Source organism: Altererythrobacter sp. B11, from assembly GCF_003569745.1.
Taxonomy (GTDB): Bacteria; Pseudomonadota; Alphaproteobacteria; order Sphingomonadales; family Sphingomonadaceae; genus Croceibacterium_C.
In genome coordinates, this window is record NZ_AP018498.1 from 1,715,431 (window position 1) to 1,773,101 (window position 57,671).

44 protein-coding genes, 1 other RNA gene and 1 pseudogene (2 of these 46 only partly in view) are annotated in these 57,671 nt (G+C 66.6%); 14 read left to right on the forward strand and 32 right to left on the reverse strand.

Annotation, left to right across the window (positions count from 1 at the left end; all coding sequences use genetic code 11):
* The 9 genes from AEB_RS08300 to AEB_RS08340 form a co-directional block, all read right to left on the reverse strand.
* Positions 1-2,060, reverse strand: the 5' portion of a protein-coding gene (locus AEB_RS08300; RefSeq protein WP_119082772.1) for a 2-oxoglutarate dehydrogenase E1 component. The gene continues 784 nt to the left of window position 1, outside the view; 2,060 of the gene's 2,844 nt are visible here — the first part of the coding sequence; the start codon lies at positions 2,058-2,060; its stop codon lies beyond the left edge, outside the window.
* A gap of 46 nt (positions 2,061-2,106) precedes the next feature.
* Positions 2,107-2,997, reverse strand: a complete 891-nt coding sequence (gene sucD / locus AEB_RS08305; RefSeq protein WP_119082773.1) for a succinate--CoA ligase subunit alpha — start codon at positions 2,995-2,997, stop codon at positions 2,107-2,109.
* The gene (locus tag AEB_RS08310) at positions 2,994-3,467 is read right to left on the reverse strand and encodes a hypothetical protein (RefSeq protein ID WP_119082774.1); all 474 of its coding nucleotides are present in this window, start codon (positions 3,465-3,467) and stop codon (positions 2,994-2,996) included. Before AEB_RS08310 ends, sucD begins: the two co-directional genes overlap by 4 nt.
* A 10-nt stretch (positions 3,468-3,477) precedes the next feature.
* Entirely contained in the window at positions 3,478-4,440 is a 963-nt protein-coding gene (gene mdh, locus AEB_RS08315; protein ID WP_119082775.1) for a malate dehydrogenase, read from the reverse strand.
* A gap of 240 nt (positions 4,441-4,680) precedes the next feature.
* Positions 4,681-6,621, reverse strand: coding sequence for a putative bifunctional diguanylate cyclase/phosphodiesterase (locus tag AEB_RS08320; RefSeq protein ID WP_231958959.1), 1,941 nt, complete (start codon positions 6,619-6,621; stop codon positions 4,681-4,683).
* A gap of 105 nt (positions 6,622-6,726) precedes the next feature.
* Positions 6,727-7,083 carry a hypothetical protein gene (locus AEB_RS18400; protein ID WP_231958960.1) on the reverse strand — a complete coding sequence of 119 codons (357 nt, stop codon included), beginning with the start codon at positions 7,081-7,083 and terminating at the stop codon, positions 6,727-6,729.
* A 134-nt stretch (positions 7,084-7,217) separates the two neighbouring features.
* Positions 7,218-8,339 carry a cell wall hydrolase gene (locus AEB_RS08330; RefSeq protein WP_231958961.1) on the reverse strand — a complete coding sequence of 374 codons (1,122 nt, stop codon included), beginning with the start codon at positions 8,337-8,339 and terminating at the stop codon, positions 7,218-7,220.
* 121 nt (positions 8,340-8,460) lie between these two features.
* Entirely contained in the window at positions 8,461-9,009 is a 549-nt protein-coding gene (gene thpR / locus AEB_RS08335; RefSeq protein WP_119084538.1) for an RNA 2',3'-cyclic phosphodiesterase, read from the reverse strand.
* 233 nt (positions 9,010-9,242) lie between these two features.
* Positions 9,243-10,814: a YadA-like family protein gene (locus AEB_RS08340; RefSeq protein ID WP_119082776.1), complete on the reverse strand. Its 1,572-nt coding sequence runs from the start codon at positions 10,812-10,814 to the stop codon at positions 9,243-9,245.
* Between the two features lie 745 nt (positions 10,815-11,559).
* Between AEB_RS08340 and uvrA the strand changes: the two genes are divergently transcribed.
* The 10 genes from uvrA (at position 11,560) to AEB_RS08395 (ending at position 26,311) form a co-directional block, all read left to right on the forward strand.
* Positions 11,560-14,457, forward strand: a complete 2,898-nt coding sequence (gene uvrA / locus AEB_RS08350) for an excinuclease ABC subunit UvrA (RefSeq protein ID WP_119082778.1) — start codon at positions 11,560-11,562, stop codon at positions 14,455-14,457.
* 681 nt (positions 14,458-15,138) lie between these two features.
* Positions 15,139-15,444, forward strand: coding sequence for a hypothetical protein (locus AEB_RS08355; protein ID WP_119082779.1), 306 nt, complete (start codon positions 15,139-15,141; stop codon positions 15,442-15,444).
* A gap of 604 nt (positions 15,445-16,048) precedes the next feature.
* Positions 16,049-16,771 (forward strand): hypothetical protein, encoded by a 723-nt coding sequence (locus AEB_RS08360; RefSeq protein WP_119082780.1) that lies wholly within the window; start codon positions 16,049-16,051, stop codon positions 16,769-16,771.
* A 296-nt stretch (positions 16,772-17,067) separates the two neighbouring features.
* Positions 17,068-17,904 (forward strand): hypothetical protein, encoded by an 837-nt coding sequence (locus AEB_RS18270; RefSeq protein WP_188115290.1) that lies wholly within the window; start codon positions 17,068-17,070, stop codon positions 17,902-17,904.
* Positions 17,905-18,087: 183 nt separating this feature from the next.
* Positions 18,088-18,873: a glutathione S-transferase family protein gene (locus AEB_RS08370; protein ID WP_119082781.1), complete on the forward strand. Its 786-nt coding sequence runs from the start codon at positions 18,088-18,090 to the stop codon at positions 18,871-18,873.
* Entirely contained in the window at positions 18,870-19,580 is a 711-nt protein-coding gene (locus AEB_RS08375) for a glutathione S-transferase family protein (protein WP_119082782.1), read from the forward strand. The genes AEB_RS08370 and AEB_RS08375 overlap by 4 nt, the downstream gene beginning before the upstream one ends.
* Before the next feature lie 116 nt (positions 19,581-19,696).
* Positions 19,697-22,141 carry a TonB-dependent receptor gene (locus AEB_RS08380; RefSeq protein WP_172593031.1) on the forward strand — a complete coding sequence of 815 codons (2,445 nt, stop codon included), beginning with the start codon at positions 19,697-19,699 and terminating at the stop codon, positions 22,139-22,141.
* Positions 22,142-22,202: 61 nt separating this feature from the next.
* Complete coding sequence (locus AEB_RS08385; RefSeq protein ID WP_119082784.1) at positions 22,203-23,624, forward strand: MFS transporter; 1,422 nt, start codon at positions 22,203-22,205, stop codon at positions 23,622-23,624.
* Positions 23,625-23,646: 22 nt separating this feature from the next.
* Complete coding sequence (locus AEB_RS08390) at positions 23,647-24,636, forward strand: hypothetical protein (protein WP_119082785.1); 990 nt, start codon at positions 23,647-23,649, stop codon at positions 24,634-24,636.
* 31 nt (positions 24,637-24,667) lie between these two features.
* A complete protein-coding gene (locus AEB_RS08395) occupies positions 24,668-26,311 on the forward strand; it encodes an MFS transporter (RefSeq protein ID WP_119082786.1) in 1,644 nt (547 codons plus the stop codon).
* 46 nt (positions 26,312-26,357) lie between these two features.
* On the opposite strand, the gene AEB_RS08400 is transcribed toward AEB_RS08395, so the two are convergent.
* From AEB_RS08400 to AEB_RS08410, 3 genes are read right to left on the reverse strand one after another with little or no spacing between them, the layout of a single operon-like run.
* Positions 26,358-27,398: a hypothetical protein gene (locus AEB_RS08400; RefSeq protein WP_145985281.1), complete on the reverse strand. Its 1,041-nt coding sequence runs from the start codon at positions 27,396-27,398 to the stop codon at positions 26,358-26,360.
* Positions 27,399-27,427: 29 nt separating this feature from the next.
* The gene (locus tag AEB_RS08405) at positions 27,428-28,339 is read right to left on the reverse strand and encodes an SDR family NAD(P)-dependent oxidoreductase (protein WP_119082788.1); all 912 of its coding nucleotides are present in this window, start codon (positions 28,337-28,339) and stop codon (positions 27,428-27,430) included.
* Between the two features lie 3 nt (positions 28,340-28,342).
* Positions 28,343-29,233 carry an SDR family oxidoreductase gene (locus tag AEB_RS08410; protein WP_119082789.1) on the reverse strand — a complete coding sequence of 297 codons (891 nt, stop codon included), beginning with the start codon at positions 29,231-29,233 and terminating at the stop codon, positions 28,343-28,345.
* A gap of 232 nt (positions 29,234-29,465) precedes the next feature.
* Here AEB_RS08410 and AEB_RS08415 point away from each other — a divergent pair, with 232 nt between their 5' ends.
* Both AEB_RS08415 and AEB_RS08420 read left to right on the forward strand, forming a co-directional pair.
* Positions 29,466-29,933, forward strand: a complete 468-nt coding sequence (locus tag AEB_RS08415; RefSeq protein WP_172593032.1) for a MarR family winged helix-turn-helix transcriptional regulator — start codon at positions 29,466-29,468, stop codon at positions 29,931-29,933.
* A gap of 77 nt (positions 29,934-30,010) precedes the next feature.
* A complete protein-coding gene (locus AEB_RS08420; protein WP_119082791.1) occupies positions 30,011-30,730 on the forward strand; it encodes a glutathione S-transferase family protein in 720 nt (239 codons plus the stop codon).
* 13 nt (positions 30,731-30,743) lie between these two features.
* Here AEB_RS08420 and AEB_RS08425 read toward each other — a convergent pair whose 3' ends face one another.
* The 15 genes from AEB_RS08425 to AEB_RS08495 form a co-directional block, all read right to left on the reverse strand.
* A complete protein-coding gene (locus AEB_RS08425) occupies positions 30,744-31,262 on the reverse strand; it encodes a septal ring lytic transglycosylase RlpA family protein (protein WP_231958962.1) in 519 nt (172 codons plus the stop codon).
* A 726-nt stretch (positions 31,263-31,988) separates the two neighbouring features.
* A complete protein-coding gene (locus tag AEB_RS08430) occupies positions 31,989-33,206 on the reverse strand; it encodes an argininosuccinate synthase (protein ID WP_119082792.1) in 1,218 nt (405 codons plus the stop codon).
* Positions 33,207-33,277: 71 nt separating this feature from the next.
* A complete protein-coding gene (locus AEB_RS08435) occupies positions 33,278-34,627 on the reverse strand; it encodes an MATE family efflux transporter (RefSeq protein ID WP_231958963.1) in 1,350 nt (449 codons plus the stop codon).
* Positions 34,628-34,662: 35 nt separating this feature from the next.
* Positions 34,663-35,925 (reverse strand): SAM-dependent methyltransferase, encoded by a 1,263-nt coding sequence (locus tag AEB_RS08440; protein ID WP_119082793.1) that lies wholly within the window; start codon positions 35,923-35,925, stop codon positions 34,663-34,665.
* A 33-nt stretch (positions 35,926-35,958) separates the two neighbouring features.
* Positions 35,959-36,699: a molybdopterin-dependent oxidoreductase gene (locus AEB_RS08445; RefSeq protein ID WP_172593033.1), complete on the reverse strand. Its 741-nt coding sequence runs from the start codon at positions 36,697-36,699 to the stop codon at positions 35,959-35,961.
* On the reverse strand, positions 36,686-37,360 hold the full coding sequence (locus AEB_RS08450) for a cytochrome b/b6 domain-containing protein (protein WP_119082795.1): 675 nt from the start codon (positions 37,358-37,360) through the stop codon (positions 36,686-36,688). Before AEB_RS08450 ends, AEB_RS08445 begins: the two co-directional genes overlap by 14 nt.
* Positions 37,357-38,121: an SDR family oxidoreductase gene (locus tag AEB_RS08455; protein WP_119082796.1), complete on the reverse strand. Its 765-nt coding sequence runs from the start codon at positions 38,119-38,121 to the stop codon at positions 37,357-37,359. The genes AEB_RS08450 and AEB_RS08455 overlap by 4 nt, the downstream gene beginning before the upstream one ends.
* A 55-nt stretch (positions 38,122-38,176) precedes the next feature.
* The gene (locus AEB_RS08460) at positions 38,177-39,628 is read right to left on the reverse strand and encodes an ATP-binding protein (RefSeq protein WP_119082797.1); all 1,452 of its coding nucleotides are present in this window, start codon (positions 39,626-39,628) and stop codon (positions 38,177-38,179) included.
* Positions 39,629-39,702: 74 nt separating this feature from the next.
* Positions 39,703-41,730 carry an NAD(+) synthase gene (locus tag AEB_RS08465; RefSeq protein WP_231958981.1) on the reverse strand — a complete coding sequence of 676 codons (2,028 nt, stop codon included), beginning with the start codon at positions 41,728-41,730 and terminating at the stop codon, positions 39,703-39,705.
* Between the two features lie 355 nt (positions 41,731-42,085).
* Positions 42,086-43,288 (reverse strand): amidohydrolase family protein, encoded by a 1,203-nt coding sequence (locus AEB_RS08470; RefSeq protein ID WP_231958964.1) that lies wholly within the window; start codon positions 43,286-43,288, stop codon positions 42,086-42,088.
* Between the two features lie 677 nt (positions 43,289-43,965).
* Positions 43,966-44,307, reverse strand: a transfer-messenger RNA (tmRNA) gene (ssrA, locus tag AEB_RS08475).
* Positions 44,308-44,435: 128 nt separating this feature from the next.
* On the reverse strand, positions 44,436-44,693 hold the full coding sequence (locus tag AEB_RS08480; protein WP_119082799.1) for a hypothetical protein: 258 nt from the start codon (positions 44,691-44,693) through the stop codon (positions 44,436-44,438).
* Positions 44,694-44,800: 107 nt separating this feature from the next.
* On the reverse strand, positions 44,801-46,048 hold the full coding sequence (locus AEB_RS08485; protein ID WP_119082800.1) for an N-succinylarginine dihydrolase: 1,248 nt from the start codon (positions 46,046-46,048) through the stop codon (positions 44,801-44,803).
* Complete coding sequence (locus tag AEB_RS08490) at positions 46,045-47,058, reverse strand: arginine N-succinyltransferase (RefSeq protein WP_119082801.1); 1,014 nt, start codon at positions 47,056-47,058, stop codon at positions 46,045-46,047. Before AEB_RS08490 ends, AEB_RS08485 begins: the two co-directional genes overlap by 4 nt.
* Positions 47,055-48,266 carry a hydrolase gene (locus AEB_RS08495; protein ID WP_119082802.1) on the reverse strand — a complete coding sequence of 404 codons (1,212 nt, stop codon included), beginning with the start codon at positions 48,264-48,266 and terminating at the stop codon, positions 47,055-47,057. The genes AEB_RS08490 and AEB_RS08495 overlap by 4 nt, the downstream gene beginning before the upstream one ends.
* Before the next feature lie 84 nt (positions 48,267-48,350).
* On the opposite strand from AEB_RS08495, the gene AEB_RS08500 reads away from it, so the two are divergent.
* The gene (locus tag AEB_RS08500; protein WP_119082803.1) at positions 48,351-50,453 is read left to right on the forward strand and encodes a malate synthase G; all 2,103 of its coding nucleotides are present in this window, start codon (positions 48,351-48,353) and stop codon (positions 50,451-50,453) included.
* A 218-nt stretch (positions 50,454-50,671) separates the two neighbouring features.
* Here the strand turns inward: AEB_RS08500 and AEB_RS08505 are convergent.
* The 5 genes and pseudogenes from AEB_RS08505 to AEB_RS08525 all read right to left on the reverse strand — a co-directional run bounded on the left by AEB_RS08505 (position 50,672) and on the right by AEB_RS08525 (position 57,009).
* Positions 50,672-50,982, reverse strand: a pseudogene (locus AEB_RS08505) (GIY-YIG nuclease family protein).
* Positions 50,983-51,178: 196 nt separating this feature from the next.
* Entirely contained in the window at positions 51,179-52,003 is an 825-nt protein-coding gene (gene rsmA, locus AEB_RS08510) for a 16S rRNA (adenine(1518)-N(6)/adenine(1519)-N(6))-dimethyltransferase RsmA (protein WP_119082804.1), read from the reverse strand.
* A 79-nt stretch (positions 52,004-52,082) separates the two neighbouring features.
* The gene (gene pdxA, locus AEB_RS08515; RefSeq protein ID WP_119082805.1) at positions 52,083-53,108 is read right to left on the reverse strand and encodes a 4-hydroxythreonine-4-phosphate dehydrogenase PdxA; all 1,026 of its coding nucleotides are present in this window, start codon (positions 53,106-53,108) and stop codon (positions 52,083-52,085) included.
* A gap of 40 nt (positions 53,109-53,148) precedes the next feature.
* Positions 53,149-54,522, reverse strand: a complete 1,374-nt coding sequence (locus AEB_RS08520; RefSeq protein ID WP_442858060.1) for a peptidylprolyl isomerase — start codon at positions 54,520-54,522, stop codon at positions 53,149-53,151.
* Positions 54,523-54,657: 135 nt separating this feature from the next.
* Complete coding sequence (locus tag AEB_RS08525) at positions 54,658-57,009, reverse strand: LPS-assembly protein LptD (protein WP_119082807.1); 2,352 nt, start codon at positions 57,007-57,009, stop codon at positions 54,658-54,660.
* Positions 57,010-57,106: 97 nt separating this feature from the next.
* On the opposite strand from AEB_RS08525, the gene AEB_RS08530 reads away from it, so the two are divergent.
* Positions 57,107-57,671, forward strand: partial view of a leucyl aminopeptidase gene (locus AEB_RS08530; RefSeq protein ID WP_119082808.1) — the 5' portion only. 899 nt of this gene lie beyond the right edge of the window; only the first 565 of its 1,464 coding nucleotides appear in the window; its start codon is at positions 57,107-57,109; its stop codon lies beyond the right edge, outside the window.

The following is a 57,671-nucleotide window of genomic DNA, read 5'->3' on the forward strand; positions in this document are numbered from 1 at the left end:
TGCGCGCCATTGGCGAAGTCGCCGAACTGCGCTTCCCAGCATACCAGTGTCTTCGGATCGGCCGAGGCGAAGCCATATTCGAAGCCCAGCACGCCATATTCGGACAGCGGGCTGTCATAGACCTCGAACTTGCCATGCGGCAGGGTGGTGAGCGGGATATATTTGCGCTCGCTGGCCTGGTCGAGCCAGATGGCATGGCGCTGGCTGAAGGTGCCGCGGCCCGAATCCTGGCCTGACAGGCGCACGCCGAACCCTTCGGTGACGAGGCTGCCGAAGGCCAGCGCCTCCGCCGTCGCCCAGTCGAAGCCGCTGCCGCTTTCGAACATCTTGGCCTTGGCCTCGATCACGCGGCGCAGCGTCTTGTGGATTTCCAGATCCACCGGGACATTGGTCAGCGTGCGGCCCAGGCTTTCGAACAGCTTGCTTTCGATCGCCGTATCCACGTTGCGACGCGCGGTTTCGGGATCGGCAGGCTTGTGCAGGCCGCTCCACCGCCCGCCGAACCAGTCCGCTTCATTGGGCTTGTAGCTCTTGGCGGCTTCGAATTCCTCCTCGAGCACGCTCACGAAGCGGTCCGCCTGCTCGCCGGCCCATTTGCCGTCGATCACGCCTTCGTCGGTCAGGCGCCGGGCATAGATTTCGCTCACCCGCGGATGCTGGCGGATCTTTGCGTACATCAGCGGCTGGGTGAAGCTCGGCTCGTCGCCCTCATTGTGGCCGAAGCGGCGATAGCACCACATGTCGATCACGATATCGCGCTTGAACTGCATGCGATATTCGATCGCCAGCTTGCAGGCGAAGGTCACGGCTTCGGGATCGTCGCCATTCACATGCAGGATCGGCGCCTGCACGCCCTTGGCCACGTCCGACGGGTAGGGGGACGATCTGGCGAACTGCGGGCTCGTGGTAAAACCGATCTGGTTATTGATCACGAAGTGGATGCAGCCGCCGGTGTTGTATCCGCGCACGCCGGAGAAGCCGAAGCATTCCCATACGATGCCTTGGCCGGCGAATGCGGCATCGCCGTGGATCAGCACCGGCAGCACCTTCTCGTGCCGTTCCAGATCCTCGTGCACGGCCTGCTGCGCGCGCACCTTGCCCAGAACCACCGGGTCCACCGTTTCCAGATGGCTGGGGTTGGGGACCAGACTCATATGCACCTTGATCCCGTCGAACTCGCGGTCGGTGCTGGTGCCGAGGTGATATTTCACATCGCCCGATCCGCCCACGTCATCGGGATTGGCGCTGCCGCCCGAAAATTCGTGGAAGATCACGCGATAGGGCTTGGCCATCACGTTGGCGAGCACGTTCAGCCGGCCGCGATGGGCCATGCCATACACGATCTCGCGCACGCCCAGCGCGCCGCCATATTTGATCACCGCTTCCAGCGCGGGGATCATGCTTTCGCCGCCGTCCAGGCCGAAGCGCTTGGTGCCGACATATTTCTTGCCGAGGAACTTCTCGTATTCCTCGCCACGGATCACGGCCGAAAGGATCGCCTTCTTGCCGTTCTCGGTAAACTCGATCTCCTTGTCGGCGCCTTCCATGCGGTCCTGCAGGAAGCGGCGCTCCTCGATGTCGGAGATGTGCATGTATTCGAGGCCGACCTTGCCGCAGTAATTCGCGCGCAGGATCTCCACGATTTCGCGCACCGTGGTCCATTCGAGGCCAAGGTTTCCGCCGATATACACCGGCCGGTCCAGCGCATCGCCGGAGAAGCCGTGATATTCGGGCGTCAGGTCAGCCGGCAGTTCCGAATGGTGCAGCCCCAGCGGATCGAGATCGGCCGCCAGATGGCCGCGCACGCGATAGGTGCGGATCAGCATCATGGCGCGCACGGCGTCGTCCGCCGCCCGCTCCACCGCGCCTTCGTCCATCGCCTTGCCGGATTTGGCGGCGGCCTTTTCCACCGCGATCTTCATCGCGGTGGGGTCCATCGCCTCCGCCAGATCGCTGCCGGCGCCGGTCAGCGGCCAGCGGCGGTTCTGCCAGCTCGGCCCGGGCTGCGGGCCGTCCTGCGCCGGCAGCTCGGGGAGGAAATTCTGCGCTTCGTTACCCATCATGCGGCTCCGTGAGCCCCCGCAACGCGTGCGGAGGCGGGACTGTTCAGGCCAGTTCCTTCAGCAGCGCGTCGAGCGTGGTGCCGAGTTCGCTGGGGGAGGGGGACACGCGGATGCCGGCTGCTTCCATCGCGGCGATCTTGTCTTCCGCGCCGCCCTGGCCGCCGGATACGATCGCCCCGGCATGGCCCATGCGACGTCCCGGAGGGGCGGTGCGGCCGGCGATGAAGCCGACCATCGGCTTGCTGCGGCCCTTCTTCGCCTGGTCCTTGATGAATTCGGCCGCTTCCTCTTCCGCCGATCCGCCGATTTCGCCGATCATGATGATCGACTTGGTTTCGGGATCGTCCAGGAACAGGTCCAGCACGTCGATGAAATTGGTGCCGTTCACCGGATCGCCACCGATGCCCACGGCCGTGGTCTGGCCCAACCCCACGGCGGTGGTCTGGTGCACGGCTTCATAGGTCAGCGTGCCGGAACGGCTGACGACGCCCACCGAACCCTTGGAGAAGATGGAGCCGGGCATGATGCCGATCTTGCATTCGCCGGGGGTCAGCACGCCGGGGCAGTTGGGGCCGATCAGCCGGCTTTTGCTGCCGGACAGTGCGCGCTTCACCTTCACCATGTCCAGCACGGGCACGCCTTCGGTGATCGCCACGATCAGCTCGATCTCGGCATCGATCGCTTCCAGGATGGAATCCGCGGCGAAGGGCGGCGGCACATAGATGCAGGATGCAGTTGCGCCGGTCGCCGCCTTGGCTTCGGCCACCGTGTCATAGACGGGCAGGCCGATATGCTCGCTGCCGCCTTTGCCCGGCGTCACGCCCGCAACCATCTTCGTGCCATAGGCCAGCGCCTGTTCGGTGTGGAAGGTGCCGGTGGCACCGGTCATCCCCTGGGTGATGACCTTGGTGTCTTTGTTGACGAGGATGCTCATTCGTTGTCCAGTTCCTTGAATTGCCGAGAAATCGAGCGCCAAGCACCCTGCGATTCCGGCTTCAGTTCGTCGCCGGGGAAGTAGATCTCACCATCCCCTTCGTCGCCACTCACGTCGTAAAATCCAACGCCGTATTTCACAGCCAGAGCGCGCACTAACGGATATACATTTTCTGCTTCCGACCAACTGAACGCCGCGTAAATCACGTGATGACCTATGCTGTAATCGCCGAGCCGATCTTCAACGCCCGGCTCTAGCATTTCCTCATCGGTAACCGCATTCGGGCCGTTCATATTGGGATAGGTTAGCCGCATTGCCTCATACCAGGCGGCAAGAGCAGGTGTAGTGTTAGCCGGGTCGCTGTAGTTGTGACCCTCAGACCACTCAGCTTGCTGATGATACCATTCCAGAAACGCCGCGCGCTCATGCGGCGCGGCGACTGGATCAAATACCATCAGATCGTAGCTCACCGGTCTGTCCTCACGCCAGCGAGCTATCCAGCCCCTTGCAGGCCAGCAGCAATTCCTCGACGGCATCGACCGACACCTTGAGGTTGCTCGCTTCCTCGTCGGACAGCTCGATCTCGACCACATCCTCAATGCCGTCGGCGCCGATCACGGCGGGCACGCCGACATAGAGGCCGTCCACGGAATATTTGCCTTCGACATAGGCGGCGCAGGGCAGGATGCGCTTCTGGTCGCCCAGATAGGCTTCGGCCATCGCAATGGCGCTGGTGGCCGGCGCGTAATAGGCGGAGCCGGTCTTGAGCAGGCCGACGATCTCGCCGCCGCCGCTGCGCGTGCGCTGGACGATCTCGTCCAGCTTGCCGGCATCGACGCCCTTGATCTTGGCCATGTCGTTCACCGGAATGCCGTTGATCGTGGAGTAGCTGAGCACCGGCACCATGGTGTCGCCGTGGCCGCCGAGCACGAAGGCGTTCACGTCCTTGACGCTGACGCCGAATTCCCAGGCGAGGAAGGTTGCGAAGCGCGCGCTGTCGAGCACGCCCGCCATGCCCACCACCTTGTTGTGCGGCAGGCCGGAGAATTCGCGCAGCGCCCACACCATCGCATCCAGCGGGTTGGTGATGCAGATCACGAAGGCGTCGGGGCAATTGTCGCGGATGCCTTCACCCACGGCCTTCATCACCTTGAGGTTGATGCCGAGCAGATCGTCGCGGCTCATGCCGGGCTTGCGCGGCACGCCGGCGGTGACGATCACCACATCGGCGCCGGCGATATCGGCATAATCATTGGTGCCGGTGATGCGGGCATCGAAGCCTTCCACCGGGCCGCACTGGCTGAGATCGAGCGCCTTGCCCTGCGGAATGCCTTCGGCAATGTCGAACAGGACGATGTCGCCCAGTTCCTTCTTGGCTGCGAGATGGGCAAGGGTGCCACCGATCATACCGGCGCCGACGAGCGCGATCTTTTTGCGGGCCATGGGCTTTGTCGATTCCTCCAAGCTGCGCGGGCGCTGGAAAGCGACGGAAAAAACAGGCAGCTCCCCGCGTCCCGCGAAGGGAGGGCCCGGACTGTTGGCGTGGACCTAGGCGCGGCCCACGCCCATTGCAACCGCGAAAAAGCCCTCGGCTGCAACTATCTTTGATATCAGTTCGCAATATCAAAAAAGCCGGAAAAGCAGGTGGTTCCATGCCCGGTGGCGTGCCGCCGGGGCGGCGCGTCAGGGTGCTGCGCGGCGCAGGTCGGGGCTCTCCTCGCGCTCCTGCGCCAGCAACATCGCCGCCAGGTAATCCGGCACGGCCCGGCTGAAATAGTATCCCTGGCCCAGCGTGCAACCGGCGTTGCGCACGGCATGGACCTGATCGATCGTCTCCAGCCCCTCGGCCACGATTTCCATGTCCAGCGTGTTGCCCATTTCGGCCACGGCGCGGATGATCGCGTCGCTCTTGCGCCCGACATTGGGGCCGGACACGAAGCTGCGGTCCACCTTGATCGTGCAGAAGGGGAACTTGTTGATATAGCCCAGCGAGGAATAGCCGGTGCCGAAATCGTCCAGCGCGAAGCGCACGCCGACGGCGGAAAGCTCCTCGATAAAGCGCGCGGTGTGCTGGTTGTCGTCGAGGAACAGGCTTTCCGTCACCTCCAGCTCCAGCCGCCGGGGATCGAGGCCGGCCTCGCGCAGCGCGGTCAATATGCCCAGCGCCGCCCCGGGCGCGCGCAGCTGCACGGGGGAGAGGTTGACGGCGATCGTCACGTCCTCGGGCCACTGGGCGCAGGCGCGCGCCGCCTGGGCGGTGATCCAGTTGCCCAGCGTGATGATCACGCCGGTTTCCTCGGCCACCGGGATAAATTCGTCGGGCCGCAGCTCGCCCTTCTCGGGGTGGAACCAGCGCACCAGCGCTTCGAAGCTGCGGATGCGGCCGGTGTCGAGATCGACGATCGGCTGGAAGAAGATCGACAGCTCGTCGCGCGCGATGGCGGCGCGCAGCTCGGCCTCGATTTCCTTCTTGCGCACGAAGGCGCGGGTCATGGAGGTGTCGAAGAAGCACACCTGGTTCCGCCCGCCGACCTTGGCGTGATACAGCGCCAGATCGGCGCCCTGCATCAGCGTGTCGATGTCCGGCGCGTCATCGGGCAGCAGCGCCACGCCCATCGAGGTGGAGATGTCGATCCGCCGCCCGTCCAGCCGCAGCGACTGCGCGATTTCATCGGCGATGGCGCCGGCCAGCCGCTCGCTCTCGCGCCGGTCGGCCACATCGGCCACCACGATGAACTCGTCGCCGCCGAAGCGCGAAAGCACCGAGCCCTGCGGCACCTGGGCGCGCAGCCGCTTGGCCACTTCGGCCAGCACCCGGTCACCCACCGGATGGCCGAGCGTGTCGTTCACTTCCTTGAACTTGTCGAGATCGAGCCAGAACATCGCCAGCTTGCGGTTTTCCGGCAGCCCCATCAGCAGCTCGACGAGGTCGTGGTTGAGCCCTGCGCGATTGAGCAGGCCGGTGACCACGTCGGTGCGGGCCAGCCGGCGCATGTTTTCCGCCATCCGCCCGCTCGCTTCGGCCGCAGCGATCTGTTCCTTCAGCGTGCGATAGGAGCTGAGCGTGATCGCCACCATGCCCCACAGGGCGAGCAGCAGGCAGGCCGCCAGCGTGGGCAGCACGATGCCGCCCGCTGCCGCGGCCACCAGCACCACGGGCATGACCGACAGCAGCATCTGCCCGATGGCGATGCGCGGCCGACCGGCGCAGCAGGCGGACATGCCCACGCCGAAGATCAGCGTACTCGCCACCGCCAGCACCTGCACCTCTGCGGGGGGCGCCATATACAGGACCACCGCCGCCAGTACGCCGGACAGCAGCGCATAGGCAAAGGCCCCGGCCGCATAAGCCAGTTCCAGCCGACGCGCATCGCCGCGCGCGCCGGAGCGCGCCAGCCAGCTCGCGGCGCCGATGCGGCACAGCCCCACGATCAGCAGAAGCCCGGCGAGGAGCGAGGTGAGCGGCGTGCGCATGATTGCGGCGACGGAGACGGCCGCCGCGCAGCCGGCGAGAGCGCCCACGCTCAGCGTGTTCGGCTGGGTGTAGAGCGTCTGGACCAGGCGCAGGCGCACGTGATCGTCTCGATCGCCACCGCGAATCAGCGCGCTCAGGATTTCGCTCAACCGTTCGATCGTCTTGCTCCCCGGCGAACGGACTAGCGTACCAACGTCAATGTGCGGTTAATGCGTCGGCAACTGCGCTCCACGGCCCTCTGCGGTCGCGCGGCGTCAGCCGGCGGAGCCGATGCGCGCGTCGAGATCCCCCGCCATCCGCCGGTCCAGCGCGCGGCAGATCTCGCGCCACCACTGATACTCCTCCTGCCGCCCGGCGGCGAAGGCGGCCACGGCCTGCGTATGCGCGCTGCGCGCGGCGGCGAGGCCGTGGCGGGCGAAGTGGTGCAGCGCCGCATGCAGCATCACGTCGCGCGGCATCGCGCCCGCCTGCGGCTTGCCCTCACGGGCGCGGCGCAGGGAGCGCGCGCCGGCCGCGTTGTCATTGGCAGGCACGCCGCAGGCGGCACGCGCATTGCGGGGGGACATGCGGGTCCGGCAGGCAGAGGGCGGGGCGGCAAAGCGGATCGTCATCGGTGGTTCTGTCGGCTCCAGGAAAGCGTATGCCGTTCCAATAGACCGGTGCAGCTAAGCAAGCGTTCCGACACATGGTTGTCCGAATACTAATCCCCGTCCCCGTGTGCCACGGAGCGCAGCAAAAGCCCGCTTCAGGGATGCGCAATCCAGCGCCCGCTCCGGCTATATTCCTGTTTGATTTCACCGCTTTGCTGCGCCACGCCCAGCAGCGACTGGGGCGCCCTGGCCGCGGGCTCGGGGGCGACGGGCGCGGCCGCCTGCGGCATCGGAACGGGGAGCGCGGTGGCGGCGAACTGCCGTTCATACGCTCGCGCCAGCGCCAGCGGGTCCGCCACTGCCGCTGTGTCGGACACCAGCGTCGCCGCGGTGCGCGGGGCGGGGCCAGGCACCGGCTCGCGCCCGCGATAGGCTTCGGTGAAGGCGCCGGCCATGCCCGCCGCGCCGCGCCAGCGATAGAAGCGATGCGCGCCGATGGCGCCCACGCTCTGCAGGCTATCCGCCCAATAGGGATGCACCGCCAGCGTGTGATAATGCGTCGCCAGCCCCACGGGGCGATAGACCGCGCCCGCCAGCGCCGCGCGCGCCACGCGGGAAGCGCGATCCCACCACAATTGGGCGGGCGCCCGAGCCAGAGACCCGTCGCAGGTGAAGGTGAACTGGCAGCCGGTGCTCCGTTCGGAGCCCTGGAACACCACGCCGCACACCGTATCGGGATAGCTGGGGTGCGCCACGCGGTTCAGCACCACCTGCGCCACGGCCCGCTGCCCGGCATCGGATTCGGTCGCGGCCTCGTAATAGATCGCCATGGTCAGGCAGCGTTGCGCCCGCAGCCGGTCGGTAGCGGTGCCTGCCGCCGTCAACGCCCGGGCAGCGGGGCCCGTCGGCAGCAAGCCGGGGATGCCCGGCGGCGCGGCATAATCCGCCTGAGCCGGCGCTGCTTCGCGCGCGGCCGCGGCGGAGGGCACATAGGGCGCATCGGCAAGATAATAGAAGGCGGAACCCGGGAAGCTTTCCCCCGGCACTTCGAACCCCAGCGGCTTTACCGGCGCAGGGGCCTCGACCGGTGCGGGCAGGTGCCATTCGCCCGGCGCGGCAACGGCAGGCACGGCGAAAGCGGCGGCCAGCACCGCCAATCGCCGCCCGGCGTGGCGTGGCCCCCGGCGCGCACCGATCCCCCGCGCACCCGCGCGGCGCGAGAACTTCGCGTGGAAGTCCCGCGGCCTCGGCTCCGGGCTCGGCCAGCTGTCAGGCAATTTCGCACCCTTCGAATCGCAGCACTGCGCAACGGCCTCAGCCTGCGCGCATGATGCCGCCTAGCCGCGCGGACCCGTCGCCGCAGCAGCAGCGCTGGAGCGGTCCCAAAATTGGACGGTGCTACCCCTCCGCGCCGCCGCGCAGGGGAAAGCGCAGCAGCGGTTCGTAATGCGATCCGCCCTGGCCCATCAGGCTTTCGTAGAGGATGAACTCGCGCACTTCGAACGGCGCGCTGTGCAGCATGGCGTGCTGCGCCAGCCAGCCGGCAATCGGCCCGCTCGAACTGTTGAGCCGCGCCAGCGTGACATGCGGCGTGAAGCGGCGTCGCTCCGGCGGCAGGCCCGCACTGCGGCAGGCGCGCTCCACCCGGCGCTGCAGCACCGCCAGCGCGGGGGAGGGCGCGATGCCGGCCCACAGGGCATGGACCCGCCGCTTGTGTTCGAAATGGCCCACGCCGGTGATTTCCAGCGTGAAGGGCGGTGCCTGCAACTGCTCCAGCGCGGCGGCCAGATCCTCCGCCTCGCGGGCACCGACTTCGCCCATGAAGCGCAGCGTCAGGTGCAGCTGGTCCTCATCCTGCCAGCGCGCATTCTCCACCCCTTCCATCGTGTCGATCAGCGCATCGCGCACGGAGGCGGACGGACGAATGGCGGCGAACAGGCGGGGCATGGGCAGAGGATAGGCATGGACGCCGGGCAGGCAAGCACCGGAAGGCAAAGCGTGGCGACCATGTGCCCGTCACCCCGGGCTTGACCCGGGGTCTCGCGCTGCCCGTCGAGGCAGGGTGGCTCCGCAAGGCAGCGGGGCCCCGGCTCGGGGGCCGGGGCGACGAGGTGGGGGTAGTCGACAGGCGAAGGGCCGCGGCGCAACGCACCGCGGCCCCCGCCCCGGAGAACCGGCGATCAGAAGCTGAAGCCAGCCCCGGCGGTGAAGCCGCCATTGCCATGGGTATCCATGGTGGCCCCCGCCTTGGCCACCACGCGGCCTTCGCTGAAGGCGGTGGAGGCGCCGAGGGCGAAGGCCGTCTGCCCGCGATAATGGCCGATCGCGCCGCCAACCATCGCCCGCTCGGGATCCAGCGTCTGCGGAATGCCAGCCATGGCCAGCGCGCTGGCGGTGCCGGAATAGGCGTCACGGCGCAGATCGGCGAGGTCGAAGCCCACCTGTGCGATGCGCTGGTCGGTGTAATCCATCGACGTCGCCATGGCGGCATCCAGTCCGCTTTGCATCTGGCCCAGATTCACCGCGTCAGTCGCCAGCGTGCCGTTGGCGACGTTGTGCAGCGCCACCGGTGCGCCGCCATCCGCGCCGACCAGCGCCACGTCATTGGTGATCGTGCCGCCATTGCTGACATTCGGATTGGCGGGATCGGAATATTGCACCGCCACCACCGTGCTGCCGGCCAGATTGTTGTTGATCGTGTCGATGTCGGCCGTGTTCTGGTCGATATCGGCGCGGTTGGCGGCCACGGCCTGATTGGTCGCATAAAGCTGCCCGCCATTCACCGCATCGGTGGAATCGGCCGCCAGCGTGCCGGGGGCCACATTGGTGAGGCGCACCGGCGCCGCCACCGCGCCACGCATGGCGACGGTGTTGGTGGGCACCGCGCTGGGCACGGTGGCATCGGCGTCGGTGACATAGCCCACCGGTGAATTGGCGACCTGCTGCTGCAGCACGTCGATATCCGCCTCGTTCGCGGTCACCCGCACATTGGTGGCGTAAAGCTGCGATCCGTTCACCGCTTCGGTGGAGGTATCGGCCAGCGTGCCGTCGGCCACGTTGGAGATGGTGGTGCCGGTCGTGCCGCCCAGCGTCACCGATGCCAGCGATGCATCGTCATAGGCCACGGCATTGCCCGCCACCGGGTCGATCGCCGCGATGGCGCTGGAGTTGGCGATCACGCGCTGGTTCACGTCGAACAATTGCGCGCCGTTCACCGCATCGGTGGATGTGGTGTTGAGCGCGCCCGGCGCCACATTGGTCAGCCTGGTGCCGCCGGCCCCGCCCAGAGTGGCGGTGGCCTGCGTGGCATCGTCATATTGCACGGCTGCGTCCGCCAGCGCGTCCACCGCATCCAGCGCGCCTTGCACCTGGCCCACGGTGGCGGCATCGGTGGCGGCGGTGCCGGGGGCGATATTGGTCAGCTGCCGCTCCGCGCCCGGCGCGCCGAAGGAAACCTCGCCGGCAGAGCTGTAGGTTCCGGCAAGGCCGGGTGCGGCATAGCCGGTCTGTGCCCCGCGCGCGGCGGTGGAGCCGGTGCCCAGTGCCACGCTATTGGCCGCAGTCACGCTGGCATCGGTGCCGATGGCGACGGAGGCGGGGGCAGTGCCCGTCACTGTGGCGTTGTTGCCCAGGGCGATGGAATTGACATCGGCGGCGGAAGGCGCCGCCCCGTCGGCCCCCAGGCCGGTGATCTGGTTGCCGCCGATGGCGAGGCCGCCTTCGGCATCGAGCTGGAAGCCGTCTGCCGTCACGTTGCAGCTGTCGGAGGCGCCAACGACATTGCCGTCGGTATCCAGGATCTGCAGATTGATCGGGTCGCCCTGGGCCGCGTCGGCGAGAATGGAGTCCAGATCGAGATCAAGATCGGTGATGTCCGCCAGTGGCGCAAGCAGCAGCGTGACTGTCGTCAGTCCATTTTACGGTCGTTTCGGTTTGTTCGACGATCGGCTGATTTACGGCGCCGATAACTTCCGTGATTGCGGAGCGGGGCAAGGTTATTCCCGTGCACAGGTCCACCGCCGGTTGCAGCGCCTGAGCCTGCACGGGGGCGGTGAGCGCTGGCGCCGTTATTCCCCCTGCTGCGACCGAGAGCAGCAGGGCCTTGCGGACGGTGTTCCTCATGTAGTCTCGCATGTGATCATCTCCGTAACCTCCCGTCCGTGAAGGATTTTTTTGTTCTGTGCGGGTGAAAACAGAGCTGATCGGTTAACAAATTGTTAACGCAAAGTTATCAGGAAATACGGTCGAAATATTAAGTATAAATGTGTAATAACCTAGGTTATTTTCTTTATAGCACTAAAAAGAACAAGGTGCTGGAACAGATGCAGAAGTGGGGTGTTTGGTTCTGTTAAGCTTCGCGGCGGCAGGCATTCGTTTTGCGCTGCAACGCCGGGCAAACCGCCCCTTCCATTGTGCGCCGCACATTCCCACATGCACCCCGCGGCGGTTCGTCCCGCCTCTTGACCGCCACGAACATTTGCGGAACATCCTGCCTTTATGAGTCTGACAAAAATTTCCGTCCGCGGCGCGCGGGAGCATAATCTCAAGGGCGTGGACATCGATCTGCCACGCGACTCGCTGATCGTGATCACCGGCCTCTCGGGCTCCGGCAAGTCGAGTCTCGCCTTCGATACGATCTATGCCGAAGGGCAGCGGCGCTATGTGGAAAGCCTTTCCGCCTATGCGCGCCAGTTCCTGGAAATGATGCAGAAGCCCGATGTCGAGCATATCGAGGGGCTCTCCCCCGCGATCTCGATCGAGCAGAAGACGACGAGCCGCAACCCGCGCTCCACCGTGGCCACCGTCACCGAGATCTATGACTACATGCGCCTGCTGTGGGCGCGGGTGGGCATACCCTACAGCCCGGCCACCGGCCTGCCGATCGAGGCGCAGACCGTCTCCAACATGGTAGACCGGGTGATGGCGCTGCCCGAAGGCACGCGGCTCTACCTGCTCGCCCCCGTGGTGCGCGGGCGCAAGGGTGAATACCGCAAGGAACTGGCCGAATGGCAGAAGGCCGGCTTCACCCGCGTGCGCATCGACGGCGAGATCTACGAGATCCAGGACGCGCCCGCGCTCGACAAGAAATACAAGCACGACATCGAAGTGGTGGTGGACCGCCTCGCCGTGCGCGAGGGGATCGAGACGCGGCTGGCCGACAGCTTCGAAACCGCGCTCAAGCTGGCCGAGGGGCTCGCCTATGCGGACCTGGCCGACGGCGTGGTGCCGGGGCGCGAGGGGGAAGGGCAGGGCACCAATCTGAAGGGCGCCGGCGTCCCCGCCAACCGCATCGTGTTCAGCGAAAAATTCGCCTGCCCGGTCAGCGGCTTCACCATCGAGGAGATCGAGCCGCGGCTGTTCTCCTTCAACGCGCCGCAGGGCGCCTGCCCCACCTGCGACGGGCTGGGGGAGAAGCAGCTGTTCGATCCGCAGCTGGTGGTCCCGAACGAGGAGCTGAGCCTGAAGAAGGGCGCCGTGGTGCCCTGGGCCAAGAGCAACCCGCCCTCACCCTATTACATGCAGGTGCTCTCGAGCCTGGCCAAGGCCTATGACTTCAGCCTGGAAACGCCGTGGAAGGATCTGGCGGCGGACCAGCAGACCATCATCCTCCACGGTACCGGCGGCATGGCGGTGGACCTCACCTTCAAGGACGGGCGCAAGGAATACACCGTGCGCAAGGCCTTCGAAGGGGTGATCGGCAATCTCAACCGCCGCATGCAGCAGACGGACAGCGCCTGGATGCGCGAGGAACTGGCCAGGTTCCAGACCGCGCAGCCCTGCGAGACGTGCCATGGCGCGCGCCTCAATCCCAAGGCGCTGGCGGTGAAGGTGGCGGGCGAGGATATCGCCACGCCGGTGCGCTTCTCCGTCACCAACGCGCTGCAATGGTTCACCGATCTGCCGGAGCGGCTGAACGACCAGCAGAACCAGATCGCCCGCGCCATCCTCAAGGAGATCGTGGAGCGGCTGGGCTTCCTCAACAATGTCGGGCTCGATTACCTCAATCTCGACCGCACCAGCGGCACGCTGAGCGGCGGGGAGAGCCAGCGCATCCGCCTCGCCAGCCAGATCGGCAGCGGGCTGTCGGGCGTGCTCTATGTGCTGGACGAGCCGAGCATCGGCCTGCACCAGCGGGATAACGACCGGCTGCTGGTCACGCTCAAGCGGCTGCGCGATCTCGGCAATACGGTGATCGTGGTGGAGCATGACGAGGATGCGATCCGCGCGGCGGATTATATCGTCGATCTCGGCCCCGGCGCCGGCGTGCATGGCGGCGAAGTGGTGGCCGAAGGCGATCTCAAGGCGATCCTGAAATCGAAGAAGAGCCTCACCGCCGCCTATCTCAACGGCACCCGCGAAATCGAGGTGCCGGCGAAGCGCCGCAAGGGCAATGGCAAGAAGCTGACGGTGCATGGCGCGCGGGCCAACAACCTCAAGGGCGTCACCGCCTCCATCCCGCTCGGCACCTTCTGCTGCATCACCGGCGTCTCCGGCTCGGGCAAGTCCAGCTTCACCATCGACACGCTCTATGCCGGCGCCGCGCGCACGCTCAACGGCGCGCGGGTGATCGCCGGGCCGCATGACCGGATCACCGGCCTCGAACATTGCGACAAGGTGATCGAGATCGACCAGTCGCCCATCGGCCGCACCCCGCGCAGCAACCCGGCCACCTACACCGGCGCCTTCACCCAGATCCGCGACTGGTTCGCCGGCCTGCCGGAGGCGCAGGCGCGCGGCTACAAGGCGGGGCGCTTCAGCTTCAACGTCAAGGGCGGCCGGTGCGAGGCGTGCCAGGGCGACGGCCTGATCAAGATCGAAATGCACTTCCTGCCCGATGTCTATGTCACGTGCGAGGAATGCCACGGCAAGCGCTACAACCGCGAAACGCTGGAGGTGAAGTTCAAGGGCATGAGCATCGCCGACGTGCTCGACATGACGATCGAGGATGCGGAGGAGTTCTTCAAGGCCGTGCCCCCCATCCGCGACCGGATGCATATGCTGAACGAGGTCGGCCTCGGCTATGTGAAGGTGGGCCAGCAGGCCACCACGCTTTCGGGCGGGGAGGCGCAGCGGGTGAAGCTCGCCAAGGAACTCAGCCGCCGCTCCACCGGGCAGACGCTCTATATCCTCGACGAGCCGACCACCGGCCTGCATTTCGAGGATGTGCGCAAGCTGCTGGAAGTGCTGCAGCGGCTGGTGGACCAGGGCAACAGCGTGGTGGTGATCGAACACAATCTGGATGTCATCAAGGTGGCGGACTGGATCGTGGACCTCGGCCCCGAAGGCGGCGTGCGCGGCGGCGAAATCGTCGCCGAAGGCACCCCCGAACAAGTGGTGCAGGAACCGCGCAGCTTCACCGGGCACTATCTCAAGCCCCTGCTCAAGGCCGGCTGACCAGGGCGCGGCTCCTTCGACAGGCTCAGGATGGGCGGGGGAGGGGTGGGCGCGCCCGCTCCACAGGCTCAGCATGAGCGGCTGCCGGCTCCCCTTCGTCATTCCCGCGCAGGCGGGAATCCAGTGCGGCCCAGTGCGGTGGAGCGCGCATCCTTGGGCAAGGCTCAGGATGAGCGGGGGAAGGGCGCCCCTACCCTCGTCATTCCCGCGCAGGCGGGAATCCAGTGCGGCCCAGTGCGGTGGAGCGCGCGTCCTTCGGCAAGCTCAGGATGAGCGGACCGGGCGTGGGCGATCTGGGAATGGAGTGACTCGGAAGCGGGGGGAGGCCACGGCGCGGGATTCCCGCCTGCGCGGGAATGACGGAAAAGGTGGGCCGCTCCCGCTCCCATCCCCAAACCCGTTCATCCTGAGCTTGTCGAAGCCCGCTCATCCTGAGCCTGTCGAAGGATGCGCACGAGGCCGGCTGGATTCCCGCCTACGCGGGAATGACGAAGGAGGGGGTCGCACCCCACACCCACACCAAGCCCCACACCCCTACACCGCTCATCCTGAGCCTGTCGAAGGATGCGCGCCAACCCAACCCAACCACCCAACACCCACAAGCGCCCCGCCAGCGCGCTAAACCAAATCCTTACCCCTCGCCGCCATCCTGCGGAGGCAGCGCAGGGCAGGGAGGCACAGGTGCAGCAGGTTCCGAAATGGCTGTTTCCGGTGCTGTTCGCCGTCGTCGGCGTGCCGCTGATCCTGTGGGACGCGGGGCGAACCAGCGGGCAGCTGGACGCGCTCGACAGCCGGGAGACCCGTGAAGCCAACTGCCGCCGCAAGCTCGGCCCGCTCGGCCTGTCCGGTTCGGAGGCCGACAATCTGTGCCGCTGCGTCGTCGCCGAGGCCGAAGCGCGCGGCGTCACCACCGCCTATGGCGGCTATGACAAGGCCACGCTCGCCCCCGTGCTGCAGCTTTGTGCCGAGGCTCACGGTATTCGGTGAGGGGGGTGGAGTCGGTGCCCCATTTCTCCATCCCATCGGTTCGCTGTTCTTCGCCCCGGTTCTGCATGAGACGATCACCGGATCTGTTCAGACCGGACCGAAGAATTCATCTGGGGACCCGCAGAAAAGCCCCCGCCGAAGCGGGGGTAAGGTGTTGATAAAAAGCCGAGGTGGACCTCAAGGCGAGCGAATGAACCAGACCGTCACGCTGGATAGGAGCGCCAGTGTGCGCGGACGTGTTCAACACGTCCAAAGCGCAGACGGCAGTAGGAGCAAACCCATACCATCGCATTTTCCTTGCGTTGGGACGGCAGAAATGCGATTCACTTCTTTCCACAGAGTTCTCGCATGGGCGGCTACCGTCCTGGGGAATGGAGGCCCGGCCGCTTGGTCGGGCCTTTTTCGTTCCGGCTATCGTTACCGGCTCCGTTTACACATCCAACATTGCACGCACCGCCTTCCTGCCGGTCCCTTCCTGGACTCGGCGGGACGGTTTCAGCACACCCCACTCCGATCGTCAACCCGCTAACCGTCACGTTAGCGGGTGTTTTGTTGACAACCCCGGTTTGCGGGTGCAAAAGCGAGTTAGTTAGGAGGAAACTGTATGTCGCGGATGAGGAGTCCCAATTTCCCGGCGTTGTCACTGGAAGATGCAGTGAAGGCGGTGGAGGCTATTTATGACAAGAACCGCAAGGTGCTTATCACGCGAGAAGATGCGGCCAAGGACATTGGGTACACCGGCCTCACCGGTCGCTCGATGCAGGTTCTAGGTTCCCTTGTGCAGTATGACCTGCTTGAAAATACTTCCAAGGGAGAGTGTCGCGTTACGCAGATCGCGGAGGATATTCTGCACGGCTTTCCTGATAGCAAGAAGAAGGACGCTTTGCGTAAGGCGGGGCACGCGCCAGCGCTGTTCCAGTCCGTGTTCGATCGGTTTGACGGGGAGATACCAGGAGAGAATGCCGTTCGCTCTTTTCTAATTCAGAGCGGCTTCACCAATGATGGGGCGGACAAGGCTCTGAAAAACTTTCTCGCCACTAACCGCTACTTGGAGATGAATGGTGTTTTCGAGAGTGTTGCCAATGAGGTCCATGCCGATGCAGATTTGGCTCCTAAAACGGACAATCCGGGGGAAAAGCCAGCGGAGCACGATCAGGAAAGCAAGAATCTGACGGGGATCGGCGCTGCCGTATTTTGGAATAAGGGGGACTTAGACTTCAATCTATCATCTGCCGGTTTGGCAGTGACGGGAGCCACCAATTCGGCGTCCGAACTCACGGCGTTTATCGCTAAACTGGAGGCACTTGTCGCGCTGCTGCCCGAGTAAGAAGCGGAGCATTGATGAGATCGTCCGGCCTCAGCGAGGGGCTTTAGTTTGGATGGTCCCACAGTTGTGCAGGTGTACAGGTCCTTTTATGTTATCCTATTCGGTCTCTGTTGCTCAGCACGCTGGAAGAGTAGCGGAAAACATCTCGCCAGCATCGTGTGCGAACGCGCCACATCTTCCATAGCATCCATCTTGGCGCTGGTAGCCCCGTCCTAGTCCATTCGTACCTCACACTTCCCTACACCCCCGCATCCATGCCTCACTCCGGTTCCCTGCATCCGCTTCACAGGTGAACCATGTCCGATCTCTCTCCCGCCGCCCATCCTGTCGTTCCCGCCGGCGTCGCTGACTGCGCGGCTGAACCCGCGCTCCACGCCGATCCCGCGCCCGCGGCTCCGCCGCTGTTTTCTGCGCGGCGGCAGGTGTTGTTTTGCGAGAGTCTGGCGCAGTGCGGCAATGTCCGCGTCGCGTGCGAGGCGGCGGGGGTTTCGCCGCAGACGGCCTATCGCGCGCGGCGGGCCTCGGTCGATTTCGCGCGGCTGTGGGATGCGGCGCTGGTGCTCGCCCGCGCCCATGCCGAGGCGGTGCTGGCCGAGCGCGCTCTGAACGGCGTGGAGGAGGCGGTGTTCTATCATGGCGAGGAGGTCGCTACCCGCCGCCGCTATGACGGGCGCCTGCTGCTGGCGCATCTCGCCCGGCTGGACCGGCGGGCGGAGCAGGCCGATGCCGCGCTGTCCGAAGAGCATTTCGATGCGGCGCTGGCGGCGCTGGAACAGGGGGAGGCGCTGCCCGAGCCGCGTGTCGCTCCGGTGCGCGCCGCCGCTGCCGCCCCGGCCGTCTCTGCCGCGCCTGCGCCCGCGGCGGCCGCGCTGCCCGGCGGGCGGTCGCTCGCCGATTTCGCCGCTTTCGCCGCTGCCTTTGGCGAGGAGGAGTCCGGCGCCATGCGCGGGGGCCAGCCGATCCCGGCCTTCGAGCGGCGGCTGCTGGCGATGGAGGCGGCGCGGCCCGAGGATGCGCCCTCGCTCCATTCGCTGGGCAACGATATCGGCGAGGTGGAAGCGCTGCAGCTGGAAGCCTTCGAGGCGGGCGAGCCCGAATGGTGGCTGGTCGCGCCGGAGCGGGGCTATTACTGAGCATGAACCCTGTTCCAGCGTGTTCCAGCGCGGGGAAGTCCGGGCTGTCTCGCGACCTTTTTGACTCTGCAAAAATAGCTTATTGACGGTGTCAATATAGGGGTGTAGCACCCTCCTCAGACATCCCGGAAAGCGGATGCGCCGGAACCGGATAAGCCGGGACGGCAGAGGGGGAGGGTGCCGATGCTCGAGGTCTATACCTGGGAGCCGAACGCCAATTCGGGAAAGCCCCTGCTGTGCCTGCACGAAAAGGGGGTGCCGTTCACGCATCGCTATATCGACATGGGGCAGATGGAGCAGTTCTCCCCGGAATTCCTGGCGATCAACCCGGACGGCACGATCCCCGCCGTGGTGCATGACGGCTTCGTGATGACCGAAAGCACCCCGGCGATGGAATATATCGACGATGCCTTCGCCGGCCCCGCGCTGCGCCCGGCGGACCCCACCGCGCGGTGGCGGATGCGGCAGGTGATGCGGTATATGGACAATGTCGTGGCCCCGTGCCTCGCCATGCTGGCTTCCAACCGCCTCGCCGCCCCGCGCTATGTCGCGGTGGACGAGGCGGAGAAGCGGCGGCAGCTGGCGAAGATCCCGCTGCCGGAACGGCGCGCGGCGTGGGAAAAGCTGATGTTCGGCAAGACGCCGCAGGCCGATCTCGACGAATCCGCCCGCCGCGTCTCCGCCAGCTTCGCCTGGTTCGAGAATCTGCTGGCGCAGGGCGGGCCCTGGCTGGCGGGGGCAGAGTTTTCGCTGGCGGACATCAATGTGATGGCCACCTTCTACCACCTCCCCCAATCCTGGCCGGAGGAAGTGAACGACAGGCTCCGCCCCGCGCTGATGGACTGGCTGCGGCGGTGCCATGCGCGGGAGGGGCTGCAGAAGGGCTTCGCCACCGGGCGCGGCTTCGTCACCGCCCGCGCGGCGGAAGTGCGGCAGATGCTCGGCGTGGCCGAGGCGGTGGCGGCATGATCGCGCTGTATCACGGCGGGCCGGCGGGCCATTCGGCGGCGGTGCTGATCGTGCTGGCGGAGAAGGGGGCGGACTATGAATCCCGCCCGCTCGACCTCGCCGGCTTCGAACAGCATGGCGAGGAATTGCTGGCGCTCAACCACGCGGGGCAGGTGCCGGTGCTGGTGGCCGATGGCGCGGTGCTGACCGAGAGCTTCTTCATCCTGCAATGGATCGACGAGTGCTTTCCCCATCCGCCGCTGGGCGGGGCCGATCCGCGGGCGCGCTATCAGGTGAATCGCTGGGGCAAATATGTGGAGACGCATATCGCCCCGCAGCTCGCCATCCTGCGCTGGGCGGTGCTGGGCGATGGCACGCCTCCGCCCTTACTGGCGCGGCTGCCGGAGGAGCGGCGGGCGCTGTGGCAGGCGGCGCTGGCGGGCTTTGGCGAGGATGCCGTGGCGGGGGCGCGGGCGGCGCTGGACAAGGCGGCGGCGCGCATTGCCGATGCGGTGGCGGATGGCGGCTGGCTGGCGGGGGCAGACTGCACGCTCGCCGATCTCGCCGTCTATCCCCATGCCGCGCAGTTTTCCGCGCTCGATATCGCGCTGCCCGATGCGGCGCAGCGCTGGCTGGATCGCGTCGCCGCCCGCCCCGCGGTGCGCGCGGCGGCGGGCGAGCTGGCAATGGTTCCGACAATGGGCCCCGAAGCGGGCCGTTGGGGGTGATGGTCGCACGATGAAGGTGCCGCAGTCCGGATGAACCGGGCGCGGCGGGAGGCCCTGCGGGGCAGTGGGGAGAGGATCTGGAGATGAAGACCGTATCGCGTGCGGGCGGGAAGCCCGTGACCAAGCTTTTCGCGCGGGCCAGCGGGCTTGCGCTGGTGGCCGCCCTGCTGGCTCCGGCCGGCGCTCAGGCACAGGATGCCGGGCAGGAGACCGACCGGCAGGAACGGGCGCAGGAACGCCGGGCGGAGCTCCCGGAAATCGTGGTGACCGCGCAGTTCCGCGAACAGGCGCTGCAGGATGTGCCGATCGCGATTTCTGCAGTGAACAGCGAGGAGCTGGAACAGCGCAGCGTCCGCACCGTGCTGGACATCGCCGAAAGCGTGCCGAATGTGGAGATGACCAGCGGCGGCTCCGGCTATGGGGCCAACACCAACCAGGCCTTTATCCGCGGCCTGGGGCAGCTGGACTTCCTCACCACCTTCGAACCGCGCGTCGGCTTCTATGTGGACGATGTTTATTACGCCACCACCTACGGCTCGGTGTTCGACGTCGCGGATCTGGAGCGGGTGGAGGTGCTGCGCGGGCCGCAGGGCACGCTGTTCGGGCGCAATTCGGTGGGCGGGGCGATCCGGCTCATTTCCAAGAAGCCGCGCGGCGACAACAGCGGATCGGTGGAGATCACCGCCGGCAGCCGCAACCGCTATCAGCTGCGCGGGATCTACGATCTCGGGATCAGCCAGGGCCTCGCCCTGCGCGTGGTCGGCAGCGCCAAGGGGCAGAACGGGCAGGTGACGCGGCTGGATTACCGCTGCGTCTATCCGCAATATGGCAATGCCAATGTCGGCGGAGTGGGGCAGGGCCCGGTCAACGGTGACAGCTGCAAGAAGGGCACGCTGGGCGGCGGCGACAGCCACGCCTTCAAGGGCACGCTGGGCTGGGAGCCGACGAGCGCGGTACAGGTCTATCTCTCCGGCGACTATACCAAGGAGAAGTCCGACGCTTCGGCCGAAGTGATCCTGGATGTGCAAAGCTCCCGCGTGAACCCGGAAACGGGCGTGATCGGCGGCGGCTCGATCCCGGCGGCGGGGGTGAACACCAACGGCATCGCCAACTGGCTGCGCGGGCTCGGCACCAGCTATTACGGCTTCGACGTCTCCACGCTGGAGAAGCTGCAGACGGTGATCAATTCCTTCGAAAGCACCGGCCGCTATTCCACCTTCGCCCGTTATGGCAACGAACGCACCGGCTTCTACAACCCCTCGCTGGGCGAGATGGAAGCCTATGGCGGATCGCTGACGGTGGAGGCGGATCTCGCCGCGCAACTGCATGTCACCTCGATCACCGCCTATCGCCGCTATGATGGCGATTTCGGCCAGAGCCTGCTGGCGGTGCCGACCGAGGAAGTGCGCAATTCGCTCAACCATCGGCAGTTCAGCCAGGAACTGCGCCTGCTCGGCTCCGCGCTCGACAATGTGGTCGATTACACGCTCGGCGCTTACTACCTCGATACGCGCACGCTCAACGGCGCGCGGGTGCAGACGGAAGGCTTCATCCCATCTCCGCTGGACTTCTTCAGCGACGACCGGGCGACGCTGCGCAGCTGGGCGCTGTTCGGCGCGGTGGACATCCGCCCGATCGAGCGGCTGACCATCTCGGCCGGCCTGCGCTATTCGAACGAGAAGAAGACCTACACCTTCGATCGCGACTATTCGCCTTCCGGCCTCAGCGTGCTGAACTTCGTGGCGCCGGGGACGAACAAGGACGACCGCTTCAACCCCCGCGTGTCGGTGACCTATGAGCTGACGGACGACATCAACGTCTATGGTTCCTATGCCACCGGGTTCACCGCCTCGGCCTTCAACGCGCGGCCGTTCGGCGCCAGCGGCATCTTCGCCCTGAAGCCGGAGGAGGTGACCGCCTACGAACTCGGCGTGAAGAGCAACCTGCTGGGCAATATGCTGCGGCTGAATGCGGCGGCCTTCCTGACGAAGTTCGATGCCATCGTGGGCACGCTGCGCGATCCCACGATCCGCAACGGCGGCTGCGTGCCCTTCTGCAACGAGAACGTGGGCAATGCGGACATCAAGGGCTTCGAAGTGGAGGCCGTGGCGCGGCCGGCGGCTGGCCTGATGCTCTCCGCCAATGCCGGATACACGGATTTCCAATACAAGAAGCTGCTCGCCACCACGCAGGGCCTTACCCTCGACAGCCCGCAGCAGCGGGTGCCGAAATGGAACCTCTCGGGCGCGATCCAGTATGAAGCGCCGCTGGGGCCGGACCAGTATCTGACGCCGCGGATCGATGTCAGCTACCGCTCCGACATCTATTTCTCCAACGATTTGCGGGCCGTATCCTCCGTCCAGCCCGGCTATGCGCTGGTCAACCTGCGGCTGACCTACAACAATGAAGATATGGGCTTCTCCATCGCGGGCGCGGTGACAAACCTGTTCGATGAATATTACCTTACGGCTATAACCGACCAGAGGGAGAGCTTCGGCTTCCTCAGCGCCACGGTCGGTCGGCCGCGGGAATGGTCACTTACGCTGCGCAAGGAATTCTGAGCGTGGCCCGGCACAGGGCGCCCGCATCGAACGGGCGCCCGCGCCAAAGGGGAGGTATGCAATGGGTACGATAGCCGGTGAAGACGATCTGGGGATTCCGCCGACTGTCCCGCCCGCGGGGCAGGGGCCGGAAACCGCCATGCCCATGGATGTCTTCCAGGCCTATCCGCCCCCGCGGGAGGCCTGGTACACTGTGGGCGTGCTGGCGCTGGCCACCACCTTCGCCATGCTGGACCAGGGCATCCTGGGCCTGCTGATCCAGCGGATCATCGAGGATTTCAGCCTCACCGACACGCAGGCCAGCCTGCTGCTCGGCCCGGCCTTCGCCTTCGTCTATGTGGTGGTGGGCATCCCGCTGTCGCCGCTGATCGACCGCTGGACCCGCAAGAAGATCATCGCCATCGGCATCACCGTGTGGAGCCTCGCCACCGCCGCCTGCGGCCTGGCGGGGAATTTCATCCAGCTGTTCACCGCGCGGATGGTGGTGGGCGCGGGCGAGGCGGTGAACGGGCCGACGGCCTACTCGATCGTATCCGACTGCTTCTCGCGCAAGGATCTGCCCAAGGCGATCTATGGCCTGCAGATCGGCTCCGTCGCCGGCAGCGGCCTGTCGCTGCTGCTGGGCGGGGCGATGATCTATATCATCACCACGCTGGGCACGCCCACGCTGCCCTTCGTCGGCACGCTGCGTCCATGGCAGACGGTGATGATGGCGGTGGGCCTGCCGGGCCTGCTCGTGGCGCTGCTGCTGCTGACCGTGAAGGAACCGGCGCGCCGCACCTTCCGCGCCGATGTGTCAAAGGTGCCGGTGGTGGGCGCGGTCAAATATATGTGGCTGCACTTCGCCGTGTTCGGCCCGCTGTTCGTGGGCCTTACGCTGGGGGCGCTGGATGGCGGGGGGCGCGCCTGGGGCGCGGCCTTCTTCGAACGGACCTATGGCTGGCAGCCTTCCACCTATGGCCTCGCCGCCGGCGTGGTTTCGATCGTCGCCATGCTGGGCGGGCTGTTCATCGGTTCGCGCTGGGTGGACCGGATGCAGGCGGCGGGGATGGTCGATGCGCCGTTCCGGGTGATCGTCTATACCCGCATGCTCAACATCCCCTTCGCCATCGCCATGCCGCTGATGCCCACGCCGGAACTGGCGCTGGCCTGCAATGCGGTGGGCTTCCTGACGCTGGGCATGAGCGGGCCGATGCTCAATGCGGTGATGCTTATCGTCACGCCCAATCAGATCCGCGGGCAGGTGATGGCCTTGTATCTCTTCATCTTCACGGTGGTGGGGCAGGGCCTTTCGCCGGTGATCACGGGGGCGACGACAGATTACCTCTTCACCTCGCCCGAAGATCTGCGGTGGTCGATCATGCTGCTGCATCTGGTGTTCCTGCCCGCCGCCCTTGTCGTCACCCTGGTGGGCTGGAAGCCCTATCGCGAGGCGGTGCAGCGGCTGAATGACGATGACGCGCGAACCGGCGCGAACAACTGAGATAAAAAGGGGAGAGCTTCCGATGATCGCAAGACTGTTCGCCGCGCTGGGCGCAATCGCCGGCCCGTGTCTGGCGCTGCTGGTGGCCGTTCCGGCGGCGGCGCAGCCCCAACCCGCACCGATCCCGTGCGAGCGCGCCTGCATGGAGCAGATGGCGGGGCAGTTCCTGGATGCGCTGGCGGCGCGGGATTCCTCTCGCCTGCCGCTGGCCGAGGATGCCCGCTATACCGAAAACGGCCAGGCGATGGGCTTCGACAACGGCATGTGGCAGACGGCCAGCAAGGTCGGCGCCTATCGCCATGTCTTTGCCGATCCCGAAAGCGGCCAGTTCGGCGTGTTCTCCACCATGGATGAGAACGGCCATGGGCTGACGCTGGGCGCGCGGGTGAAGTTGCATCTCGGGCAGATCAGCGAGGTGGAACTCGTTACCTATCGCACCGGCGCGGGGCCGGCGTGGAACGATGCCGGCTATGCCTATCTGGAAAAGCTCAAGACGCCCAAGGCCCTGTGGATGGACGAGCCCAAGCCGGCGCAAAGGCTGACCCGGCAGGAACTGGTGGCTGCGGCGAACAATTACTTCAGCGCGATCGAGAACAATGACGGCAAGGGATATTATCCCTTCACCGAGGATTGCGACCGGCTGGAAAACGGGATGCTGACCACCAACAATCCCGGCATCGTGAAGATGGGCGGGGTCGATATCGGCGGCATGGGCTGCAAGGCGCAGTTCTCCACCGGCCTCTATGGCGTGGTGACCGAGGTGCATGACCGGCGCTTCCCGATCGTGGATGTGGAACGGCAGGCGGTGATGGGCTTCGCCGTGTTCGACCATTGCGGCTGCAAGCGGGAACTGACCACGCCCGATGGCCAGAAGGTGGCCGTGAGCATGTTCAACAAGCCTTCCAGCATCCTACTGGCCGAAGCCTTCAAGCTGAAGGGCGGCCAGATCCAGCAGGTGGAAGCTGTGGGCACCAGCGTTCCTTATCATTCCGATCCGGGCTGGAGCCGCTGATCCCGGACAGGCACGGGCGGGACGGGCCGGCATGAAGGAACGCGCATCCGGCGCCCGGGGGCCGGGCACCTGGGCGCCGCTGCGGCACCGGGTGTTCATGGCGATCTGGCTCGCCAGCATCTTCAGCTCGATCGGCAGCCAGCTGCAGCAGGTTGGCGCCGCCTGGCTGATGACCTCGCTGGCGCCATCGCCCGAAATGGTGGCGCTGGTCACGGCGCTGTCCACCCTGCCGATCCTGCTGTTCTCGCTGCCGGCCGGGGCGCTGGCCGATATTCTGGACCGGCGGCTGGTGCTGTTCGGCGCGCAGATCCTGATGTTCTGCGCTTCCGCCGTGCTCGCTGCGCTGGCCTTCGCGGGCCTTGTCACGCCGGTGCTGCTGCTGCTGCTGACCTTTCTCGTGGGTTCGGGGCAGGCGATCATGGCGCCCGCCTGGCAGTCCACCGTGGGCGATCTCGTCCCGCGGGAAGAGGTGCCCCATGCGGTGGGCCTCAACATCATGGCCTTCAACATCGCCCGAACGATCGGGCCGGCCATCGGCGGGGTGCTGGTGGCGGCGGCGGGCAGCCGGGTGAATTTCGCGCTGAACGCGGTGAGCTATCTTGGCCTGATCGCCGTCCTCATCGCCTGGCGTCCGCCCCGGCGGAAGACGCTGGCGGCGGATTCGGTGCTGGCGGCGATCCATGACGGGGTCACCTATGCGCTGCATTCCACGCCGGTGCGGCGGGTCATCCTGCGGGCCATGGCCTTCGGCTTCTGCTCCGCGATCGTCGTCGCGCTGATGGCGCTGGTCGCGCGCGACCTGCTCCACGAAGGCGCACCGGTGTTCGGCCTGCTGATGGGTTGCATGGGGCTGGGCGCGGTGAGCGGCGCGGCGCTGCTCGGGCGCCTGCGGCAGGTTCTCTCCAGCGAAGGGTTGATCCGCGCCGCCATTGTGGTGACGTCGGCCTCGCTCGCGCTCATCGGATTCTCGCGTCTGTTGCCGCTTACCTGTCTGGCGCTGTTCTGCGTGGGCGGGGGGATGGTGCTGGGGCTCTCCACCTTCAACGTGGCGGTGCAGATGAACGTGCCGCGCTGGGTTTCCGGCCGGGCGCTGGCGCTGTATCAAATGTTCGCCTTCGGCGGCATGTCCGCGGGCGCGTGGTTCTGGGGCCGGGTGGGGGAGAGCGTGGGCATCGGCTCCACCTATCCCATCTGCGCCGCAGTGCTCTTCACCACGCTGCTGCTCGCCTGGCGCTTCCCCGTGGAGGAGGTCGCGTCGAGCGCGCTGACCGCCGCCCCGCAGGAGCGGGATGAGAGCCTGCCGCAGGCGCCCTCGGGCGTGGGCGTGGTGGTGGTGATCGAGTACAATGTCCCCCCCGCGGAGCAGGAGCGGTTCCTCGCCGCCGTTGCCGCCCGCCAGCGCATCCGCATGCGCGATGGCGCCCGGCGGGTCACGCTGCTGCAGGACGCGGCCGAGGCGGGTTTCTGGGCCGAGCGGTTCCAGGTGCGCAGCTGGGCCGAATATCTTCGTCAGCGCGAACGGCGCACGCTGGAAGCGAAGGAATATGACGATGTTCTGGCGGAGTGCCACCGCGGCGAGGTGCCTCCGGTGACGCGCTTCTATTTCGAACGCCGGATACGGTCCGATCAGGGACCGGACAGCGGAGAGGTGATCGTCTCCTATCCGCTGGGGTGAAGGGCGGGCCGGTCGGCTCCCAAGGACCGGCCCGCCTTTCATCTGCTCAATTGGGGTCGGCGTGGGTCCAACCGTCATTGGTGCCATAGGGAATGGTCACGAAGGGAAACGCCTCGACTTCGTAGATCTTCCCGTCGCGGATGCCGAAGGTTTCCATGGTGGTGAGGTTCAGCACCATCCCGGCGCCATCCTGCGGGCGCGGCAGCCCGCCTTCCACCGTTTCGCGCACGCCGTCATGCACGAAGAAGGGGAAGGTGGCGACCAGCCCCTTCTGCTCGTCCACCACCAGCGCGCGATGCGGCCAGATGCGCTTGATCCCGCCGAACACGCCGGTGTCCACCTGTTCCTTGCACGTCATGGTGGACAGCTTGATGAAGAAGCGGCCCATCTCCGTATTGGGGTCCGGCAGGCGCGGCGTGGGCGAAGCGCGGCCCGGCTGCTTGTTGTTGACCGTCTGATAGCCCTGTTCGTACCGCACGCACTCGTCGGCGAAGGGCGCGATCGACCCATCCTCGCCGGTCAGCGCATCGAAATAGCTCTCGGCCGCATAGGTCAGGAACTCGCGGCTCATCCGCTTGTCCTTCGGCACATCGGCCAGCAGGGTGGGCCGCGGCGTGGTGAGCAGCTCCATCGCTTCGGGGGCGACGTTGCGGTCGTAGAAATGCTCCGCCTCGGTGATCATGTTGCGCTCCACCCGCAGGCGGATGGCGACCATGGCGGTGCGGCCGTCGATATTCATCACGCTCTGCACCGCCACCTGGCCCTGGACGGGATCAGCCACGGTGATGCGAAAGCTCGTCGGCTCCATCCGGGCGCGCCAGAACAGGCCGGTGCCGATGCTGATCTTGCCCGTGTTCTCGGTGGCGATCACCTGCTCGGCGAGCGGGAGTGAGGACATGTCCTTGCTCTGCAGCGCCGCCAGATAGCCGTCCATGATGCCGACCAGGCAGGCGCGGTCGCAGGGCTTCACATTGGCGGGATCCCATGGCTGCTTGTACCACGGCTTGTCCGCCGCCTGCCCCGGGCTCGCGGCGGCAAGCCCGAGCGCCAGAGCCATGCCGATCCCGGCGAGCAATCTCGTTTTCATTTCTCTCTCCCCTGCTGTGTCGGGCCCCTTCAGGGGGCCTCGCGATAGATCGGGCTGCCCACCAGCCCCGGTATCAGTTCCAGCGCCGTGCGCTCCCGCTCGCTGTCTTCGCCCAGCGCACGCAGCATCGCCTGGAAGCGGTCCACGATGCCGGGGCGGAATTCGGGCGCCGTAAAGATGTAGAGCGCATTGTCGCGGATGCCCTGCAGCACCATTTCGCCCGCTTCCTCTGGCGTGGCGGTGAGGCGGCCCAGGCGTTCGCGGTCCGCCTCGCTGAGGTTGAAGCGCGGCGGCGGCCCCTTTGCTTCCGCGCCTTCCGCTGCGAAGCGGGCGGGGCGGGTCTTCTCATATTCGCGGATGTTGCTGCGCACGCCGCCGGGGCAGAAGGCCGACACGCCGATCCCTTCCGGCGCCAGCTCCGCGCGCAGGGCTTCGGACAAGCCGACCACCGCGAATTTTGTCGCCACATAGAGCCCCGCCTGGCTGTATTGCAGCACGCCGGCCATGCTCGCCGTGTTGACGATATGGCCGCCTTCGCCATGTGCACGAATGCGCGGCAGCAGGGCATGGATGCCGTTGAAGACACCGTTGAGATTGACGTCCACCGCCCAGTCCCAATCGGCATAGTCGGCGTTGCCGAGGCTCTTGAGGATGCCGATGCCGGCGTTGTTGCACAGCACATGCAGCCGCCCGCAGCGAGCTTCCACCTCATCCGCCGCGGCGGCATAGGCCTGCCGGTTGGTGACATCGAGCAGCATGGCCTCGACCCGGCCGGCAAGGCCCGCGGCAGCGAGTTCCTCCTGAGCCTGATCGAGATGGTCCTGCCGGATGTCGGCAATGCAGACCTTCATTCCGACCTGCGCGAAGGCCTTCGCCATGCCGAGCCCGATCCCGCTGGCGCCGCCGGTGATGAAGGCGCCCTTTCCGGCCAGATCCCGCATGGATCAGGACTCGCCGCCAAGCGCGTCGGCCATGGCCTTGGCCTCCGCCGTCATGCGCGCGCGTCGTTCTTCGCTGGCGGCGCGGCGTTCGTCGAGTTCGAAGTCCGTGGGAAAGGCAGCCAGCATATCGTTGAAATAGGACGCCACCTCTTCGCGGAACTCGCCGTGCGGGAAGATGTAGGGGCGGTTGTGGGCAATCGCCTCAGCTACCGTCTCCCCCAGCTCGAAGGGGTCCATGCCCCCTTCGATCGTCTCGCGCCGCTCATCCGCCGCATCGCCTTCATGCGCCTGGCGATAGAGGTCGCCCGCGGTCATCGCGCGCGTTTTCACCATGCCGGGGCACAGCACCGACACGCCGATGCCGTGCGGCGCGAGCGCAAGCCGCAGCGAATCGCTGAGCCCGCGCACCGCGAATTTCGATGCGGCATAGACGCCGGCAAAGGCCGGCACCGGGATCATCCCCGCCATGGAGGAGGTGTTGACCACATGGCCGCCTTCGCCATGCGCCTTCATGCCGGGCAGGAACTCCACAAGGCCGGCCACCGTGCCGCCGATGTTTACGCCAAGGACGTAGTCCCAATCCTCGTAGCCCGCCTCGTCTATCGGATTGCGCTGGCTCACGCCGACATTGTTGGCCAACACATGCACATTGCCGAACATCCGCTCCGTCTCGCGCGCAGCCTCCCGCATCGCGGCGCGATCGGACACGTCCAAGCGGATGCAATGCAGGCGGTTCGTGCCGGAAAGCGCGGCGCGGGCTTCCTGCAGATGGCTTTCGAGCAGGTCGGCCACCACTACGTTCATTCCGCGGCCGAGCAGCGCACGGGCCATGCCCAGGCCAATCCCGCTGCCACCGCCGGTGATGAACGCCGTCTTCCCGCGAAATTCGCGCATATCCCTCTCCCGTTTTCTCCCCCTTTGCGGGGCTTGTTCGCATCGCGCCCTAGCGTTCCCCGGAAGGATTGATAGAAGCGCGGCTTCGGTGGGAGTTAGAACACAAAAACCTTTTTGACACCATCAAAAATATGGGTCAGATCGACGCCTGTTGCCGGGGGTAAAGTTGAGTACATCGAAATCCATGGACGCATCACCGAAGGTACCGGAAGGCGAGAATCGACCCCGGCGCATGACCACGGAACGGTCCGGCCCGCTGGCCGGCCTCGTGACCATGCGCATGATTATCCTGTTCGGCCTGTTGCGGCGGAGCGGGGTACTGGCGCAGCGCCGCCAGTTTGATCTTTCGGAAATCGAATGGCGCATCATGACGCAGGTGGGCCAGTTCGCGCCGCTTTCGCTGAACGGACTGGCCGAATTGCTGCTGCAGGATCGTGGTCAACTGAGCCGCGCGGTGAAGGCCATGGTGGAGCGGGGGCTGCTCTCTCGCGAACGGAAGCCGGGGGGGCCGGAGATCGAGATCGATCTCACCGACAAGGGACGCGATGTCTATGCCCGGATGGTGGAGCGCGTGGTGGAGCGGGACCGGCAACTGACCGACGGCATCCCCGAAAGCGACATCGCCGTGTTGTGGCGGGTGATCGACACTATGGTCGAGCGTGCGGACGAGATGATGGAGGCGGAGCGCAATCTCGGCTGAACTTCCGGAATTGTGCATTTCTTCTCGACTTTTTGATTTAGTCAAATAGGTATGATCCCAACAGGAGGGGACATGCCATGCTTGCAATCTATCACTTCGGCCCGGTGGCGAACTCGCTCACTCCGTTGCTCTGCGCGCTGGAGAAAGGTCTGGAGTTCGAGAACCGCTTTCTCGACAGCCGCCGGTGGGAGCATCACGAGCCTGCCTTTCAGGCGCTGAGCCCGGAAGGCATGGTGCCCATCGTGGTGCACGACGGGCGCGTGGTGCGCGAAAGCACGGTAATCAACGAATATCTCGACACCGTTTTTCCCGAGCTGCCGCTGCGCCCGGCGGACCCATGGCTGTGCGCCGAAATGCGCGTCCTGACCAAATACGTGGACGAGTATTTCTGCCCGGCGCTCACGGTGATCGGCGCGCATGGCGCCACGCCCTTCGCCTCGCAGATCGACAAGCAGGAGATGCAGGGCATCCTCGCCCGCATGCCCAATGACGAAGTGCGCAAGAAGTGGGAAACCGTGTCCGCCACCGGCTATTCGGACGAGGAGCTTGCCGACGCGCGGCGCCGCCTGCGCAACTGCATCGCCCGCGCCGAGCGGCAGCTGGCGCATGGCGAGGACTGGCTGCTCGGCAGCTTCTACTCGCTGGCCGACATCAAATGGTATTCCATGGCGCCGGCACTGCCGCGGGTCATGCCCGATGACTGCAACGAGGAGGAAGCGCCGGCGCTCTCCGCTTGGCTCGCCCGCATGAAGGCGCGGCCGGCGGTTCGGGCGCTGGAGAATTATCGCGGGCGCTGAGCGCCCGGCTGCCTCAGCTGGAGATCAGTGCGAGACGGACGGTACCGTGGCCCGAAGCCACCAGGCCAACCTGCTCTGCCGCGGCGCGGGACAGATCGATCATGCGATCGCGCGAGAACGGCCCGCGATCGTTGATCCGCACCACCACCGAACGGCCATTGTCAGGGTTGGTGACTCGAACCTTGCTGCCGAAGGGCAGGGTACGGTGCGCGGCGGTGAAATCCTGCGGATCAAAGGCTTCGCCGCTGGCCGTCGGCCGGCCGGCAAAGCGCTTGCCGTAATAGGAAGCAACACCGCTGCCGAGATCGGCGAGCTCCTGCGCAGCCCCATCCTCGTCAAGTGCCAGCGCGGTATCTGCGGCGGCAGCGAGATCGGCGGTGGGCGCTTCGCCCGGAACGAAGCGCGGCAGATCGTTGGGGACCACCTCGGCCACGGGGGCGGGAACCGCCCCGGCATCGGCTGCGTTCACAGCAGCGAAGGATCCGCCCATGGCCAGCATGGCGAGCGCGATAAGCGCGGCGCGTTTGCTCATAACCCAAAACTCCCGTCCACTGGGTTGGGCGGCGATACAGGAGGGGGCAGGGCGCGGCCACCCGTCTGGAGTCTGCTGATCCCGCGACTCTCTCGACTCGTCCCGAACAGGTAAGGTTGTGTTGATAGTCGCGGCCTCACGCGGGTCGTGGGGGAGCGCTGAGGCTTCGCTGCTGTCTAGGGCTAACGAAAGAGATATGGGGCCAGCCTTGCGGCTGACCCCATTCTCACCGGCGTGGCCCCGAAAGGCGCTGTCGCCCGGCGGCTCGCCTCCGCCGCAGCGGTGGCTCGGTCGCCGGCGCTCGCGCCGGCGCCGGTCCCGTCAGCGGCCGGGTATGGCCAAAGGCCTTTCCCTTGCCGCCGGCGGTTCCGAGACCGGGCTGCACCGCAAATGCCGGGATCGCGCCTGTGTGGCCGAAGCCGCGCAGAGGGATCGGCAGGTGCTGCCAGCCCGATCTTCCGGCTGCGCGCCCGCGACTTCAGGGATGGGCAGCAAAGCTGCCCCACTTCCGCCGCGGCCATCGCCGCCGTCTCGAACGCAAAACCGAACCTTGGAAAACCGGGCCTTTCAGCCCCATCTCCGGGCGGTTCCTGTCCGCTTTCGATATATGGAGAATGCGCCCGCAACCTGAGTCGGGCAATGGCAGCGTCGCCCACTTATCCACTTTCGCCCAGATTGCCAGTGGACAAGAGTGGATAAGTCAACGACCTGCCGAGTTTGCGAAAATTACTTGCCGTCGCGCTGCGCGAGAAGTTTCAATCGCAGCGCGTTGAGCTTGATGAAGCCCTGCGCATCGTGCTGGTCATAGGCGCCCGCGTCGTCCTCGAACGTCACATGGCGTTCCGAATAGAGCGAGTCGGGGCTCTTGCGGCCGACCACGGAGGCGAGGCCCTTGTAGAGCTTCAGCCGCACTGTGCCGTTCACGCGCGCCTGGCTGTGATCGATCGCCGCCTGCAGCATCTCGCGCTCCGGCGCGAACCAGAAGCCGTTGTAGATGAGCTCGGCATATTTCGGCATCAGCTCGTCCTTGAGATGCGCCGCGCCGCGATCGAGCGTGATCTGTTCGATCCCGCGATGCGCGGCGGCATAGATCGTGCCGCCCGGCGTCTCATACATGCCGCGGCTCTTCATGCCGACGAAGCGGTTTTCCACCAGATCGAGCCGGCCGATGCCGTGCTTGCGGCCCAGCTCGTTCAGCGCGGTGAGCAATGTGGCGGGGCTCATCGCTTCGCCGTTCAGGGAGACACCGTCGCCCTTTTCGAAGCCGATCTCGATATATTCCGGCGTGTCAGGCGCGTTTTCCGGGGCGACCGTGCGGGAATAGACATATTCCGGCGTCTCTTCCCACGGGTCTTCCAGCACCTTGCCCTCGGAGGAGGTGTGCAACAGGTTCGCGTCGGTGGAGAAGGGGCTTTCGCCGCGCTTGTCCTTGGGCACGGGGATCTGGTGCTTTTCCGCCCATTCGATCAGCGCGGTACGGCTGGTGAGATCCCATTCGCGCCAGGGGGCGATCACCTTGATACCCGGATCGAGCGCATAGGCGGACAGTTCGAAGCGGACCTGATCGTTGCCCTTGCCGGTGGCGCCGTGGGCGATCGCGTCGGCGCCGGTTTCACGGGCGATTTCGATCAGCCGCTTGGAGATCAGCGGCCGCGCGATCGAGGTGCCGAGCAGGTAATCGCCTTCATAACGCGCATTGGCGCGGAACATCGGGAAGACGAAGTCGCGCACGAATTCCTCGCGCAAATCGTCGATATAGATGTGCTCTTCGGGAACGCCCATCATCTGCGCCTTGGCGCGCGCGGGTTCCAGTTCCTCCCCCTGGCCGAGGTCGGCGGTGAAGGTGACCACCTCGCACTGATAGGTGACCTGCAGCCACTTCAGGATCACACTGGTGTCGAGGCCGCCGGAATAGGCCAGGACGACACGCTTGATATCCGACATCTATAAGGCTCCTGCGGGATTCGTGGCGCGCGGTTAACAGGCCGCGCGGCGCAAGGCCAGCGCTGCGCGCGTCATCGAGCAGCCGCGCTGCGGCGTACGCTGGCGAGCAGGCCCGGCAGATAGGCGCCGAGCGTCCCCGCGCGCAGCACGTAGCTGGCGGAGAAGGCGGCCCATACGCCGAGGTTGCCCCAGGGCCGCAGCGCCAGATCGAGCGCCAGATAGGCGCAGGTCGACACCAGCGCCGCATTGCGCAGCGCGCGGCCGGCGGTGGCGCCGATGAAGATCCCGTCGAGCAGCCAGCTCGGCATGCCGAGCAGGGGGATCAGCGCAGCGAAGGGCAGGAAGGTACTGGCGGCGTTGCGTGCGTCCGGATTGGTGGTGATCGCATTGATCGCCATGTCCCCCACCACCCAGAACAGCAGGGCGAGCGCGGCAGCTCCGAGCAGCGAGAACTCCCCCGTCAGCCGGATCGCGCGGCGAAAGCGCGTTTCGGAGCCGGCCCCGATGGCCTGGCCGATCCGCGATTCGGCCGTGAAGGCAAAGGCATCGAGTACAAAGGCCGCCACGCTGACGAACTGCAGCAGCACGTGGTTCGCCGCCAGCACCACCGCCCCCTGCCGGGCCCCGGCATTGGCGAACCAGATGAACAGGAACAGCAGAGCGACGGTGCGCAGCATCAGGTCGCGGTTGACGGCGAAGAGGCGCGTGAGCGCCGCCCGATCGAACAGCGTGGCCCAACCGAGCCCCCGGATAATCGCCATGGGCCCACGCCCGGCAATCCGTGCGCTGATCGCCAATCCCACGGCCAGCGCGATCCATTCCGCCCCCGCGGTGCCTGTGCCGACCCCGGCAGCGCCCAGGCCCATGCCCCACACGAACAGGATGTCGAGCACGATGTTGGCGAGGTTCACCACCACTTGCAGCGCCAATGCAGCGCGGGTGCGGCCCAGACCCAGCAGCCATCCGTTGATCGCGAAGACGCACAGCGCCGCGGGCGCGCCGAAGAACCGGGCGCTGACATAGCCGGCCGCCTCGTGGCTCACTTCCGCTCCGCCGGAGAGCAGGGTGAAGGCGAGCCAGCTGATCGGCCAGTGCAGCGCCAACAGAGCGGCGCCGATCGCCGCGCCGATCAGCAGCGAGCGCAGCAGCAGCGCCTCCACCTCGCGCCGGTCGCCCGCGCCGTCGGCCTGCGCGGTGAGGCCGGTCATGCCCATGCGCAGGAAGCCGAAGCTCCAGAACACCATGGAAATGATCGTGGCGCCCAGCGCCACCCCGGCCAGCGCCGCCGCATCGCCCGTGCGGCCCACCACGGCAGCATCCACGATGCCGACCAGCGGCACCGAGGCCTGACCGAGCATGATCGGCCAGGCCTGTGCGAAGATCGAGCCGCGGGTCAGCGGCGGGGATGATTCTGCGGCCATGGGCGCCCCCATAGGCGCTGGCGGCTATGCTGTCCTCAGGCGGACGCGCTGCCCGCGGCCATCAGCGCCTTCTCCGCCTCGCCCAGATAGTCCCGCGTGATGGGCAGCGCGTGGCGATCCCGCACATACTGGATCTGGTAATTGCACATGCTGGCATAGGTGAAGGAGGTGGAGGCGCCGGCGAGATAGAAGGTCCACAGGCGGAAGAACCGCTCGTCGAACAGCTCCACGATCTTGTCCTTGTTCGCCATGCAGCGGGCATACCACTCGTCGATGGTCCTGGCGTAGTGCAGCCGCAGCGTCTCGACGTCGGAAGCGATCAGCCGCGCCTTCTCGCTCGCGGCCACGGTCTCGCTCAGCGCGGGAATATAGCCGCCGGGGAAAATCCACTTGTCGGTGAAGGCATCGGTAAAGCTGGGCGAGCCCATGCGCCCGATCGTGTGCAGCAGCATCACGCCATCGTCCGCGAGCAGCCGCGTGCAGGCCCGGAAGAAGGTTTCGTACTGCGGCACGCCGACATGTTCGAACATGCCGACCGACACGATGCGGTCGAAGCGATCGCCGCGATCCGGCAGGAGGCGATAATCGATCAGCTCGAAAGTGACCTTGTCGGCCACGCCCGCCGCTTCCGCGCGCTTGCGGGCGAGGGCCAGCTGCTCCTCGCTCAGCGTGATGCCCAGGACCTCCACCCCGGCGCGCTGGGCGAGGAAGATCGCCATGCCGCCCCAACCGCAGCCGATGTCCAGCACCCGCTGCCCGGGCTTCAGCGCCAGCTTGGCGGCGATATGCGCCAGCTTGGCCTCCTGCGCTTCCTCCAGCGTAGAGACGCCGTCCGCCCAATAGGCGCAGCTATATTGCATATGGTCGCTGTCGAGCATCAGCTGGTACAGCGCATTGCCGATGTCATAGTGATGGGCGACGTTCCGCTTGGAGCTGCCCGGCTTATTGAACGAGCGAAGCAGCGCCTTCAGATGGCTTCCCATCCGCCGCGGCAGGGTGGGATCGCGCAGGTCGCGGCGGTCTTCCCAGCGGTTGTTCGCGCGGGCGAGCGTGACGAGCTGCATGATGTCGCCGCGTTCCATGATGATCCGCCCGTCCATATAGGCTTCACCCGCGCCGAGGCGTGGATCGAGCACGATATCGCGGGCCACCTTGCTATCGGCAAACCGCACGGCAACGTCAGGAAATCCGGGCGCGGGCTCGCCGAAGACGCGCTTGCGTCCATCGGCATAGGTCAGTTCAAGCGTTCCCTTGCGCACCATCCTGGTGAGCAGCCGATCGATCAATGCAGCACTCATGGAAGGCCTGATATAACGACTTGCCGGCCAGCGCTAGGTGCCGGCGTACCACTGATAGCCGGCGCGATCTTCCCAATATCCGCCGTGGCCCTCACCAATGCCGTCGAGGCTCGAAACCACTTCGATTCCAGTGAGATACTTAGCGCTCTTGTAGCCGAGCTGGCGTTCGATGCGGACGCGCAGCGGCGCTCCGTTCGCCACCGGCAGAGGCTCTCCGTTCAGCGAATGGGCCACCACCGTCTGTGGGTGAAGGGCATCCACCATGTCCACGCTTTCGTAATAGGGCGCGCCGCCCAACGTGTCGGCGCAGCGGAACACCACATATTGCGCGGCGGGCTTCACCCCGGCTTCGCGCAGGATCGTGCCGAGCTGCGGGCCGGTCCACTGGCCTATGGCGGACCACCCTTCCACACAGTCGTGGCGGGTGATCTGGGTGCGCTGGGGCAGGGCCTTCAGCGCATCCATGGACAGCGAGAGCTCGCGGTCGACCAGCCCCGTCACCCCCAGGCGCCAGTTCGCGAAGCCTTCCGCCTGTGCCTGCCGATAGGCATCGCTGTCCACATCCGTGCTGCCATTGCCGCGGAAGAAGGGGGAGATGTCGGCGGGGGAATATTCGCGCGCCAGACCGTCACGCCCGCCGAGCCCGCGCTGGGCAAGGCGATGGAGCGTTTCCGCGCCATCGACCACGGAGCCGAACCATTGCGAATCCCCGATCTTCGAACAGCCTGCGGTAAAGGCCGCGGCGAGACCGGCAACGAAGTTACGCCTTTTCATCGACACGCCCTCCGGTGATCATCTCGCGCAGCTGCTTCGCGGGGCCGGACAGCAACACCAGCAGCACATGCACCACGAAGAAGGCGAACAGCAGCCAGGCGCAGATGAAATGGATCGAACGCGCGCTCTGCCGTCCGCCGAGAAGGTCCAGCAGCCAGATCACTGCCGGGTCCATCCCGGGGCTGATCGCCCAGCCGGTAAAGATCATCAGCGGCAGCAGGATGAACAGCACCGCACCGTAGGACGCCTTCTGGAGGAAATTGTATTTGCCGTTTCCGTGATGAAAATCGAAGCGCAGATGCGCGCGGATATCCGCACCGATCGCCGACGGCCGCCATTCGCGGCGGCGGGTCGCGATGTCCCGCCGGAAATGGCCGTTCAGCAGCGCCGCCAGCATGAACAGCAGCAGCGAAAGCGCGAACACCCAGGCGAACACCACGTGCCAGTCCCGCGCGGCGGCAAGGCTGTAATAATCTGGGATCGTCGCCCATCCGGGGAAGCGCGGCACACGCAGCCAGGCGGTGCGCGGATCAAATCCCCAATCGCCCCAATAGAGGTTGCGATGCGCGTTGGAGATATTGAGGCCGGACATGAACAGCAGGATCAGGCTCAGGGCGTTGATCCAGTGCCAGATGCGTGTGCTCAGCGCGTGCCGCTTCATGCCTCTTCCTCCATCCCGCGTGCCAGATACATCACGTCGCGCCTTTGGGACAGCAGGTGTTGTCCGGAATCGACGAACAGCGTCTCACCGCTCGCCAGCGGGCCTGTCGCCAGGAAGAAGGCCGCGTCCGCCACTTCTTCCGCCGTCGTGCGGCGGCGGAGCAGGTTCAAGCGGTGCGAGATCTCCGCTTCTTCGCTCGTCTGGTCGTGGCTCGGGAGGATCGCGCCAGGGGCGAGGGCATAGATCCTGTCCTCAGGCGCGGCAGCCATTGCGAGCATCGGCACCATCGACGCGGCGGCGTTCTTGCTCATCGTGTAGCTGAAGAAATCCGGGTTGGGATTGGCCGTCTTCTGATCGGTAAGCTGGATCACCCGCCGCCCCGCGCGCGATTGCGCGTGGGAGAGGAAGGCGCCGGCCAGTAGCGCGGGGGTCAGGGCGTTGACCTGCATCGCCCGGCGATTGATCCGCACATCGGGGTGGAATGGCTCATCGGGCTCGAACAGCGCGGCGGAATTGACGAGCACACGCCAATCCTCGAGCCGTTCTGCCAGCCCTTGGACCATCTCCTGCGCTGCCGCTCCGTCCGCCAGATCGCAGCGGAGCACTTCCGCGGAAGGTAGGCTATCGGCCAGGCGCTCCGCGGCTTCAGTCGAGCGGTGGCAGTGGAGAACCACATGCCAGCCTGCCGCCCCGAAGCGCGCCGCAATCGCGGCGCCGATCCGCACGGCGGCGCCGGTGACGAGGATGGCGGGGCGGCTCATGCGCCCGCTTTCAGCATATTATTCGTATATGTGAAAGGGTGCCCGGCTCGCGAGATCAGACCGCCGCCGTCGTCAGGTTGAGATGCGGGATGGTGACGGTGCGCCGGCCGCCGAAGTCCGTCCGCACCACCAGCAGCCCCTGCTTTTCGAAATGGTCCAGCAACCGCTGCACGCGGCGCGGCGAGCTGGTGCCATAGATGCGCGCCAGCTCGTCGTCTTCTGGGCAGGGTTCCCCCTCGGCGGCGCTGCGCGCGATGGCGAGGAAGGGAGCCACCACGTCCTCCGGCAGGCTGGAAGCGAGGGCGAGCATGTCGGCGCATTCAGCGCTTTCCGTATCCACGCCGGCTACCGCAATGGCGAAACGCCGGGCGAACTGGCTGGCGTCCAGCGCATTGCCGGGCAGGCCCTTCATCCGGCAGCGAACCGAGAAATCCTGATACAGCGCCGCCTGCGGCTGGAAGGTGCAGCCCTCTTCCCCCGCCATTTCCGCCAGCACCTCGCGCAGCAGCGGTTCGCTGTCCGCCGGGGGTGCGGGTGGCGGAGGGATGTGGCTGGGCTGGGGCGGCGTGAAGGTGGCGATGCGATCCTGCAGCGCGCCGGCGTCCACCACGGGCGTCGGCGGCGGAGGAGGAGGGGGCAGGGCTGCGGCTTCCGCCAGTCCGTCATGCAGCAGCACGCCCATTTCTTCGGCCGAAGCGGTCGGCAGCGGCATCAGTCCGGCCGCGACGGAATTGCCCTTCGTCCGCACCGCACCGATCTTCACCGCCACCGGCCGCCGGCTGATCGCGGGGCCGAGCCCGAGGAAGCGGCCGCGCTCGAGATCGCGGATCCGCTCTGCCTGCCGCCGTTCCATCCCCAGCAAATCGGCCGCGCGCACCATGTCGATATCGAGGAAGGTGCGCCCCATCAGGAAGTTGGAGGCTTCGGCCGCCACGTTCTTGGCGAGCTTGGCCAGGCGCTGCGTGGCGATCACGCCCGCGAGCCCGCGCTTGCGCCCGCGGCACATAAGGTTCGTCATCGCGCCCAGCGACAGGCGGCGCGCTTCCTCGCTCACTTCGCCCGCTGCGGCCGGGGCGAAGAGCTGGGCCTCGTCCACCGTGACCAGCGCCGGATACCAATGTTCGCGCGGCGCATCGAACAGCGCGGCAAGGAAGGTGGCGGCACAGCGCATCTGCCCGTCGATTTCCAGCCCGTCGAGCGCGAGCACCACCGAGGCGCGGTGTTCGCGGATCCGCGTCGCCAGGCGCGTGATCTCGCCATCGGCATAGGCGGCGCCGTCCACCACCACATGGCCGAACTCTTCCCCCAGCGAGACGAAGTCCCCTTCCGGGTCGATCACCACCTGCTGCACCAGCGGCGCGCTTTCTTCCAGCAGGCGCCGCAGCAGATGCGACTTGCCCGAGCCGCTGTTGCCCTGGACGAGCAGGCGTGTCGCGAGGAGTTCCTCGACGTCGATCACCACCGGGGCCCCGCGCTCGTCGGTGCCGATTTCGATTCTGCTGTCCACGATGGGGCTCGTCTAGCGGGCGCGGCCGGGCAGCCAAAGCCCGGACGGCGATTTTTCCAGAGGCGGGAGCGGGTTCAGTCCGGCAGGCGGGCCGCCAGCTCCTCCAGCCAGACGTCGGCCACCGCGTCGCTCGGCGCCCGCCAGTCCCCCCGCGGGCTCAGCGCGCCGCCGCTGCTGACCTTCGGGCCGTTGGGTATCGCGCTGCGCTTGAACTGGCTGAAGGCGAAGAAGCGGCGGAGGAAGCTTTCCAGCCAGTGGCGGATGGTCGCCAGATCATAGGCGTTCTTCTTGTGCTCGGGGAATTCGGCCGGCCACAGGCCCGCGTCGGCATCCTTCCAGGCATGCCAAGCAAGGAAGGCCACCTTGGACGGCGTCTGGCCGAAACGCATGATGTGGTGGAGGAAGAAGTCGTTGAGCTCATACGGCCCGATGCGCGCCTCGGTGCTCTGCATCGCCCCGTCCGCATCCGCGGGGACCAGTTCGGGGCTGATTTCCGTATCCAGAATCGCCAGCAGCACTTCGTTGGTGGCCTCGTCGAACTGGCCGGTCTGGGCCGACCAGCGGATCAGATACTGGATCAGCGTCTTGGGCACGCCGGCGTTCACGGCGTAGTGGCTCATCTGGTCGCCCACGCCATAGGTGCACCAGCCCAGCGCCAGTTCGGACAGGTCGCCCGTGCCGACCACGAAGCCGTGATGCTGCCCCGCAAGACGGAAGAGGTAATCGGTGCGCAGGCCCGCCTGCACATTCTCGAAGGTCACATCATAGACCGGCTCCCCCTTGCCGAAGGGATGACCGATGCTTTCGAGCATCTGCGTGGCGGAGGGGCGAATGTCGATTTCCTCGGCCGTGATCCCCATCGCGCGCATCAGGCGCCAGGCGTTGTCCTTTGTCTCGCCCGAGGTGGCGAAGCCCGGCATGGTATAGCCGCGGATCGTGCTGCGCGGCAGTTCGAGCCGGTCGCAGGCCTTGGCCGCCACGATCAGGGCGTGGGTGGAATCGAGCCCCCCCGAAATGCCGATGACAAGGCTGTGGGAGCGGGTCGCCTCGAGCCGGCGCATCAGGCCCTCGACCTGGATGTTGAACGCCTCGTAGCAGTCCTCGTCCAGCTTCTCCGGCCGGTTCGGCACGAAGGGGAAACGGCGGATCGGCCGGGTGAGGCCGATGTCGCCCTGCGCCGGGCAGTGGTTGAAGCGCACCGTGTGGAAGCGGTCTTCCGGCCGGCCCTGCGCCTCGGCGGCGTCGTTGAAGGTCTGCAGCCGCAGTCGGTCTGCCAGGATGCGCGAGCAATCGACATCGACCACGCAGAGTTCGGGCCGCAGGGCGAAGCGTTCGCTTTGCGCCAGTTCGTCGCCCAGTTCGAAGATCATGCCTTGCCCGTCCCAGGCTAGGTCGGTCGTGCTTTCGCCATGGCCCGCGGCGGAATAGACATAGGCGGCGGCCGCGCGCGAGCTTTGGGCGCGGCACAGCAGGCGCCGTTCGTCGGACTTGCCGATCACGATGTTGGAGGCCGACAGATTGGCAAGGATCGTCGCCCCGGCCAGCGCGCCATCGGTGGAGGGGGGCGTGGGCGCCCAGAGATCCTCGCAAATCTCGATGAACAGGCGGAAGCCGGGCAATTGGCTGGAGGCGAAGATCAGATCGGTGCCGAAGGGCACCTCGTCCCCCGCGATGGCGATCGTGCCGCCGCGGATGTTTCGGCCGTGGGCGAACCAGCGCTTCTCGTAGAACTCGCGGTAATTGGGCAAATAGCTCTTGGGCACCACGCCCAGAAGTTGGCCGTTGGCGATGGCCAGCGCGCAATTGTAGAGCCGGCCGTTGTGGCGCAGCGGCGCCCCGATCAGCATCACCGGGGAGAGGCCGCTGCTGGCCGCCACGATGCCCGCTACTTCGGCCTCCACCGCCTGCAGCAGTGCGTCCTGCATCACCAGATCGTCCAGTGCATAGGAGGAGAGGCACAGTTCGGGGAAGACGAGCAGATCGACATGCGCGGCATGGGCGCGCTGCGCCTCTTCCACGATGGCACGCGCGTTATAGGCGACATCGGCGGTGCGCACGCGCGGCGTGCTGGTGGCGACGCGCACGAAGCCGTGGGCATGCATGTCGTAGAAGGGATGATCGCGCTCGCTCAAGGATCCTGTACCTTTCCATTCTTCGGCCCCCGTCTCGTCGGCCAAGGGGGCGCCGGCCGGCTCCAACCAGTCAGCGGGCGTGCAGATGCCGAGCTCGGCCAGTCGCCGCTGGGTTGGGGGGCGGGGAATCTTCCCCCGCGCTTCCCAGCCATAGACGGTGCGGCTGGGCCAGGGTTCCGGCTGGCCATAGCGCGTGCCGAATTCCGCCGCCGTCAGCGGCGGATCATGGGCTTCGCGCCATTCGCGTATCTTCCGGCCGGCCAGATGCATTGCGCTCCAGTATCCTTGAAGGATACCGGAGACAAGGGGCCGTGCGCGGCCGGGATCAGGCCGTCGCCATTTCCGATCCGATCGGCAGCCGCGCCTTCACCGTGGCTTGCGACAGATCGAGCCCATAGAGCCGCGCCGCATTGCCGCCGGTGAGGTTGCGCACATCCTCCGGCCGCATGTGGCCCATCGTTTCGCCGATGGTGCGGACGCTGTTGGGCCAGATGCTGTCCGGGTGCGGATAATCGCTGGCCCACAGCAGATTGTGCGGCCCCCAGAATTCCAGCAGCCGCATGGCCGTGGGGCTTTGCTGGAAGGTGCCATAGACCTGCCGCTGGAACACTTCGCTGGGCTTCATCTTGTGCGGGATGCCGCCCTTGTCGTCCCAATAGTCCTTGCATTCCCACAGGCGGAAATGGCGGTAGTCGAGCTCCTCGACCACCCACGGCACCCAGCCCACACCGCTTTCGGCAATCACGATGTTGAGCTTGGGATGCCGCTCCAGAATGCCCCAGGCGAACAGGTCCACGAAGGGATCGAGGAACTGGTCGATGAACATCTTGGCATGGAGGAAGGTCGCCCCCGGGCTGCCCTTGTATTTGTCGAAGGCCTTGGTCACGCCGGGGAAGACGGTGACGTGGAAGCTCAGCACGATCCCGCTCTGTTCGAGCAGGTCGAACAGCGGTTCCCAGCGCTTGTCCTCCAGCCGGGGCTCGGCCATCGCGATCTGCAGATTGGCCTGTCGGCAGCCGCCCCGCTTCGCCAGCCGCTGCAGTTCCTCAAGGGCCGCCTCGGGGGTTGGCGGCAGCATGGCGACGCCGATCAGCCGTTCGGGCGCGGCAACGCAGAAATCCTCGTACAGCCAGTCGTTATACGCGGCATAGCAGGCGCGCATGAAGGCTTCGTCGTCCGTCTTGATGCTGGTCACGGGGCCGAAGACCAGATGCGCCCACACGCTGTCCCGGTCCATGTCTTCCAGCCGCAGCCGCGGATTGCCCGCGCGCAGCTCCGTCACGTCCTCGATGCCGCCGCGATCATAGGCGGTGTGGATCGGCTTGGGCCCGCCGAAGCTGAACGGCCGCCCGCTCCACATGCCCCAGCTCTGCCCGTCGGCCATCCACAGCGCGGGGCCTTTTTCCGGCTCCACCACGCGCGGCGCGCGCTCGCCCCATTTGGCGGCCATGCGCTCGCTCCACAGGTCGGGCGGCAGCATGTTCAGGTCCAGATGATCGTCGCAGGAGACGAGGGCGGTTTCGATCATGGCAGCTCTCCGCAATTTCCTTAGCTTGCGAACAGCATGACAGGGCACTTCGCGCGCGGCAATGCAAAAGAGGGGCCGGGCCGGGTGCGCGTCCTTCGACAGGCTCAGGACGAGCGGGGTGGGGTAGGGTCCATGCCCGCTGCCGTCGGTGCGAGACCCCGGGTCAGGCCCGGGGTGACGGGTTAATGTCCCACTCCTCGTCATTCCCACGAACGCGGGAATCCAGTGCGGACCCTTCGACCGGCTCAGGATGAGCGGATGAGGAGCTGGCGCGGCCACTCGGTTCGTCGCGCGTAGGCCACGCTTGGAACGGCGTGGAACAGGGTTCATTGGCGGAAAACCGGGCTTTGCAACAGTGCGGGTTTAGCGCCTCGGGAAGGGGCCTTGGTCGGTGGTTCACGGTGGGAAAGAGCGGGCTTCGGGGTAGCGGCCTGAGGGGGGTGTAGGAAATCCGCTGCGGTGGTGCCCCATACTCACTCCGCAGGCGCGGCGAGCGTCCTTCGACAGGCTCAGGACGAGCGGGGTTGGGGCGGTCTCCCCCGCTTTCGTCATTCCCGCGAAGGCGGGAATCCCGCGCAGAGCCAGCCTCGTCCTTCGGCGAGCTCGAGACGAGCGGGGTGGGGCAAAACAGTGCAGGAGGGTGGGGCGCTTCTGTTGCAAGGCGCGCCCCGGGCCCCTGGAATCCCTTCTGTTGCCCGGTGGGTCCAACCGCGCTTTAGCTTTGTAAATTCAGTCCGTTAGGACGTCAAATTACGCGGCAATAGCGAGTGCTTCGTTATCGTTGGCACTTGTGTGTTTTGAGCCTTTAACGGGTTACTCAGCCCGGGCGAAAACAGTGTTTTTCAACACACGTCGATCCTGGTTCGGCCCCGTCAAAATCCCGAAATCTTCGGGCTTTTGGTGGAGCCGCCGGGTACTGCCCCCGGGTCCGCTGTGCCTATTGCACACCGCATTTTATCGCCATAGCCGGCCGAAACCGGCAGGCCCCATATAGGCATTTACTGCTGAATGTGAAGTGACCGGATGGTGCGCATCTACACCTCAGTCCGCTCGTCCTGAGCCTGTCGAAGGACGCGCGTGGGGCCGGGCGCCGCCCCTGGATTCCCGCCTGCGCGGGAATGACGAAGGGGGGCGGGCGCTGGGCGCCTCAGCCTTCCGCCTCTGCAGTGGGCTTTGCCTCGGCCTCATCACGCTCCCGCTCGTAGCGCAGGGCGTCGAGGATCTTGGCGCCGCCGATGAACACGGCGCCCGTGCAGGCAAGGAACAGCAGGTCGCCGCCGAAGCCCGGGAATTTTTCGAGATAGGCGCTGCCGCGTGCCGTTGCCCCAAGCGCCAGCGCGTAGATCACCAGATAGGCTTCCACGCGGGTCTTGATCATGAACAGTCGGCTTATTTTGCGCAGCATACCCTCATCCTTAACCGCACGGCAGCAATCTTCGTGCCAGCGGCGGATTGCTGCGCTTTGTGCTGGTTAACGCGCGGCCCGCTGTAAAGTTCACCGACAATGCGCGATCAGGCCAGTTCGCCCAGGTCCAGCGCCTCCAGCAGGGCCGCCCGGGCGGAGAGCACGCTGGCGGCGAGGGTTTCGCTGCCAAGGTCGGCGGGGTCGATCTGTTCGGGCCAATGGTCCTCGATCACCTGCTCGATCAGCTCTGCACGGGCGTCGCTCAGCAGGAAGCGGGGATCGACCTCGGCGGGATCGGCCACCACGCGCAGGCGCAGGCAGGCGGGGCCGCCGCCATTGGCCATGGACTGGCGCACGTCCACCGGCAGCACATGGCGGATCGGCCCGTTGCCTTCCACCATGCGGGTGAGGAAGCCGCGCACCGGCGCACTCTCCCACGCCTCCGTGGGGATGACGAGCGTCATCGCGCCATCGGGCGGGGTGAGCAGCTGGGCGTTGAACAGATAGCTGGCGATTGCCTCCTCCAGGCTTACCTCGCTGGCCGGGACTTCCACGATCTCCACCTCGGGAAAGCGTTCGCGGATGGCGGCATGGGTGGCGGCCGGATCGGCAAAGGCCTGCTGATGGGCGAACAGCACCCGTTCGTTGGCGACGCTCACCACATCATTGTGGAAGGCGCCCGCTGCGATGGCCTCCGGGCTCTGTTCGATGAACAGGCAGCGCGCGGGATCGAGCCCGTGGCGGCGGGCGACGATGTGGCTCGCCTGTTCGTGCTGGCGGGCGGGGAAGCGGCCGCCGGGGCGGCCATAGACGAAGATTTCCACCCCCGGCTCCGCATGGCTGCGCGCCAGCCGCATGTGATTGGCCGCGCCTTCGTCTCCGAAGCAGGGCGGCACGGGGCCGTGCACCGCAAAGGCATCGCTGCTGAAAGCCGTCTGCAATTGTTTCAACGTGTCCGGCCACTCCTGCGCCCGGTGCGGCATGGTCACCAGATTGGCGACGGTGAGGTGGCAGCGCCCGTCCCCGCTATCAGGCGCGGGGGAGACGGTGGCGGCGTTGGCGGTCCACATGCCGGAAGCCGACCAGGCGCCGCGCAGCAGGCCCGGGTCCATGGTGGCGTCGGCCGCCAGTGCGCCCAACCAGCGGCGATTGGGGCGGGGGAGGGGGAGGAAGAAGCCCTGGGCGAGGCCGAGGCCCATGTTGGCGCGCATCTTGGCGAGGCCCTGCAGCGCGGCGGCGCGGGGGTAGGACGGATCGCCGGCATGGGCGGTGGCGGCGAGATTGCCGAGGCTGAGGCCGGCGTAATTGTGGCTCGGCCCCACGATCCCGTCGAAATTGATTTCCGCCAGCCTCATCGTGCGACGCTCCATACTTCGTCCCCGGGCCCGACCTTGAGCAGGTCTGCCGCGCGGGCATCGATCGCGATGCCGCCATCGTCCAGCCGCCGCGCGCCGTAGCAGCAGCGGAAATCGGCCAGCGTGCCGGTGGCGATCAGCGCCTTTTCCCCCTTGTCCAGCGCATCATCCACCACCTGCGCGCGCACGGCATCGCGGATGCTGGCGACGGCATCGGTGCGCGCCACCATGGTCGGCCCGCCATCGAAGATGTCGACATAGCCATCGTAGCTGAAGCCTTCGTTCTCCAGCATCCGCATCGCGGCGCGGCCGGTGGGGTGGGGCAGGCCGATCACTCCGCGCGCGCTTTCGCTGAGCATGGCGGTATAGACCGGGTGCTTGGGCATCAGATCGGCGATGAACTGGTTGCCGTGGATGGCGTTGAAATAATCCGCTTCCTGGAAGCTCATGCCGAAGAAGCGCCCGCCGATGGCATCCCAGAAGGGCGATCCGCCGCGCTCGTCGATAATGCCGCGCAGCTCCGCCAGGATGCGATCGCCAAAGCGCGCCCGGTGCATGGCGATGAACAGATAGCGGCTGCGGGCCAGCAGCATGCCGAGCCCGCCGGCCCGTTCCGACGGGTGGAGGAACAGCCCGCCCACTTCGCTGGAGCCTTCCAGATCGGTGACGAGGCTGAGCATTTCCGCGCGCATGGACCGTTCCAGCTCGCGCGAATGCTGGGTGAGGGTGGTGAGGCGATAGGAGTAGAACGGCCAGCTCTGCCCCACCTGGGTGAACAGCTGACTGGTGCCGCGCACCTCGCGCCCTTCGGCGTTTTCCAGCACCAGTACGAACAGCTCGTCGGCAAGCTCGCTGCCGCCGCGCGAGAAGGCTTGTGCCGAGCGATCGAGCTTGGCCTGCAGCGAGGGGCGATCGGCCGGCAGATTGGTGAAGCCGCCGCCGGTCAGCTTGGCCATTTCATACAGCGGTTGCAGATCGCCCTGATTGGCGGCCCGGATGACGAAGCTCACAAGGTTTCTCCCGTGGCGAGGCGGTGCAGCACCACGGCGCTGAGCGCGGCGCGTTCGGAAAGGGACGATGCGATCAGATATTCCTCCGGCGAATGGATGCTGCCCCCGCGCACCCCCATGGTGTCCACCACAGGCACGCCGCGGGCGGCGATGTTGTTCCCGTCGCAGACGCCGCCGGTGGGCTTCCAGCCGATCGGGCGGCTGAGCGCGGCGCTGATACCGCAGACGAGATCGAACAGCTTCTGCGCCCGCCCGTCCACCGGCTTCGGGGGCCGGCTGATCCCACCGTGAAGGGCGAGCGAGACTTCGTGCTCCCGCTCCACCGCGGCCAGCACATCTTGCAGCGCTGCCTGGAATTGTCCAGCCGCGTCAGTGGATTGCGGGCGGATGTTGAAACGCAATATCGCCAGATCGGGCACCACATTGTTGGCGCTGCCGCCGTCGATCCGCGCGGGGTTCACCGAAATGGCGCCGTGTTCCAGCCGCTTCACCCGCAGCGCCAGATCGGCCGCGGCAACCAGCGCATTGCGCCCGTCCTGCGGATTGCGCCCGGCATGGGCGGAGCGGCCGGTGACGACCACCGAATAATTGCCGCTGCCGCCGCGCGCATGGGCCAAAGTGCCATCGGGCAGGGTGGAAGGTTCATAGGTAAGCGCGGCATATTTCCCCTGCGCCAGCCGGTCGATCAGCGGGGCGGAGGAAAGCGAGCCGGTTTCCTCGTCCGAATTGATCATCACGTCATAGCCGATCGCCTGCGCCGCGCCGCTGGCCTCCACCGCCTGCAGCGCGGCCAGGATCACGGCGATGCCGCCCTTCATGTCGGCTGCGCCGGGGGCGTTCAGCGTGTCGGCATCGAGCCAGCGGCCCTGCTGGAACGGGTGATCGGGCGGATAGACCGTGTCCATATGCCCCGTCAGCAGCAGGCGCCGCTCCGCTTCGGGCCGCACCGACAGAGTAAGGTGCCGGCCGTGCTCCAGCTCCACCTCACGGCCTTCGCCATCCACCGCCGTCACCGGCGCGGGATCGTGGAGCACCACTTCCCCCGGCAGAGTGGCGAAGGCATCGGCCAACTCGCCCGCCTGCACGGCAAGGCCGGCAAGATTGCGCGTGCCGCTGTTGATCGCGCTCCATCGCTCCGTGCGGGCCAGCATGGCGGGCTGGTCCATCGCCTCCGCCAGTCGCGCTTCTTCCGGGCTCAATCGTTGCATTGCTAATTTTCTCTGATCGCTTCGGCACACTTCCCTACAGGGGAATGCCTGCCTAAGTGGGTCCACGTCAAATGGGAGACGGATGTGAGCGAGAGGGTAGAACGCGGCGCACTGCGAGTGGACGCCGCCCTGGCGGAATTTCTCGAAGCGGAGGTGCTGGCCCCTCTCGGCCGGGATGCGGCGGATTTCTGGCAGGGCTTCGAACAGCTGATCCGCAGCTTCGGCCCGCGCAACATCGCCCTGCTGGACAAGCGTGACGCGCTGCAGGCGAAGATCGACCTATGGCATTCCAGCCGCCGCGGCCAGCCGCACGATCCCGCCGCCTATCGCGCCATGCTGGAAGATCTCGGCTATCTGGTGCCGGAGCCGGAGGGCTTCACCATCGGCACGGAGAATGTCGATCCCGAAATCGCCACCCGCGCCGGGCCGCAGCTGGTGGTGCCGGTGCTCAATGCCCGCTTCCTGCTGAATGCCGCCAATGCGCGCTGGGGCAGCCTGTATGATGCCTATTACGGCACCGACGCGCTGGATGCGCCGGCCGCCAGCGGCCCCGGCTACGATCCGCAGCGCGGCGCCGCGGTGATCGCCGCCGGCCGCGCCTTCCTGGACCTGGCGCTGCCGCTGGAAAATGGCAGCTGGTCCGATCTGGCCGACGGGGACGGCATCCCGCTGGCCGATCCCGCGCAATATCTGGGCAAGACGGCGAAGGGCCGCATGTTCTGCAACCACGGCCTGCATGTGGAGGTGGTGTTCGACCGGGATCATCCGATCGGCCGCACCGATGCTGCGGGCATTGCCGATATCCGGCTGGAAGCGGCGCTGACCACCATCGTCGATCTGGAAGATTCGGTCGCCGCGGTGGACGGGGCGGACAAGCTGCTGGCCTATCGCAACTGGCTGGGCGTGATCCGCGGCGATCTGGAAGCCAGCTTCGACAAGGGCGGCAAGGTGCAGACCCGGCGGCTGGCGGATGACGTAACGGTCGAACTGCCCGATGGCGGCACCAAGGTGCTGCCCGGCCGCAGCCTGCTGTTCGTGCGCAATGTCGGCCATCTGATGACCAATCCGGCCATTCTGCTGCCCGGCAATGCCGAAGTGCCCGAAGGCATCATGGATGCCGTGGTCACTTCCGCCATCGGCGCGCTGGACGTGACGGGCAAGACGCGCTGGCCCAACAGCCGCTGCGGCAGCATCTATATCGTCAAGCCCAAGATGCACGGGCCGGAGGAATGCGCCTTCACCAATGATCTGTTCGATGCGGTGGAGGATCTGCTGGGCCTCGACCGGCACACGATCAAGGTGGGCGTGATGGACGAGGAGCGGCGGACCAGCGCCAATCTTTCCGCCTGCGTCCAGGCGGTGAAGGACCGGATCGTGTTCATCAACACCGGCTTCCTCGATCGCACGGGGGACGAAATCCACACCTCGATGCGCGCCGGGCCAATGGTCCGCAAGGGCGCGATGAAGAACTCCGTCTGGCTCGATGCCTATGAAAAGCGCAATGTCGCCATCGGCCTCAGCCACGGCCTCTCGGGCAAGGCGCAGATCGGTAAGGGCATGTGGGCCGCGCCCGACCGGATGCGGGCCATGCTGCAGGAAAAGTGCAACCACCTGCTGGCCGGCGCGAATACGGCCTGGGTTCCCTCACCCACGGCGGCAGTGCTGCACGCGCTGCATTATCACGAGCGCGACGTGTTCGAGATCCAGCCCGAACTGCCCCCGGCGCCGGGGCTGGACGCGCTGCTGACGATCCCGCTGGCCGAAGGCACCAATTGGAGCGCGGAGGAAATCGCCGAGGAGCTGGACAACAATTGCCAGGGCCTGCTCGGCTATGTGGTCCGCTGGGTGGATGCGGGCGTGGGCTGTTCCAAGGTGCCGGACATCAACGATGTCGGCCTGATGGAAGACCGCGCGACCCTGCGCATTTCCAGCCAGCACCTCGCCAACTGGCTGCTGCACGGCGTGTGCACCCAGGAACAGGTGATGGATGCGCTGCGCCGCATGGCCGCCAAGGTGGATGCGCAGAATGCCGGCGATCCGGACTACCGCCCCATGGCCGGTGAATGGCAGACCCACCCCGCCTTCCGCGCCGCCTGCGAACTGGTGTTCGAAGGCACCCGCCAGCCCAACGGCTACACCGAACCGCTGCTGCACCAGTGGCGCCGCAAGGTGAAGGGCAAGGGGTAGGCGCGGCTGGATTCCCGCCTTCGCGGGAATGACGAAGTTGGGGAGGAGGGTTAGCGCCCACTTCCGCTCGTCCTGAGCCTGTCGAAGGACGCGTGTCGCCGGCCTTGCGCGGGATTCCCGCCTTCGCGGGAATGACGAATGAGGGTGGGTTGACGAAGCGGGGGTGCGGGAATGACGGAACTACAAAACTCGTCATCCCCGCGAAGGCGGGGATCCAGTCAGCGCAGCCTCTCGAATCCGAAATCCTCCGCAAGGTCGCGCCAGTCGGGATTGGCTCCGTCGATCAGCCGCAGCTTCCACGCGCGGTTCCACTCTTGATCCGCTTCTCGCGGATGATGGCGTGTTCCATCGTGGAATGCTGTTCGAACCACACCAGCATCGTCACCCCGTGCTCGCTGGTGAAGCCGCCGAAGGTGCCGGTGCGGTGCTGATGGATGCGCTGCATGAGGTTGGAGGTGACCCCTGCGTAAAGCGTGCCGTTGCGGCGCGAGGCCATGAGGTAGACGGTCGGGCCGAATTCGCGCTGCATGGGGCGAGGTGGCTACTGGATTCCCGCCTGCGCGGGAATGACGAAGTTGAGAGGAGTGGGCCCACTTCCGCTCGTCCTGAGCCTGTCGAAGGACGCGTGCCTCCGGCGTTGCGCGGGATTCCCGCCTGCGCGGGAATGACGAATGAAGAACAAACCTCGTCATCCCCGCGAAGGCGGGGATCCAGTCGGCCCGGAGCTACCCCGTTAGCACCCGCGCGAGATCGACGAACTCCCCCACGCTCAGCGTTTCCGCCCGGCGTTGCGGGTCGATACCGCGGCGGTCCAGGGCCTCGACGGCGCCGGGCATGGCTTTCAGGCTCTGGCGCAGCATCTTGCGGCGCTGGCCGAAGGCGGCGGCGGTGAGGCGTTCGAGGACGGCGGCGGAGACGCCCGGCGGCGCCTCGGCCGGTTCCACATGCACGATGGCGCTCATCACCTTGGGCGGCGGGGTGAAGGCGCTGCGGTGGACCTTCATCGCCAGCCGCGCCCGCGCGCGCCATTGGGCGAGCACGGCCAGCCGGCCATAGGTGCTGCCGCCGGGCTGCGCGACGATGCGTTGGGCGACCTCCTGCTGGAACATCAGCGTCAGGCTGGTCCAGCGCGGCGGCCAGGCCTCGCCCCCCAGCCAGCCGGTGAACAGCGCCGTGCCGACATTATAGGGCAGGTTGGACAATATGGCGTAGGACTCGCCCATCAGCGTGTCGTGATCCATCGCCATGGCGTCTCCCTCCACCACGCGCAGGCGGCCGGGGAAGGCTTCGCCCAGTTCCGCCAGCGCGGGCAGGCAGCGCCGATCCATCTCGATCGCGGTCACTCGTGCGCCGGCGCGCAGCAGGGCGCGGGTGAGGCCGCCGGGGCCGGGGCCGACTTCCAGCACCGCGCGCCCTTCCAGCGAGCCGGGGATGGCGGCGATGCGGGCCAGCAATTGTTCGTCGAACAGGAAGTTCTGGCCCAGTGCCTTGGACGCGGAGAGGCCGTGGCGGGCGATCACTTCGCGCAGAGGAGGGAGCTGGATGGTCATTGTGGGTGAGGTCGGTCCGCGTCCTTCGACAGGCTCAGGACGAGCGGGCGTCGTATGGAGTTCAGCCAAGTATATCCGCTCACCCTGAGCTTGTCGAAGGCTGCGCGCGCCGCACCGCCGCCTCCGCTGCCATGCGTATCGCGGCGATGGTCGCGCCCGGATTGGCCGCGCCCGTGCCGGCGATGGCAAAGGCGGTGCCGTGATCGGGCGAGGTGCGGATGATCGGCAGGCCGAGCGTCATGTTCACGCCCGCATCGAAATCCAGCGCCTTCAGCGGCACCAGCGCCTGATCGTGATACATGGCGACGGCCACGTCATAGCTGCCGCGCGCATGCGGGGCGAAGAGCGAATCCGCCGGATGCGGCCCGGTGGCCTCTATGCCTTCGGCGCGCAGCGCGGCGATGGCGGGGGCGATGACCTCGATCTCCTCGCGCCCCATGCGGCCGTTCTCGCCGGCGTGCGGGTTGAGCCCGCACAGCGCGATGCGCGGGGCGGCGAGGGCGAAATCGCGCCGCATGGCCCCATCCACCACGCGCACGCGGCGCAGGATCAGCTCCATGGTGATGCGGCCCGGCACTTCGGACAGCGGGCAGTGGACGGTGAGCGGGACGGTGCGCAATTGCGGGCCGGCGAGCATCATCACGGCTTCTTCGGGTGCCATGCCGCAGGATGCGGCCATGAATTCGGTCTGCCCCGGATGGGCGAAGCCGATTTTCGCCAGCTCCGACTTGGCGATGGGGCCGGTGACCACGGCGGCGGCGGCGCCGCTGACCGCCAGCGCGGTCGCCTCGGTGAGTGAGGCTAGGGCGAGCCGTGCGCCGTCTTCATCCGGCTCGCCTGGCCGATAGGCGAGATCGGCATCTCCCAGCACGGGGAGGGCGGTGGCGAAGACCTGCGCCGCATCTTCCGGCGCGGCGATGCGTGCCACGGGGACATCCAGCCCGCGCCGCGCGGCGGCTTCGCGCAGCAGGCCCGCGCCGTGGGTGACCAAGAAGGGCGGCAGGCCATGCTCCGCGCGTGCGGCCCATGCGGCGCAGGCGAGCTCGGGCCCGATTCCGGCAGGATCGCCGAGCGAGAGGGCGAGCGGGGCGGGGGGCAGGCTCATGCCCCCGCTGTGCCCGCGAAGCGGCGGCAGCGCAATCGCGTCAGTTGAAGTCGATCACCGCGTCGCGCCGCAGGTCGCGCAGATAGCGCTGGGCGCGCTTGTTCACGCGGTCGTCCTCCAGCTGGCTGCGCAACTGCTCGAAATCCGGGCCTTCATTGGCCACCGGATCCTGCCGGCCGCACAGCATCAGCACGCGCACGCCATCCTGCAGCGAACCGAAGGGCGGAGTGGACTGGCCGACCTGCAGGTTCAGCAGCATGGTCTGCAGCGCTTCGGGCAGCGAACGGATCGTCAGGCTGTCATTGCCCACCACTTCGGCGCCGATCGCCTTGGCCTTCGCATCGGCCTGATCGCAGCTCTGGATCTGGGCGACGGCCTGGGAGAAGGCGCTCGCCTTTTCCGACGCCTGTTCCTGCGAAGTGCCCTTGGGGAAGTTGATCGAGATCTGCTTCAGGCTCACCACCGCGTCGCGCGGATCGGCGGCGCCGATCTGGCGCTTGTCGATCAGATAGAGGATGTCGAATCCGCCGGGGATCTCCACCGGCCCGGCGAGCTGCCCGGGCGCCATGGTCTGCACGATGTTTTCCAGCTGCGGGTTCTGCAACTGCTCCAGCCGGATCCAGCCGAGATCGCCGCCGGACGAGGCGGTGGAGCTCTGCGAATATTGCCGCGCATAGGCGACGAAGCTGCCGCCCTGCTTGATCTGGTCCACGATCTGGCGCGCATTGGCGGCAACCGCCTCCTGCGTGGCGGGGGTGGAGGCAAGATAGATTTCGCCGATGCGATATTCATTCGTGCCGGCCGAAGCCTTGAGCCGGTCCATCATCTCCGTCACTTCATCGCTGGAGACATTGACGAAGGGCTGGACGTTGCGCCGCAGCAGCCGGTCCCACGCCATTTCGCCTTCGATCTGGCGCTTGAGCGACTGGGGCGAGGAGCCGATGGAGCGCAGATAGGTGTCCATCTCTTCCGGCGGGCGGTTGAAGCGCTGGGTGGAAACGCGGTTATAGGTGCTCTCCACCTCATCCGGCGTCACCGTCATCTTCTGGGCGTCGGCTTCCTGGATCTGCAGCGTCTCGTCGATGAGGTTGCGCAGCACCTGCAGGCGCAGCCGCTTCATTTCCTCGTCCGACACCGCGCCCGTTTCATTGGCATCGAGCACCAGCGCCACGCGCTGGTCCACATCGGTGCCGGTGATGATCGCGCCGTTGACCACAGCCGTCGCATGGCGCGAATTGGGATCGCGCGGGCCGAGGATCGAGATATTTTCCGGGATCTGGATCGTATCGTCCACCGAATCCGCCTGTGCGAAGGCGGCCGTGGTGCATGTGCCGGCCAGCAGCGCAGCCATGGCGAATTGGCCGATCCTGGCGGCAAGTCCCGATTTCCTGGTCTTCTCGATCACGCAATCAATCCCGTCGGCGGCGCGGCAGGCGCCTGCAAATATGAGCCTGGAATCCCCCGAACGGGCTGAACCGAAGCTGAGCAGCGGCCGATAGCGTGTTTGGGCGCAAGTTCCAATTGCGATGCAAGCGGGCGCAGCGTGCGGTTACCGCCCGCCGAGATTGCGCAGGGTGAAATACACGCGGAAGCTGTTGCCGCTCTGGGAATCGGCCAGCCGGATATAGTCGCGCCGCCATGTGGCGCCGAATTCCAGGCAATCGTCGGAATAGGCGATGCCCACGCGCGTGCGCAGCGGTTCGAACCCGTCGGAAGTGAAGCGGGGGTCTTCCGCGCGGTCGGTCAGGTTCACCACTGCCGATCCGAATACGGACCAGTAACGCGCGAAGGAGATGCGGCCTGCGGCGCGCACTTCCTCACGATCCTGCAGATCCTCGAAATCGAGGTCGATATCGCGGTTCAGCCGCAGATAGCCCAGTTCGACATAGGTCTTGGCCGTGCCGACGGTCGCGTCGATCTCGTTCCGCCGCACGGCGAAGCTGTCCTTGTCGATGCGGAAGCGGTGGGTGAACTTCACGAAATCGTGATAGCGGACCTCCACCCGGCCGACATAGTCGGACCATTTGTCGGTCAGCCCGGTGCCGTCGGGGAACAGGGCCGGCTTGTCGCTCAAGCGATAGGACTGGCCGATATTGGCGAAGATCCGCCAGCCGGGCACTTCCAGCTGCCAGTCCGCACCATAGGTCACCCGGGCGCCGTCCTCCACCCGGTCATAGCCGGGGAAGCGGTTGAGCGCGAAGAGGTTGCTGTCCTCGAGGTCGAAGGCGCGCGAATCCTCGTTCGGGATATCCATGTTGCGGATGTTCGGGCTGGCGACGATTTGCACCCGGGGGGTCAGCACCTGCGTGCCGCCGAGCAAGGAGCCGACGAAGGGCCATTTCACGTCCACGGCGCCCATGGCAACGCCGCGGCCGCGCCAGCCGGGCATGCCGCGATAGGATGCGGTGTCGGTCAGCTCGTTCTGGTCGGAATGATAGACATCGCCGCGTGCCATGGCGGTGAAGGTCACTTCCTGCCCCAGCGGTGTCACCTTGCGCAGGTTCCATTCGGCGCGGGCGAAGCCGCGCTGCGTATCCTGCCCCGCGGTGCGCGTGATCGCCAGCGTGTTGAGCTGGAATTCCAGCGTGCCGCCCAGCAGCGGATCATTCTCTATCCGGCGGTAATCCATCACCGGCAGCGCGATCGGCACCTGCCCCTGCGGCTGCGGCACCAGCAGCACCTGCGTGGCCCAGCCGGCGATGCTGAGATAGGAATTGTCGTCCACCCGATCGACCGAGACGGTGGAGCGCAGCCGGTCATCGCGGGTAATGTCGTAACGGCGAAGGAAGGTGCGGTCGCTTGCCACGCGGATCGAGCCCGAGACGCTCCAGTTCGGATCGAGCTGGAAGCGGCCGTTGGTGAACAGATAGCCGCGGAAATCCTTCTCCGCCGTGGGCGCGACGGCGTTCAGCGGCAGGCGGCTGCCATAAGTGAAATAGCCGGTGGCCTGCCAGGCGCCCTTGTCGCTCAGCTCGCGATATTGCACCGATCCCATCGGCGCGGTGTCGGTGTAGATATAGGCCGAGCCCAGGATGTCGCGGTTTTCGGCAAGCCGCGCGTAATAGCGGCCGACCACTTCCACGCCGTTGGAGACCGAAAGCCCGATGTCGGGCACCAGGAAGCCCGAATTGGCCCCGCCGTCCGCACGCAGCACCAGCCCGGGCAGCGGCAGCACGCGGCGGCCGAACAGTTCCAGATAGGCGCCTTCGAAGCGCACTTGCTTGGTCTGTTCGTCATAGCGCACGCGCCGCGCGGTGACGCGCCAGCTCGGCCGCTTGGGGCAGCCCGCCGCGGTTTCCACCGCGCAGGAGGAATAGGCCGCGCGCTGCAGCTCCACATCGCCATCGTCCAGCCGACTGCCCTGTTCCGCCGCCAGCCGGCCGCCGGCGCGGAAGGCCAGCAGCAGGTTCTGCATGGCGCCGGTCTTCAGCTCGTCGGTCAACTCCACCTGATCGGCCAGCAGCTGGTTGCCGTCTTCGTCCACCAGGCGGATATTGCCCTTGGCCACGATCTGGCCGGTGGTGCGGTTCCACACCACCTCGTCCGCTCGCACGGACTGATCGCCCGATTTCAGCAGCACGTCGCCGGAGACGGTGACCATCTCGTTATCGCTGTCGTAGGCGATCGAATCCGCGGCGAAATCGATGTCGCGCCCGGCCAGCGCATCGGCCGCCGCGTCCTTCACGCTGCTGCCGCTGTCGGAACTCTCCGCCGCATCGCCTGTCGGCGGGGCTTCGGGAGGGGCATCATCGTCAGCCTGCTGCGGCGCATTCGCGCCGTCCTGCGCCAGCGCGGGAAGCGGCGCCAGCGCCAGCAAGGCCACGGCAGCCGCAAGCCCCGGACGGAGGGGCTGCAAGCGATTGAGTTCTGCCTGCAACGTGTGCTGCGGTCCGGGGTGCATGGCTTGCCTATCGCACCGGTCGTGCCTAACTGCAACGCCAGCATTTCGGAGCCGTCATCAGGCCGCCCGAACCCCGACACCTCCCACCGGAGACAGCATGCAAATCACCTTCCGCCCCGCCGCCGACCTTTCCACCGCGCGCCTCGTCGCCCGCATCGTGGAGCAGGACAAGCTTCCCGCCGATCTCGAGCGGCCCCTGGCCGAAGGCGCGCGCGCGGCGCGGTTCAGCGGCAAGGCCGACCAGTTCTTCGAAGGCTTCGTGGAGCGCGGCGGCAATGTGGTGCGCGTAGCGTTCGCTGGGATCGGCTCCTCCACGGGCGAGACGCGCTCCGCCGCGCTGGAACGCGCCGGCGCCGCGCTGGCCGCCCGCTATCTCACCAGCGGGGAAACCATGCTGGCGCTGGACGCTGCCGGATCGGGCCTCGGCCCGCAGGAAGTGGCCGCGGTGCTGACCGGGCTCAAGCTGCGCTCCTGGCGCCACGATGCCTATCGCACGCGGCTGAAGGAAGAGCAGAAGAAGTCGCTGGCGCGGGTCGAAGTGGTCGGCGCGCCGGACGGCAGCGAAGCGGCCTGGGCCACCGAAGAGGCGCTGGCGACCGGCGTGGAGTTCACCCGCGAGCTGGTGGCCGAGCCGGCGAACATCATCTATCCCGCCAGCTTCG

Excerpts from the sequence above, each read along its gene's own strand:
- sucD (WP_119082773.1), bottom strand. The coding sequence starts at position 2,997 with ATGAGCATCCTCGTCAACAAAGACACCAAGGTCATCACCCAGGGGATG.
- mdh (WP_119082775.1), bottom strand. The coding sequence starts at position 4,440 with ATGGCCCGCAAAAAGATCGCGCTCGTCGGCGCCGGTATGATCGGTGGC.
- AEB_RS18400 (WP_231958960.1), bottom strand. The coding sequence starts at position 7,083 with ATGACGATCCGCTTTGCCGCCCCGCCCTCTGCCTGCCGGACCCGCATG.
- thpR (WP_119084538.1), bottom strand. The coding sequence starts at position 9,009 with ATGCCCCGCCTGTTCGCCGCCATTCGTCCGTCCGCCTCCGTGCGCGAT.
- uvrA (WP_119082778.1), top strand. The coding sequence starts at position 11,560 with ATGAGTCTGACAAAAATTTCCGTCCGCGGCGCGCGGGAGCATAATCTC.
- AEB_RS08360 (WP_119082780.1), top strand. The coding sequence starts at position 16,049 with ATGTCGCGGATGAGGAGTCCCAATTTCCCGGCGTTGTCACTGGAAGAT.
- AEB_RS18270 (WP_188115290.1), top strand. The coding sequence starts at position 17,068 with ATGTCCGATCTCTCTCCCGCCGCCCATCCTGTCGTTCCCGCCGGCGTC.
- AEB_RS08370 (WP_119082781.1), top strand. The coding sequence starts at position 18,088 with ATGCTCGAGGTCTATACCTGGGAGCCGAACGCCAATTCGGGAAAGCCC.
- AEB_RS08375 (WP_119082782.1), top strand. The coding sequence starts at position 18,870 with ATGATCGCGCTGTATCACGGCGGGCCGGCGGGCCATTCGGCGGCGGTG.
- AEB_RS08385 (WP_119082784.1), top strand. The coding sequence starts at position 22,203 with ATGGGTACGATAGCCGGTGAAGACGATCTGGGGATTCCGCCGACTGTC.
- AEB_RS08390 (WP_119082785.1), top strand. The coding sequence starts at position 23,647 with ATGATCGCAAGACTGTTCGCCGCGCTGGGCGCAATCGCCGGCCCGTGT.
- AEB_RS08395 (WP_119082786.1), top strand. The coding sequence starts at position 24,668 with ATGAAGGAACGCGCATCCGGCGCCCGGGGGCCGGGCACCTGGGCGCCG.
- AEB_RS08400 (WP_145985281.1), bottom strand. The coding sequence starts at position 27,398 with ATGAAAACGAGATTGCTCGCCGGGATCGGCATGGCTCTGGCGCTCGGG.
- AEB_RS08405 (WP_119082788.1), bottom strand. The coding sequence starts at position 28,339 with ATGCGGGATCTGGCCGGAAAGGGCGCCTTCATCACCGGCGGCGCCAGC.
- AEB_RS08410 (WP_119082789.1), bottom strand. The coding sequence starts at position 29,233 with ATGCGCGAATTTCGCGGGAAGACGGCGTTCATCACCGGCGGTGGCAGC.
- AEB_RS08415 (WP_172593032.1), top strand. The coding sequence starts at position 29,466 with ATGACCACGGAACGGTCCGGCCCGCTGGCCGGCCTCGTGACCATGCGC.
- AEB_RS08420 (WP_119082791.1), top strand. The coding sequence starts at position 30,011 with ATGCTTGCAATCTATCACTTCGGCCCGGTGGCGAACTCGCTCACTCCG.
- AEB_RS08425 (WP_231958962.1), bottom strand. The coding sequence starts at position 31,262 with ATGAGCAAACGCGCCGCGCTTATCGCGCTCGCCATGCTGGCCATGGGC.
- AEB_RS08430 (WP_119082792.1), bottom strand. The coding sequence starts at position 33,206 with ATGTCGGATATCAAGCGTGTCGTCCTGGCCTATTCCGGCGGCCTCGAC.
- AEB_RS08435 (WP_231958963.1), bottom strand. The coding sequence starts at position 34,627 with ATGGCCGCAGAATCATCCCCGCCGCTGACCCGCGGCTCGATCTTCGCA.
- AEB_RS08440 (WP_119082793.1), bottom strand. The coding sequence starts at position 35,925 with ATGAGTGCTGCATTGATCGATCGGCTGCTCACCAGGATGGTGCGCAAG.
- AEB_RS08445 (WP_172593033.1), bottom strand. The coding sequence starts at position 36,699 with ATGAAAAGGCGTAACTTCGTTGCCGGTCTCGCCGCGGCCTTTACCGCA.
- AEB_RS08450 (WP_119082795.1), bottom strand. The coding sequence starts at position 37,360 with ATGAAGCGGCACGCGCTGAGCACACGCATCTGGCACTGGATCAACGCC.
- AEB_RS08455 (WP_119082796.1), bottom strand. The coding sequence starts at position 38,121 with ATGAGCCGCCCCGCCATCCTCGTCACCGGCGCCGCCGTGCGGATCGGC.
- AEB_RS08465 (WP_231958981.1), bottom strand. The coding sequence starts at position 41,730 with ATGCATGCCCACGGCTTCGTGCGCGTCGCCACCAGCACGCCGCGCGTG.
- AEB_RS08470 (WP_231958964.1), bottom strand. The coding sequence starts at position 43,288 with ATGATCGAAACCGCCCTCGTCTCCTGCGACGATCATCTGGACCTGAAC.
- AEB_RS08480 (WP_119082799.1), bottom strand. The coding sequence starts at position 44,693 with ATGCTGCGCAAAATAAGCCGACTGTTCATGATCAAGACCCGCGTGGAA.
- AEB_RS08485 (WP_119082800.1), bottom strand. The coding sequence starts at position 46,048 with ATGAGGCTGGCGGAAATCAATTTCGACGGGATCGTGGGGCCGAGCCAC.
- AEB_RS08495 (WP_119082802.1), bottom strand. The coding sequence starts at position 48,266 with ATGCAACGATTGAGCCCGGAAGAAGCGCGACTGGCGGAGGCGATGGAC.
- rsmA (WP_119082804.1), bottom strand. The coding sequence starts at position 52,003 with ATGACCATCCAGCTCCCTCCTCTGCGCGAAGTGATCGCCCGCCACGGC.
- pdxA (WP_119082805.1), bottom strand. The coding sequence starts at position 53,108 with ATGAGCCTGCCCCCCGCCCCGCTCGCCCTCTCGCTCGGCGATCCTGCC.
- AEB_RS08525 (WP_119082807.1), bottom strand. The coding sequence starts at position 57,009 with ATGCACCCCGGACCGCAGCACACGTTGCAGGCAGAACTCAATCGCTTG.